General features: G+C 67.3%; 54 protein-coding genes and 1 riboswitch (1 of these 55 cut by a window edge). Of the genes, 30 read left to right on the forward strand and 24 right to left on the reverse strand.

Going from position 1 to position 56038, the window contains the following annotated elements:
- Positions 1 to 895 precede the first annotated feature (895 nt).
- The 3 genes from ACOZ90_RS04390 (at position 896) to ACOZ90_RS04400 (ending at position 3524) form a co-directional block, all read left to right on the forward strand.
- On the forward strand, positions 896 to 1252 hold the full coding sequence (locus ACOZ90_RS04390; protein ID WP_422892427.1) for a hypothetical protein: 357 nt from the start codon (positions 896 to 898) through the stop codon (positions 1250 to 1252).
- A 73-nt stretch (positions 1253 to 1325) separates the two neighbouring features.
- Entirely contained in the window at positions 1326 to 1814 is a 489-nt protein-coding gene (locus ACOZ90_RS04395; RefSeq protein WP_422892428.1) for a hypothetical protein, read from the forward strand.
- A gap of 1008 nt (positions 1815 to 2822) precedes the next feature.
- Positions 2823 to 3524, forward strand: coding sequence for a DNA alkylation repair protein (locus ACOZ90_RS04400; protein WP_422892429.1), 702 nt, complete (start codon positions 2823 to 2825; stop codon positions 3522 to 3524).
- Between the two features lie 20 nt (positions 3525 to 3544).
- On the opposite strand, the gene fdhD is transcribed toward ACOZ90_RS04400, so the two are convergent.
- The gene (gene fdhD, locus ACOZ90_RS04405) at positions 3545 to 4384 is read right to left on the reverse strand and encodes a formate dehydrogenase accessory sulfurtransferase FdhD (protein ID WP_422892430.1); all 840 of its coding nucleotides are present in this window, start codon (positions 4382 to 4384) and stop codon (positions 3545 to 3547) included.
- 115 nt (positions 4385 to 4499) lie between these two features.
- Between fdhD and ACOZ90_RS04410 the strand changes: the two genes are divergently transcribed.
- Positions 4500 to 5039 (forward strand): histidine phosphatase family protein, encoded by a 540-nt coding sequence (locus tag ACOZ90_RS04410; protein WP_422892431.1) that lies wholly within the window; start codon positions 4500 to 4502, stop codon positions 5037 to 5039.
- A gap of 203 nt (positions 5040 to 5242) precedes the next feature.
- On the forward strand, positions 5243 to 5701 hold the full coding sequence (locus ACOZ90_RS04415) for a hypothetical protein (RefSeq protein ID WP_422892432.1): 459 nt from the start codon (positions 5243 to 5245) through the stop codon (positions 5699 to 5701).
- Positions 5702 to 5763: 62 nt separating this feature from the next.
- Here the strand turns inward: ACOZ90_RS04415 and ACOZ90_RS04420 are convergent, their stop codons facing one another.
- The 3 genes from ACOZ90_RS04420 to ACOZ90_RS04430 form a co-directional block, all read right to left on the reverse strand.
- Positions 5764 to 6618 (reverse strand): pirin family protein, encoded by an 855-nt coding sequence (locus tag ACOZ90_RS04420; protein ID WP_422892433.1) that lies wholly within the window; start codon positions 6616 to 6618, stop codon positions 5764 to 5766.
- A 109-nt stretch (positions 6619 to 6727) separates the two neighbouring features.
- On the reverse strand, positions 6728 to 8923 hold the full coding sequence (gene rlmKL / locus ACOZ90_RS04425; RefSeq protein ID WP_422892434.1) for a bifunctional 23S rRNA (guanine(2069)-N(7))-methyltransferase RlmK/23S rRNA (guanine(2445)-N(2))-methyltransferase RlmL: 2196 nt from the start codon (positions 8921 to 8923) through the stop codon (positions 6728 to 6730).
- 3 nt (positions 8924 to 8926) lie between these two features.
- Positions 8927 to 9460 carry a hypothetical protein gene (locus tag ACOZ90_RS04430; RefSeq protein WP_422892435.1) on the reverse strand — a complete coding sequence of 178 codons (534 nt, stop codon included), beginning with the start codon at positions 9458 to 9460 and terminating at the stop codon, positions 8927 to 8929.
- A gap of 99 nt (positions 9461 to 9559) precedes the next feature.
- Between ACOZ90_RS04430 and ACOZ90_RS04435 the strand changes: the two genes are divergently transcribed.
- The 3 genes from ACOZ90_RS04435 to ACOZ90_RS04445 are packed head-to-tail and all read left to right on the forward strand — an operon-like array spanning position 9560 to position 11493.
- Positions 9560 to 10129: a peptidoglycan recognition protein family protein gene (locus ACOZ90_RS04435; protein WP_422892436.1), complete on the forward strand. Its 570-nt coding sequence runs from the start codon at positions 9560 to 9562 to the stop codon at positions 10127 to 10129.
- A 43-nt stretch (positions 10130 to 10172) separates the two neighbouring features.
- Entirely contained in the window at positions 10173 to 11069 is an 897-nt protein-coding gene (locus tag ACOZ90_RS04440) for an acyl-CoA thioesterase (protein ID WP_422892437.1), read from the forward strand.
- 4 nt (positions 11070 to 11073) lie between these two features.
- A complete protein-coding gene (locus ACOZ90_RS04445; RefSeq protein ID WP_422892438.1) occupies positions 11074 to 11493 on the forward strand; it encodes a pathogenicity-like protein in 420 nt (139 codons plus the stop codon).
- Between the two features lie 65 nt (positions 11494 to 11558).
- Here ACOZ90_RS04445 and ACOZ90_RS04450 read toward each other — a convergent pair whose 3' ends face one another.
- A complete protein-coding gene (locus tag ACOZ90_RS04450; RefSeq protein ID WP_422892439.1) occupies positions 11559 to 12170 on the reverse strand; it encodes an EF-hand domain-containing protein in 612 nt (203 codons plus the stop codon).
- Positions 12171 to 12313: 143 nt separating this feature from the next.
- Between ACOZ90_RS04450 and ACOZ90_RS04455 the strand changes: the two genes are divergently transcribed.
- The 9 genes from ACOZ90_RS04455 to ACOZ90_RS04495 all read left to right on the forward strand — a co-directional run bounded on the left by ACOZ90_RS04455 (position 12314) and on the right by ACOZ90_RS04495 (position 17429).
- Entirely contained in the window at positions 12314 to 13039 is a 726-nt protein-coding gene (locus ACOZ90_RS04455) for an arginyltransferase (RefSeq protein WP_422892440.1), read from the forward strand.
- Positions 13036 to 14265: an endonuclease/exonuclease/phosphatase family protein gene (locus ACOZ90_RS04460; RefSeq protein ID WP_422892441.1), complete on the forward strand. Its 1230-nt coding sequence runs from the start codon at positions 13036 to 13038 to the stop codon at positions 14263 to 14265. Before ACOZ90_RS04455 ends, ACOZ90_RS04460 begins: the two co-directional genes overlap by 4 nt.
- A 111-nt stretch (positions 14266 to 14376) precedes the next feature.
- A complete protein-coding gene (locus ACOZ90_RS04465; RefSeq protein WP_422892442.1) occupies positions 14377 to 15243 on the forward strand; it encodes an SPFH domain-containing protein in 867 nt (288 codons plus the stop codon).
- Between the two features lies 1 nt (position 15244).
- A complete protein-coding gene (locus tag ACOZ90_RS04470; protein ID WP_422892443.1) occupies positions 15245 to 15523 on the forward strand; it encodes a hypothetical protein in 279 nt (92 codons plus the stop codon).
- Positions 15520 to 15705 (forward strand): type II toxin-antitoxin system antitoxin, encoded by a 186-nt coding sequence (locus ACOZ90_RS04475; RefSeq protein WP_422892444.1) that lies wholly within the window; start codon positions 15520 to 15522, stop codon positions 15703 to 15705. Before ACOZ90_RS04470 ends, ACOZ90_RS04475 begins: the two co-directional genes overlap by 4 nt.
- Before the next feature lie 37 nt (positions 15706 to 15742).
- Positions 15743 to 16147 carry a DUF3887 domain-containing protein gene (locus tag ACOZ90_RS04480; RefSeq protein WP_422892445.1) on the forward strand — a complete coding sequence of 135 codons (405 nt, stop codon included), beginning with the start codon at positions 15743 to 15745 and terminating at the stop codon, positions 16145 to 16147.
- Between the two features lie 5 nt (positions 16148 to 16152).
- On the forward strand, positions 16153 to 16311 hold the full coding sequence (locus tag ACOZ90_RS04485) for a hypothetical protein (protein WP_422892446.1): 159 nt from the start codon (positions 16153 to 16155) through the stop codon (positions 16309 to 16311).
- A 3-nt stretch (positions 16312 to 16314) separates the two neighbouring features.
- Positions 16315 to 16578 (forward strand): hypothetical protein, encoded by a 264-nt coding sequence (locus ACOZ90_RS04490; protein ID WP_422892447.1) that lies wholly within the window; start codon positions 16315 to 16317, stop codon positions 16576 to 16578.
- A gap of 41 nt (positions 16579 to 16619) precedes the next feature.
- A complete protein-coding gene (locus tag ACOZ90_RS04495) occupies positions 16620 to 17429 on the forward strand; it encodes a M15 family metallopeptidase (protein WP_422892855.1) in 810 nt (269 codons plus the stop codon).
- A gap of 9 nt (positions 17430 to 17438) precedes the next feature.
- Here ACOZ90_RS04495 and ACOZ90_RS04500 read toward each other — a convergent pair whose 3' ends face one another.
- The 5 genes from ACOZ90_RS04500 to ACOZ90_RS04520 form a co-directional block, all read right to left on the reverse strand.
- The gene (locus ACOZ90_RS04500) at positions 17439 to 18113 is read right to left on the reverse strand and encodes a DNA-3-methyladenine glycosylase family protein (RefSeq protein ID WP_422892448.1); all 675 of its coding nucleotides are present in this window, start codon (positions 18111 to 18113) and stop codon (positions 17439 to 17441) included.
- A gap of 8 nt (positions 18114 to 18121) precedes the next feature.
- The gene (locus ACOZ90_RS04505) at positions 18122 to 18508 is read right to left on the reverse strand and encodes a DUF423 domain-containing protein (RefSeq protein ID WP_422892449.1); all 387 of its coding nucleotides are present in this window, start codon (positions 18506 to 18508) and stop codon (positions 18122 to 18124) included.
- A gap of 24 nt (positions 18509 to 18532) precedes the next feature.
- Entirely contained in the window at positions 18533 to 19702 is a 1170-nt protein-coding gene (locus ACOZ90_RS04510) for a polyketide cyclase (protein WP_422892450.1), read from the reverse strand.
- 120 nt (positions 19703 to 19822) lie between these two features.
- The gene (locus tag ACOZ90_RS04515; RefSeq protein ID WP_422892451.1) at positions 19823 to 20464 is read right to left on the reverse strand and encodes a response regulator; all 642 of its coding nucleotides are present in this window, start codon (positions 20462 to 20464) and stop codon (positions 19823 to 19825) included.
- Positions 20465 to 20497: 33 nt separating this feature from the next.
- Positions 20498 to 21691, reverse strand: a complete 1194-nt coding sequence (locus tag ACOZ90_RS04520) for a sensor histidine kinase (protein ID WP_422892856.1) — start codon at positions 21689 to 21691, stop codon at positions 20498 to 20500.
- A gap of 218 nt (positions 21692 to 21909) precedes the next feature.
- On the opposite strand from ACOZ90_RS04520, the gene ACOZ90_RS04525 reads away from it, so the two are divergent.
- The 6 genes from ACOZ90_RS04525 to ACOZ90_RS04550 all read left to right on the forward strand — a co-directional run bounded on the left by ACOZ90_RS04525 (position 21910) and on the right by ACOZ90_RS04550 (position 26977).
- Entirely contained in the window at positions 21910 to 22509 is a 600-nt protein-coding gene (locus ACOZ90_RS04525) for a GNAT family N-acetyltransferase (protein WP_422892452.1), read from the forward strand.
- 2 nt (positions 22510 to 22511) lie between these two features.
- Entirely contained in the window at positions 22512 to 23276 is a 765-nt protein-coding gene (gene minC, locus ACOZ90_RS04530) for a septum site-determining protein MinC (protein WP_422892453.1), read from the forward strand.
- A 52-nt stretch (positions 23277 to 23328) separates the two neighbouring features.
- Positions 23329 to 24138, forward strand: coding sequence for a septum site-determining protein MinD (minD, locus tag ACOZ90_RS04535; RefSeq protein WP_422892454.1), 810 nt, complete (start codon positions 23329 to 23331; stop codon positions 24136 to 24138).
- Positions 24139 to 24142: 4 nt separating this feature from the next.
- Positions 24143 to 24406, forward strand: a complete 264-nt coding sequence (gene minE, locus ACOZ90_RS04540) for a cell division topological specificity factor MinE (RefSeq protein ID WP_422892455.1) — start codon at positions 24143 to 24145, stop codon at positions 24404 to 24406.
- Between the two features lie 11 nt (positions 24407 to 24417).
- A complete protein-coding gene (locus ACOZ90_RS04545; RefSeq protein WP_422892456.1) occupies positions 24418 to 24942 on the forward strand; it encodes a hypothetical protein in 525 nt (174 codons plus the stop codon).
- 103 nt (positions 24943 to 25045) lie between these two features.
- On the forward strand, positions 25046 to 26977 hold the full coding sequence (locus ACOZ90_RS04550) for a M2 family metallopeptidase (RefSeq protein WP_422892457.1): 1932 nt from the start codon (positions 25046 to 25048) through the stop codon (positions 26975 to 26977).
- Positions 26978 to 27404: 427 nt separating this feature from the next.
- Here ACOZ90_RS04550 and ACOZ90_RS04555 read toward each other — a convergent pair whose 3' ends face one another.
- Positions 27405 to 28676 (reverse strand): multidrug effflux MFS transporter, encoded by a 1272-nt coding sequence (locus tag ACOZ90_RS04555; RefSeq protein WP_422892458.1) that lies wholly within the window; start codon positions 28674 to 28676, stop codon positions 27405 to 27407.
- A 153-nt stretch (positions 28677 to 28829) separates the two neighbouring features.
- Positions 28830 to 28932, forward strand: a riboswitch (glycine riboswitch).
- A 66-nt stretch (positions 28933 to 28998) separates the two neighbouring features.
- Here ACOZ90_RS04555 and gcvP point away from each other — a divergent pair.
- Positions 28999 to 31890, forward strand: a complete 2892-nt coding sequence (gene gcvP / locus ACOZ90_RS04560; RefSeq protein WP_422892459.1) for an aminomethyl-transferring glycine dehydrogenase — start codon at positions 28999 to 29001, stop codon at positions 31888 to 31890.
- Between the two features lie 10 nt (positions 31891 to 31900).
- Here the strand turns inward: gcvP and ACOZ90_RS04565 are convergent, their stop codons facing one another.
- From ACOZ90_RS04565 to ACOZ90_RS04575, 3 genes are all read right to left on the reverse strand, one after another.
- Positions 31901 to 32806: a ribonuclease H-like domain-containing protein gene (locus ACOZ90_RS04565; protein ID WP_422892460.1), complete on the reverse strand. Its 906-nt coding sequence runs from the start codon at positions 32804 to 32806 to the stop codon at positions 31901 to 31903.
- Positions 32803 to 35208 (reverse strand): DEAD/DEAH box helicase, encoded by a 2406-nt coding sequence (locus ACOZ90_RS04570; RefSeq protein WP_422892461.1) that lies wholly within the window; start codon positions 35206 to 35208, stop codon positions 32803 to 32805. The genes ACOZ90_RS04565 and ACOZ90_RS04570 overlap by 4 nt, the downstream gene beginning before the upstream one ends.
- 129 nt (positions 35209 to 35337) lie before the next feature.
- Positions 35338 to 35979 carry a DNA-3-methyladenine glycosylase gene (locus ACOZ90_RS04575; RefSeq protein WP_422892462.1) on the reverse strand — a complete coding sequence of 214 codons (642 nt, stop codon included), beginning with the start codon at positions 35977 to 35979 and terminating at the stop codon, positions 35338 to 35340.
- Positions 35980 to 36287: 308 nt separating this feature from the next.
- Here ACOZ90_RS04575 and ACOZ90_RS04580 point away from each other — a divergent pair, with 308 nt between their 5' ends.
- The 4 genes from ACOZ90_RS04580 to ACOZ90_RS04595 all read left to right on the forward strand — a co-directional run bounded on the left by ACOZ90_RS04580 (position 36288) and on the right by ACOZ90_RS04595 (position 40828).
- Positions 36288 to 37022, forward strand: a complete 735-nt coding sequence (locus tag ACOZ90_RS04580; RefSeq protein WP_422892463.1) for a hypothetical protein — start codon at positions 36288 to 36290, stop codon at positions 37020 to 37022.
- A 199-nt stretch (positions 37023 to 37221) separates the two neighbouring features.
- The gene (locus tag ACOZ90_RS04585; RefSeq protein WP_422892464.1) at positions 37222 to 39000 is read left to right on the forward strand and encodes a YadA-like family protein; all 1779 of its coding nucleotides are present in this window, start codon (positions 37222 to 37224) and stop codon (positions 38998 to 39000) included.
- Positions 39001 to 39268: 268 nt separating this feature from the next.
- The gene (locus ACOZ90_RS04590; protein WP_422892465.1) at positions 39269 to 40285 is read left to right on the forward strand and encodes a COG3904 family protein; all 1017 of its coding nucleotides are present in this window, start codon (positions 39269 to 39271) and stop codon (positions 40283 to 40285) included.
- Positions 40286 to 40387: 102 nt separating this feature from the next.
- Positions 40388 to 40828 (forward strand): GIY-YIG nuclease family protein, encoded by a 441-nt coding sequence (locus ACOZ90_RS04595; RefSeq protein WP_422892466.1) that lies wholly within the window; start codon positions 40388 to 40390, stop codon positions 40826 to 40828.
- Here ACOZ90_RS04595 and ACOZ90_RS04600 read toward each other — a convergent pair.
- On the reverse strand, positions 40825 to 42207 hold the full coding sequence (locus ACOZ90_RS04600; protein WP_422892467.1) for a PIN domain-containing protein: 1383 nt from the start codon (positions 42205 to 42207) through the stop codon (positions 40825 to 40827). The two genes, ACOZ90_RS04595 and ACOZ90_RS04600, sit on opposite strands and share 4 nt — an antisense overlap.
- A gap of 223 nt (positions 42208 to 42430) precedes the next feature.
- Here ACOZ90_RS04600 and ACOZ90_RS04605 point away from each other — a divergent pair, with 223 nt between their 5' ends.
- Positions 42431 to 43102: a hypothetical protein gene (locus ACOZ90_RS04605; protein WP_422892468.1), complete on the forward strand. Its 672-nt coding sequence runs from the start codon at positions 42431 to 42433 to the stop codon at positions 43100 to 43102.
- A 49-nt stretch (positions 43103 to 43151) separates the two neighbouring features.
- Here the strand turns inward: ACOZ90_RS04605 and mobF are convergent, their stop codons facing one another.
- Entirely contained in the window at positions 43152 to 45956 is a 2805-nt protein-coding gene (gene mobF, locus ACOZ90_RS04610) for a MobF family relaxase (protein WP_422892469.1), read from the reverse strand.
- Positions 45957 to 46040: 84 nt separating this feature from the next.
- On the opposite strand from mobF, the gene ACOZ90_RS04615 reads away from it, so the two are divergent.
- Positions 46041 to 46952: a hypothetical protein gene (locus ACOZ90_RS04615; RefSeq protein ID WP_422892470.1), complete on the forward strand. Its 912-nt coding sequence runs from the start codon at positions 46041 to 46043 to the stop codon at positions 46950 to 46952.
- Here the strand turns inward: ACOZ90_RS04615 and ACOZ90_RS04620 are convergent.
- The 8 genes from ACOZ90_RS04620 to ACOZ90_RS04655 all read right to left on the reverse strand — a co-directional run.
- On the reverse strand, positions 46949 to 48796 hold the full coding sequence (locus ACOZ90_RS04620) for a type IV secretion system DNA-binding domain-containing protein (RefSeq protein ID WP_422892471.1): 1848 nt from the start codon (positions 48794 to 48796) through the stop codon (positions 46949 to 46951). The two genes, ACOZ90_RS04615 and ACOZ90_RS04620, sit on opposite strands and share 4 nt — an antisense overlap.
- The gene (locus ACOZ90_RS04625; protein ID WP_422892472.1) at positions 48780 to 49634 is read right to left on the reverse strand and encodes an ankyrin repeat domain-containing protein; all 855 of its coding nucleotides are present in this window, start codon (positions 49632 to 49634) and stop codon (positions 48780 to 48782) included. The genes ACOZ90_RS04620 and ACOZ90_RS04625 overlap by 17 nt, the downstream gene beginning before the upstream one ends.
- A 35-nt stretch (positions 49635 to 49669) precedes the next feature.
- Complete coding sequence (locus ACOZ90_RS04630) at positions 49670 to 50044, reverse strand: hypothetical protein (protein WP_422892473.1); 375 nt, start codon at positions 50042 to 50044, stop codon at positions 49670 to 49672.
- Between the two features lie 4 nt (positions 50045 to 50048).
- Positions 50049 to 50798, reverse strand: coding sequence for a murein L,D-transpeptidase catalytic domain family protein (locus ACOZ90_RS04635; RefSeq protein WP_422892474.1), 750 nt, complete (start codon positions 50796 to 50798; stop codon positions 50049 to 50051).
- A 140-nt stretch (positions 50799 to 50938) separates the two neighbouring features.
- Positions 50939 to 51877, reverse strand: coding sequence for a hypothetical protein (locus ACOZ90_RS04640; protein WP_422892475.1), 939 nt, complete (start codon positions 51875 to 51877; stop codon positions 50939 to 50941).
- 104 nt (positions 51878 to 51981) lie between these two features.
- Positions 51982 to 54891: a TraM recognition domain-containing protein gene (locus ACOZ90_RS04645; RefSeq protein WP_422892476.1), complete on the reverse strand. Its 2910-nt coding sequence runs from the start codon at positions 54889 to 54891 to the stop codon at positions 51982 to 51984.
- Positions 54888 to 55589 carry a hypothetical protein gene (locus ACOZ90_RS04650; protein ID WP_422892477.1) on the reverse strand — a complete coding sequence of 234 codons (702 nt, stop codon included), beginning with the start codon at positions 55587 to 55589 and terminating at the stop codon, positions 54888 to 54890. Before ACOZ90_RS04650 ends, ACOZ90_RS04645 begins: the two co-directional genes overlap by 4 nt.
- 83 nt (positions 55590 to 55672) lie before the next feature.
- Positions 55673 to 56038: the final stretch of a hypothetical protein gene (locus tag ACOZ90_RS04655; RefSeq protein WP_422892478.1), read on the reverse strand. It continues 939 nt past the right edge of the window; the window shows 366 of its 1305 coding nt (coding positions 940-1305); its start codon lies off the right edge, out of view — the gene reads right to left on this strand; it ends in the stop codon at positions 55673 to 55675.

Raw genomic sequence — 56038 nt, forward strand, 5'->3', positions numbered from 1 at the left:
CACGCTGGCTATGGTCTTACAATCACGAACGCCCGAATATGGCGCTCGGCGGCATCACTCCGATCCAAAAGCTGGCACTCGCTGCATAGCTCCACTTCTGGCGACTGCTAAAAATGGGGGGATTACCCGATCGCCCCGAGTCGGCTTCGGGGTTGCTGACGGTGAGAGCTTTCGGCCGCGCGCTCCAGGCGCCGCCGCTTCGCCCCAGCAGGCGCCAGCCCGGTGCTCGTCGGCAAGTCTTGTTGTACTGTTCGGCTCTGGTGTTGGGCCGCGGCAGGTGGGGTATCGGCGGCCTAACAATGCGTTCAAGCCGAAGCCGCTTCGTTCCGCAAAGCACATGGCAGATACAGCTTGCCATGTGCTTCGCTCCACTACGCGTCTCGGCTTAACTTGGGTGTTAGGCCGCACAGGCCACTACATGGAGGTTTCAATGCGTAAGCTTCTCGGTGCCTCGCTCTTACTCTTACCCTTGCTTGCGGGCGCCACTTGTCCTGCGCTTCCCGATCAAGCTGGTCTCGTTTGGCAGGCCCAGCAACTAGAAGATGGCATGACCTGCTACGCGCTCCAACCCGATGGCTCGATTGCATTCGGCTTTTGGTTCGGAACAACACGGGTAGACATGCCGCGCGAGCAAGAGGACATGGGACCCGGCCAAATTGCTGGCGTACCCGTAAGCTGGGTCAAGGCAAAGGGCCACACTTCCCGTCAAGCGCTGGCTACGCTGGGCGCCGGCACCCAGATTCACGCCTTTGTCCCCGAATCTCCTAAGGCCACACTCCAACTGCGACTGGCCCAGTTAGCCGCTCTTTCGCCTCCAGGTGTGCCCTAACAATTCATTCAAGCCGAACCCGCTTCGCGGGTCGGCTTAATTCCGGTGCTAGGCGGCAGAGCAAACATGATCGCAGCTGCAATTCCTCTCCTTCTGACACTCGCATCCTCCGGCTCGGCCACCGTGGCTGAGAGGCCGCAGTTGGACTGCCACACCGGTCCGGTCACAAAGACCTACGGAGAGACGGACTGGTTGGTCTATAGCTGCTCGGACAACCGCTCGATCGTAGTTGTCGCAAAGCCAGACAACCCGGCCTTTGAGTTCTACTTCATTCTGGTTCCTGGCACCGACGACGTAGAGCTCTACGGAGAGGGCGTCGGAGACAAGGCGGCAACTGAGCCGGCATTCCAGGAACTCGAGCTTTTGTCGCCCAAGGACGTAGCAGCCGTTGTCGCAGAGACCAAAGGTGCAGGTGGCAGGTAGTGGGTCTGCCGCCTAACAATTCATTCAAGCCGATGCCGCTTCGCGGCACGGCTTAATTCAGGTGTTAGGCATCATGAGAAGCATCTTCGCTGCGTTGATCATTGCGTCAGCTACGCCACCAGCGCTTAGTGCCGACCCATCATCCGTGTTTTACGGTCGCGCAATAGATCATGAAGTCATTGAAGGTGTAAGGGTGGACTGCCCGGAAGAGCGCATCTGTATGGATGCGTGGTTCCGCTGGCGTTTGCGTGTTGATAATTTGCTGTCTGGGCCAACGTTGAGCAGACGCATTACGGCCGCTACCATCCAACACGCGGAGTACATTCCAAAGTACGAGAGAAGCCTTCGACTTTTCGCCGTCAAGCCAATTGAGAGCGAAGAGCAAAGAGTGTTGCTTGGCGCAGACTATTATCTCCAGCAGATCTCACCCGCACACACTATGTACTGCTTCAAGCGGCAAGATCCATCAGACCTCAGCTTTGCGGTGCCCAGAACCTACAAGCAGATGGACAGTGATCATCCTGACTTCTGCTTCGATCTGCCGGACGGTTCAGTGCAATGATGGCTAACAATTCGTTCAAGCCGACGCCGCTTCGCGGCACGGCTTAACTCAAGTGTTAGGCAACTATGGAGAGATTGCCGTGATTCGAGTAAAGATGATTCTTTGCCTTTTGCTGTCAGCACCATTTGCTATCTATGCAGCGGATAACGCCGAGCTTCGTTCTATCAAAGAAGCCGATCAAGCCGACAGGCGATCAGCAAGCACGCCGGAGCAGTGGCGTGAAATTATGGTCAGAGACCAAGAACGACGTGAGCGGGTTCTGGAAATCCTTAGATCTGGCCAGCTCAGTAGCGCTTGGGACTATTTCAATGCAGCCCTCGTCCTTCAACATGGAGGCTCTGCGGAAGACATAAGGCTGGCACACTCACTCTCGACAGTTGCAGCCGCCATTGATCCGGAACACCCGCGAGCCAAGTGGCTTATGGCAGCATCTTGGGACAGGCTTATGACTCGTATGAACAGGCCGCAGTGGTATGGGACTCAATCAACACGCGACCCGTCGGGCAAGTTCGTGCTTGTTCCCGTGGAGCCGGATGCCGTAAGTGACGCTGATAGAGCCGCATTGGGCGTGCCGTCATTAGCAGAGGCTCAAGAAAGGTTAGACGCTCGTAACAACAACGAGTAGTTGCCTGACAATTCGTTCAAGCCGACACTGCTTCGCGGCGTGACTTGATTCCGGTGTTTTGTGCCCATGTCCGATTTCACCTGCAGCGTATGCAAATGCAAAATCCCGGATCACCTTATCCGGGCTACGGGATCTCATCCTGACGGAGAGGTTCCCTGCCCGAAATGCGGGACTCAACTTGCGTTGCGACAGGCATCCGCTCGCGACAAGGCCATCAAGCTGGTAGTCATCGGGCTGTTTGCCTTCCTGGCGCCATTTGCCTTTTCGGATACAACGTACCGGCAGGTCCTGGGAGCCATTGGCATTGTTCTGTTTGTTGTCACCGCAATGCGGTATCACGTCTCAAGTAGAGACCTGCATCCAATTGATCGCAGAGGCCTGAAATGACCGTCTCCGAAGTCCTCGCACTGCTCGACGCCGAGCGCGACGAGCGTGGCATGAAGCACTGGGACAGGCTGGGCCCGGACACCGCCGGGCTGCGGAGTTACGGGATCGGGCTCACGCGGCTTCGCAAGCTGGCCAAGCAGATCGGCCGCAGCCGGGAGCTCGCGCAGGCACTGTGGAAGACCGACGTCTACGACGCCAGGGTCATCGCGCTTCTGATCGACGATCCGGCGCAGATCACCCGTGAGCAGGCCGAGAGGCAGGTCGAGGAGCTGGCCGGCGGCGCGTTGGCGCACGTGTTTGCGTCCTGCGATGCGACGCTGGCAAAGACGCCGTTCGTGGTCGAGCTTGCCGCACAGTGGGTGCGGAGCGACGACCCGGTTCGTCGCGATTGCGGCTACGGGCTGCTCTACGAGGCGTCGAAGTTCTCCGGAAAAAAGGCGCCGGACGAGGCGTTCTTCCTGGCCCATGTCGAGCGCATCGCGGACACGATCGACGGGGAGCCGGAGCGGGTTCGCCTGTCGATGGCAACGGCCCTGATGGGGATCGGCAAGCGGAGCGCGGCGTTGAACAAGGCCGCATTGAAGGTCGCCCGGGACGTGGGACCGATCGAGTTCACCTCTGCCAGCGGCAAGTGCGAGCCGTTCGACGTCGCCAAACACCTGGCAACGGATCGGCTGAAGGAGAAGCTGGGGGTGTAGGCGCGGCACGGGGCCGGCGCTTACTCCAGCTCCTCCAGCCTGCCGCCATGGGTGTAGACGGCATGCCCGTCGGGCCGGGCGAAGCCGACCAGGGTGAGATTGGCGCGATCGGCAAGCGAGATCGCCAGCGCGGTGGGGGCGGAGACGGCGGCCATGAGGGCGATGCCGACGCTGGCGGCCTTCATGGCCATTTCATAGCTGGCGCGGCTGGTGACGACGAGGAAGCCGTTGGCGGGGTGGTGGCCGGCGGCGTGCATGGCGCCGATCAGCTTGTCCAGGGCGTTGTGGCGGCCGACGTCTTCGCGCGCGAGCTGAAGGCTGCCGTCCAGCGCGGCCCAGCCGGCGGCGTGGGTTGCGCCGGTTCGGGCGTTGATGGCCTGGGCGGTCTGCAGCTCGCCCAGCGCGCGGCGCAGGGCCGGGACGGTGACGCGCGGATCGGCGCTGACCGGGGCGGGCCAGCGCATGGCGGCTTCCAGCAGTTCGCTGCCGCAGATGCCGCAGCCGCTGCGCCCGCTCATGCTGCGGCGGCGGTTTTCCAGGGCCGCGGCGCGGGCGGCCGGGATGCGCAGGCGCATCTGGATGCCTTCGATCAGCTGGTCGATGCCTTCGATGGCAATGTCGTCCGCCGACTCGACGATGCCCTCGCTGAGCGCAAAGCCGGTGGCGAAGTCGGGCAGGTCGGCGGGCGTGGCCATCATCACGGCGAAGGGCTCGTCGTTGTAGACGAAGGCGACGGGGACTTCTTCGGCGACGTGGTCGTCGAGGATGCGCTCGTTGCTGCCGCGCAGGCGGCGGACTGCGCGGATGACGCTGCCGGGGGCGACGGGGTGGCGGGAGGCCGGTGGCGGGGAAACGGACATGCGGCCAGCATGCCGCAACCGGCTGCGTGCTGCAGCGCGGGTGTGACGTCCGGGGCTTTTCCCGCCGGGAGCGGGCGGGCATCATGGCAGCCCCCACTCGGAAACGGAGCGCCCGATGCGCCTTCTGCTGCCGCTGCTGCTGCTCGCCGCCCTCGCCGGCTGCGCGCTGCACCCCGCCGGAAGTCCGCTGGGGCGCCAGGCGCAGGAGGCCGGGCAGGAACTGCAGACCACGTTCATCGTCGTCCGCCACGCCGAGAAGTCCACCGAGGATCCGGAGGATCCGCGCCTGGACGCCGACGGGCAGGCCCGCGCGCAGGCCCTGGCCGAAGTGCTGGCGGATGTTCCGCTCAAGGCGATCTACTCCACCCCGACCCGCCGCACCCGCGAAACCGCGGCGCCGACGGCCGCGGCCATGATGCTGGAAGTGCGCGACTACGACCCGGAGCTGGCTCCCAGCGAGCTGGCGACCATGCTCCACATCCGCCATGCCGGGGACACGGTGCTGCTGGTGGGGCACAGCAATACCGTGCCCGGGATCGTGACCGCGCTGTGCGCCTGCCCGGTGGATCCGATGACCGAATCGGAGTACGGGGATCTGTTCCTGGTGCGGATCGCCGCCGGTGGCGAAGCCCGGCTGGAGCGCGAGCGCTTCTGAACCGCGCGCCCTGAACGGCGCATTCTGAACGGGCCCGGCCAGCGCCGCTCATCCGGCGGATGGTGCAATGCGGCAGTTTTTTCGCCAACAGCGTGACGGCGGTCACGCTTTCATGGGTCGCGGGCAGGTATGGTCGGTGTTCAGGCAGGGAGTCCGCCGCCGCCTGGGGCGGGTACGCCTGACGATGACAAAGGGGGAGCACCATGAATTCACTGATTCGACGATCGCTGCTGGCCTGCGCGTGCATGCTCGGCATGGCCTCGGCCGCCCACGCCCAGTCGGGGCCTTCTTCGTGCCCGCAGCTTCCCGCGGACGCCGGCCTGAGCTGGGAGCAGCGCGGCAATGACGCGTTCCTGATCTGCAGCGCGGTGGACGCCAGCGGGGCCGAAGCGTTCGGGCTTTCGCTGTCGGCCGACTCGGCGTTCCAGCCGCGCCGCTCCAACCGCGAGGAGCGCGGCGTGGTGGCCGGCCAGGACGTGCGCTGGTACCGGGCCGAGGTCGGCACCCAGCCCGACCTGCTGGTGCGCGAAACGCTGGTGGAAATCGACCGCGACCGGGTGGCGCATATCTGGGTGCGCACGCAATCGGAAGGCGAACTGGCGCAGGGCATGGGCCTGGTCGAACGCCTGGACTTCGATGCGCCAAGGCTGAGCAGCAACTGAGCCGCCCGGGCCGTTTGCCACGGGAATGACGGAAGGCCGGCCCATGCCGGCCTTCCGTGTTTTCAGAAGCGGCCTTCCTGGAAGTCGACGAAGGCCTGCATCAGCTCCTCGCGGGTGTTCATGACGAACGGACCGTGGCGGGCGACCGGCTCGCGCAGGGGCCTGCCGGCGACAAGGATCAGGCGGGTGCCGGCGCCGCCCGCGCGCAGGCGCAGGAGGTCGCCGCCGCCCAGCACGGCGATTTCCGAAGTATCCAGCGCGCGCGCATCGTCATCCGCGCCCACCTGCACCGCGCCCTCGTAGGCATAGGCGAAGGCGTTGTGGCCGGGCGGCAGTTCGAACTCCCAGGCGGCATCCGGCTGCAGGGCGATATCCAGGTACAGCGGGTCGGTGGCCGGCTGGCTGATCGGGCCGCTGACGTCGCCGACGCTGCCGGCGATCACCTTCACCTCCACCCCCGCGGCGGGCGCGGCGGTCGGGATGCGCTCGGGGCCGTACTCCTGGTAGCGCGGCTCGGTCATCTTGTCCTTCGCCGGCAGGTTCACCCACAGCTGGAAGCCGCGCATGCGGCCCTCTTCCTGCTCGGGCATCTCCGAGTGCACCAGGCCGCGGCCAGCGGTCATCCACTGCACGCTGCCCGGCACCAGCAGGCCTTCGTTGCCGTGGTTGTCGCGGTGGCGCATGCGGCCGTCGAGCATGTAGGTGACGGTTTCGAAGCCGCGGTGCGGGTGGTCGGGGAAGCCGGCGATGTAGTCCTCGGCGCGGTCGGTGCCGAACTCGTCCAGCAGCAGGAACGGATCCAGATCCGGCAGCTGCGGGCCACCGATGACGCGGGTGAGCTTGACCCCGGCGCCGTCGGAAGCGGGCATGCCGCGCAGCTTGCGGGCGATGCGGGCGTGGCGGGTGGTGTCGGTCATGGCGGGCTGCTCCTGTGCGGGAAACAGGATGATGGGGGCGTTGCCTGGCCGGCACAGCGGCACAGATGGAACGGAGCGTCGGCGGGGCGGGCCCGGGCCGCGGTCGGGGTCACCGGGAGGTGAGGCGCCAGGCCCGGTGGATGCGGGGGTTGCGGGAGAAGTCCTGGGGAATGGTGGAGGGCGTGATCTCCTCGCAGCCCGCGAAGCCGGCCACCGCCTCGTCATCCAGGCGGAAGCGGCGGAAGTTGTTGCTGAAGTACAGCACGCCGCCCGGCGCCAGGCGGGCGACGGCGGCCTGCAGCAGGGGCACGTGTTCGCGCTGGATGTCGAAGTCGCCGGCGCGGGCGGAGTTGGAGAAGGTGGGCGGGTCGCAGAAGATCAGGTCGTAGCGGCCGCGCTCGGCCGCCAGCCAGGCCATGGCGTCGGCCTGAACCAGCTGATGGTCGCTGCCGCCCAGGCCGTTGTGACGCAGGTTGTCGGCCAGCCACTGCAGGTAGGTGGCGGACAGATCCACGCTGGTGGTGTGCGCGGCGGCGCCGGTGGCGGCCTGCACGGTGGCCGCGCCGGTGTAGCAGAACAGGTTGAGGAAGCGCTTGTCGCGCGCCTCGGTGGCGATGCGGGCGCGCAGCGGGCGGTGGTCGAGGAACAGTCCGGTATCCAGGTAGTCGAACAGGTTCACCCGCAGCAGCGCCCCGCCCTCGCGGACGGTGATGAACTCGCCGCGCGCGTCCATGCGGCCGTACTTGCTGCCGCCCTTGCCGCGGGCGCGGGTCTTGACCGCGATGCGCTCCTGCGGGAGTTCGAACACCTCGCGCGCGGCGGCCAGCAGGTCGCCCAGGCGGCGGCGCGCGGTCTGCTCGGGGACGCTGGCCGGGGGCGCGTATTCCTGCACGTGCAGCCAGCGGCGGCCGGGGTCGTCGGCTTCGGTGTAGACGTCGATGGCGGCGGCGTATTCGGGCAGGTCGGCGTCGTAGGCGCGGAAGCAGTCCACGCCCTCGCGGGCGCGCCAGGATTTGAGCGCGCGCAGGTTCTTGCGCAGGCGGTTGGCCACCATCTGCGCGCCCTCGCCCAGCGCGCGCGGGGCGGCCGGCTCGCGGCGCTCGGGCATGACCGGGTCGCTGACGATCAGGCTGCACTCCAGCGCGCCGTTGAACACCCTGTAGCGCTTGCGGGCGCGCAGGCCGGTGGCGAAGGCCAGCTCCTCGTCGCCGCACAGCAGGCTGGCGCGCCACGTGGGAACGCTGGCGGCCAGGGCGTCGCCTAGGGCGCGATAGAGGGCCGGATCGGCGGCCAGGCGGGCGTCGTAGGGCGGGTTGCAGACGGCCAGGCCGGCGGGCGGTTCGGCTTCGGAAGTGCCGGCAAGCTGCGGGAAGGTCTGGGCGAGGCGTTCGACCGGCGCCACGCGCAGGCTGATCGCTTCGGCCAGGCCGGCGGCGGTGGCGTTGGCGATGGCGGCATCGATCGCGCGCCTGTCCAGGTCGCTGCCGAAGAACACCGGGCGCAGCGCGGCGCGGCCGGCGCGGTCGCGCTCGCGGGCGTCGTTCCACAGCGCCGTCCACTGCTGGAGGTCGAAGCCCAGCCAGCGGGTGGGCGCGGGCACCTGCCCCGCCTCGCCGCCGCCGGGCGCGCCGCCGATACGCTGCAGGCCAGGCGCGACGTCGGCGGCCATCAGCGCGCCTTCCACCAGCAAGGTGCCGCTGCCGCACATGGGGTCGAGCAGCGCACCGCCTTCGGCATGACGCTGCGGCCACTGGCCGCGCAGCAGCACGGCGGCGGCCAGGTTCTCCTTCAGCGGCGCCTCGCCCTGGGCGCGGCGCCAGCCGCGGCGGTGCAGCGGGCCGCCGCCCAGATCCACCGACAGCAGCGCCCTGCCCTTGCGCACCACCAGGTTCAGGCGCAGGTCGGGGGCGTCCAGATCCACGTCCGGGCGCGAGCCGTCCAGGTCGCGGAAGGCGTCGACCACGGCGTCCTTGGTGCGCTGGGCGGCGTAGCGGGCGTGGGTGATGGCGCTGCCGGACACGTGCGCGTCCACGGCCAGGGTCATGCCGGCGTGCATGTGCGCGGGCCAGTCCAGGGCGCGGGCACCGGCGTACAGGGCGTCCTCGTCGGGACAGTCCCAGTCGGCCAGCGGCCACAGCACGCGGCTGGCGGTGCGCGCCCACAGCACGGCGCGCTGGGCGTCGGCCTGGCTGCCGGCGGCGTTGACGCCGGCAACGGTGGCGGTGGCCTTTTCGCAGCCCAGCACGGTGAGCTCGTCGGCGAGCAGGTATTCCAGGCCCTTGGCGCAGGAGACGAAGAAATCCATCGGCTACAGCCCGGCCAGCAGTTCGGCGAAGGCGTCGGCGGAGGCCTGCACGTGGCGCTCGAGGCGGTGGGCGTCGTCGACCAGCAGCAGGCGGGCGCGGCGCGGGCGGGCCCAGTCGACGACGCTGGCCGCATCGATCAGCTCGTCGTCCCAGCCGTGCACGATCGACACCGGAACGCCTTCGGCGGCCTCCAGCGGCGGGGCCTTGCCCATGCGCACCGGCGGGGCCATCAGGAACAGGCCGGCCACCGGCACCTGCAGCGAGACGTGGCCGGAGATCCACGCGCCCAGGCTGGAGCCGGCCAGCACCAGCGGCCCGCGGGCGGCGGCGCCGCGGGCGCGCTTGAGCAGGCGCTGCGCGCGGGTGGGCACGTCGCCCAGCTCGCTGATCTCCCGGCGCGCATCCAGGTCGGTGTAGTCCGGGCGCTCGTGCGTCCAGCCCAGGCGCTCGCAGACGTCGGCCAGCGCGGTCACCTTGGTGGCGTCGGGGCCGCTTTCAAAACCGTGGGAGAGGATGCAGTGGCCGCGGATGGTCATCGCGGGAAGCTCGGCGTATTCATGCGGGAATGCTAGAGCATTTCCGGCGGCGCGCCGATTGCGGCGACGGGCGGCGCCAAATCACCTAGCATCCGGGGCATGAGCAACGACGCCCCCCGCATCACCCTCCAGCACCTGCCCTACGTGGAACGGCTGGCCCAGCGCGCGCCCGGCGACATCGACCTGGTGGTGATCCACTGCACCGAGCTGCCGGACATGGCGATGGCGCGCGAGTACGGCGAACGGGTGCTGTATCCGGAGGCCGGCACCGGCGCGGCCGGCCACTGGTACGTGGATCGGGACGGGGCGATCACCGAGTACGTGCCGGCCGAACGCGTGGCCCACCACGTGCGGGGCTGGAACCCGCGCTCGGTGGGCATCGAGCTGGTCAACACCGGGCGCTTCCCGGACTGGTACGACAGCCGGCACCAGGCGATGGAGGAGCCGTACCCGCAGGCGCAGGTGGATGCGCTGGTGCGGCTGCTGGGACACCTGGCGGCGACCCTGCCGGGGCTGCGCTTCATCGCCGGGCACGAGGCGCTGGACACCGACCGGGTGCAGGCCAGCGACGATCCGGCGCTGACGGTGGCGCGGAAGGTCGATCCGGGGCCGATGTTTCCGTGGGCCGAGGTGCTGGCGCAGGTGCCGCTGGAACGCCTCGCCCGGTAGGTGGGCGGGTACAATCTGCGGCCCCCACGCGCGTGACCCCCGCATGACCCCGCCCGTTTCCGAATTGGTTGAACTGCTGTCGCTGGAGCGGCTGGAGCAGAACCTGTTCCGCGGCCAGAGCCGCGACATCGGCACCCGCTTCGTGTTCGGCGGCCAGGTGCTGGGGCAGGCGCTGTCGGCGGCCCAGTCGACGATGGCCGAGCCGCGGCCGGCGCATTCGCTGCACGCGTTCTTCCTGCGCGCGGGCGACGTGGATCACCCGATCGTGTACGAGGTCGACCAGACCCGCGACGGCGGCTCGTTCTCGGTGCGGCGGGTGAGCGCGATCCAGCACGGCAAGGTGATCTTCTTCTGTGCGGCCTCGTTCCAGGAGCCCGAACGGGGCGTGGAGCACCAGCTGCCGATGCCGGCCGTGCCACGTCCGGAGGACATCGATCCGGCGCCGCCGCTGCCGCCGCACGTGCTGGAAAAGCTGCCGGCCAAGGTGCAGCGCTGGCTGGATCGGGCCGGGCCGTTCGAGTTCCGCCACGTGTACCCGCGCGACGAGCTGGCGCCGCCCAAGCGGCCGCCGTTCCAGCAGGTGTGGTTCCGCCTGTCCGACCGGGTGGGCGACGCGCCGGAACTGCACCGCGCCCTGCTCGCCTACGCCTCGGACTTCCACCTGCTGGGCACGGCGACGTTCCCGCACGGGTTCAGCTATTACCAGCCGGGCGTGCAGATGGCCTCGCTCGACCACGCGCTGTGGTTCCACCGCCCGTTCCGGGCCGACGAGTGGCTGCTGTATTCCACCGACAGCCCGAGCGCCAGCGGCGCGCGCGGCCTGGCGCGCGGGATGATCTACGACACCGAAGGCCGGCTGGTGGCCAGCACCGCCCAGGAAGGGCTGATCCGCACGGCAATGGACGCTGCCACGACAGGCGGCACGCCGCCGGGACAGTGATGCAATGAGACAGATTTTCAGCAGCCAGCGGGTGGAGAACGTCGAGCGCCTTGCCGAGGTGATGCGCGAGCACGGCATCGAGGTGCAGATCACCAACGGCCGCGGCTACATGAGCGGGCGCAGCCGCACCTTCAGCTACCGCGACAGCGCCAACAGGCGCAACCTGCCGGCGCTGTGGGTAGTGCGTTCGGACGACCAGCCGCGCGCGCGCCAGCTGATGCGGGAGCTGGGGCTGCCGGGCGCGCCCACCACCCGGCCGATGACGGACAGCTACCTGGCATCGATCAACGTGCCTTCGATGACGCCGGAGAAGCCGGCGGTGCCGCCGGCCCACCAGCGCATCATGCGCTACCGCCGGCTGCTGCTGGTGGTGATCGCGATCCTGGCGGCGCTGGTGATGGTGCGCTCGCTGGGCGCGGGCTGACGGCTCAAAAAAAGCCCGCGTGGCTGGCACGCGGGCTGGGACAAACACCCCCGGTTGCTGCGGACTCAGCGCATCCGCTGCGGCCTGAGCTCTTCGCGGCTCAGGAATCCATCGCCGTTTTCGTCCATCCAGGCAAAGCTGGCGGACAGGCGCGGCATCTTCTCTTCCACTTCCACCCGGCTCAGGCGGCCATCACCGTTGAGGTCGGCGGCGGCGAAGTGCTCGTTGAAGCGGCGCTCGCGCTCGGCCTCGCGCTGCGGGCGCTGGGCCTGCTGCCAGGCGCGCAGCTCGCTGCGCACGATGTGGCCGTCGCCGTTGGCGTCGATGGCGTCGAAGTGCTCCAGCAGCCAGCCGCCGCCGGCGCCGCGATGACCGCGCATGCCACGGGCGCCACGCTCCTGGCGGGCCTGCGCGGCCTGCTCGATCTCGGCGCGGCTGATGCGGCCGTCACCGTCGGCGTCGAGGCGGGCGATGCCGCCGCCGTGGCCCATGCGGGCGAAGCGGTGGCCGTGATGGCGGTGCTTGCCGCCGCGGTGCGCGCGCGCCTTGGACGCGTCGGCGCGCTCGGACACGGCGGCCTCCTGCTGGGCGGCGGCGGCCGGCTCGGCCGCCATCGACTGCGCGGCCAGGGCGCCGATTCCGATCAGGGTCGCAGCGAACAGGGCTTTGGTCTTCATGGGCGATTCTCCATACAGCGGCGTGATTGCCGCCTTTGGAGGGGTCAACGCGGCAGCCCCGGGCGCGGTTGACGCCGGGGTGGATCCGTTCAGGCAGCGGACAGTCGCGGAATCCGCGACCGCGGGCAGTATGCTGCTGGCCCATGGGCGAATCCGAATCCCTGCGCCTGTTCCACACGGGCCTTCATCCATGCGGCTACTGGCCCGAGCGCACCGCGCGCGACCTGGTGCTGGATCCGAACGATCCGCGGCTGGCGGAGTTCTATCCGCAGGCGCTGTCGTGGGGGTTCCGCCGCTCGGGCGACATCGTCTACCGGCCGCACTGCCACGGCTGCCGCGCCTGCGTGCCGGTGCGGATCCCGGTCGATGCGTTCCAGCCCAACCGCAGCCAGCGCCGCTGCCGGGCGCGCAACGCGGACGTTGAAATGCGGGTGCTGCCGGCCGAACGCACCGACGAGCAGCTCGACCTGTACCGGCGCTACCTGCAGGCGCGCCACCCGGGCGGCGGCATGGACGGGCACGGCTCGCAGGAATTCGACCAGTTCCTGGTCGGGAGCTGGACGCGCGGCCGGTTCCTGGAGCTGCGCGCGGGCGGGCGCCTGCTGGCGGTGGCGGCGACCGATGTGGTCAACGACGCCCTGTCGGCGGTCTATACCTTCTTCGATCCGGACGAGGCCGCGCGCGGGCTGGGCACGCTGGCGATCCTGCGCCAGATCGACTGGGCCCGGCGCGAGGGGCGCCGGCACCTGTACCTGGGCTACTGGATCGACGGCCACGGCAAAATGGACTACAAGCGCCGCTTCCACCCGCTGGAGGCCTTCGATGGCCGCCGCTGGCATCCGCTCGACAAGGAACCCCGCTCCCCATGACCACCCGCTTCGTGCGTCTCCTCCCACTGATCGCCGCCGCACTGGCGCTGGCCGCCTGCGTGCGCGTCAACGTATATGGCGACCCGAACCACGCCCAGGCCGCCATGTCCGATACGCTCCGCGTCGCCAGCTACAACGTCTCCCTGTATTCGGAAGAGGCCGGCGGGCTGGCGCGGCGGCTGCAGGCCGGCGACGACGGCGCGCGGCGGGTGGCGGCGGTGCTGCAGCGGGTGCGGCCGGACATCGTGCTGCTCAACGAGTTCGACTACGTGGCCGACGGCAGCGTGGCCGAGCTGTTCCAGAGCGACTACCTGGAGCGCGCCCAGCCCGGCGGCGGCGCGCCGCTGCGCTACCCCTACCGCTACCTGGCGCCGGTGAACACCGGGGTGGCGAGCGGGCTGGATCTGGACGGTAATGGCCGCGTGGGCACCGAGGGCCGCGCCTATGGGGACGATGCCTGGGGCTACGGGCTGCACCCGGGGCAGTACGGGATGCTGGTGCTCTCGCGCCACCCGATCGACGCCGACGCGGTGCGCACCTTCCAGCTGTTCAGGTGGAGCGACCTCCCCGGCGCGCGCCGGCCGCTGGATCCGGACACCGGCGCCCCTTGGCACCCGGACGCGGTGTGGGAGCAGATGCGGCTGTCGTCCAAGTCGCACTGGGACGTGCCGGTGCGCACGCCGCGCGGCGTGGTGCACCTGCTGGCCTCGCACCCCACCCCGCCGGCGTTCGACGGCCCCGAGCGCCGCAACCGGGCGCGCAACGCCGACGAGATCCGGCTGTGGCAGGAGTACATCTCCGGCGGCGAGCGGCCGTGGCTGTGCGACGACGCCGGCCGCTGCGGCGGGCTGGCGCAGGATGCGCGGTTCGTGATCGCCGGGGATCTGAACAACGATCCCGCCGACGGCACCGGCATCGACGAGGCGATCGTGGAGCTGCTGGAGCACCCGCGGGTGCTGCGCCACCCCACCCCGCGCAGCGAGGGCGCCGTGCAGGCGGCGCTGGCCGACGGCGGCACCAACCTGGAGCACCGCGGCGCGCACGCACACGACACCGGCGCGTTCGGGCCGCGCACCGGCAACCTACGGGTGGACTATGCCCTGCCCTCGACCGGCTTCGAGTACCTGGGCGGCCGGGTGTACTGGCCGCCGCCGGGCGACCCGTCGGCGCCGATCGTGGAGGGCAGCGACCACCGGCTGGTCTGGGTGGATCTGCGCATTCCGTAGCGGCACGGCGGGTATCGCGGGGCTGCGGGAGAGGCGCGGGGCCGGCAGAAGTTGACGGAGTGATATCGTTTTGATATCAAATAACAGCCACCGCCCAACTGGAGCCCCCACGTGAAAGAAAACCCCATCCGTTCCCTGCCCGGCATCCCCGTGCTGCTTCTGGTGCTGGCCGCCCTGCTGGCCTGCGTCTATCCGTTCTTCCTGATGGTCATGGGCGAAGGCAACGTCCTGCTGCTGATCGCCGCGGTCATCGTCGGCGCGGCGGCCATCTTCACCCTGATCGGGCTGTACATGGTCGAACCGAACCAGTCGGCGGTGGTGAGCCTGTTCGGCCGCTACGTGGGCACCGTGCAGGAGAACGGCCTGCGCTGGAACAACCCCTTCTTCACCAAGCGCAAGATCTCGCTGCGCATCCGCAACTTCGAGAGCGGCAAGCTCAAGGTCAACGAGCTGGACGGCAGCCCGATCGAGATCGCGGCGGTGATTGTGTGGAAGGTGGTGGACTCGGCCGAGGCCGTGTTCAACGTGGACGATTACGAGAGCTTCGTGCACATCCAGTCCGAGGCGGCGCTGCGGGCGATGGCCACCAGCTATCCGTACGACCAGCATGAAGACGAGCAGATGTCGCTGCGCAGCCACCCGCTGGAGATCTCCAACGAGCTCAAGCGGCACCTGGACGAGCGCCTGGCCTCGGCCGGTGTGGAGGTGCTGGAAGCCAAGATCAGCCACCTGGCCTACGCGCCGGAAATCGCCCAGGCGATGCTGCAGCGCCAGCAGGCCAACGCGGTGGTGGCAGCGCGGGCGCGGATCGTGGCCGGCGCCTGCGGCATGGTCGAGATGGCGCTGGAGGAGCTGCAGAAGAGCGGCGTAGTGGATCTGGACGAGGAGCGCAAGGCGGCCATGGTGAGCAACCTGCTGGTCGTGCTGTGCGGCGACCGCTCGGCGCAGCCGGTACTCAACACCGGGTCGCTGTACTGACATGGACAGCAGCCTGGCCATCCCGCTGATCGTTGCCGCCAGCAGCGTGCCGGCGTTCCTGGCCGCCCGCGCCTTCTCCCGCGACCGGGCCCGGCTGGCGACGCTGATGCGTCTGGTGGGCATGGCGATCCTGGCCGGCGCGGTGGGGCTGGCCTGGGCCGGCGGTGATCCGAACCGGACGCTGGCAGTGGCGGTCGGGCTGGCGGTGGCGGTGAACGGACTGGGGCTGTTCGTGCTCTGGGACGTGATGCGCCGGCGCCGGGGGCACGGCCGCGGGTGAGCCAGAAGAAGAGCTACCCGCTGCGCATCAACGCCGAGATCCTGGCGGCGGTGCAGCGCTGGTCGGACGACGAGCTGCGCAGCCTGAATGCGCAGATCGAATACGTGCTGCGCGATGCGCTGCGCAAAGCGGGCCGTCTGCCAGCCGAACATGATCGAAATCGCCCGCAATCAAGCAGCTAGACTCAACCCGAACTTCCCTGGAAATGGAGCATTCAAGATGAAGAAGACCGTATTGCGCATTGGCTTTGCCCTGCTTGCCGCCTTCGCCGTGTCCGCCGCGTGGGCGCAGGATCCCTCCGAGCGCGCCATCCAGGTGCTCGACCAGCTCGACGCCGGCCAGTACCAGGAGGTCGCCGACAACTTCGACGAGCAGATGGCCGCGGCGATGGACGTGGCCACCCTGGGCCAGGTGTGGGGGTCGATTCCGCAGCAGCTGGGCGCGGTGCAGTCGCGCGGCGAGCCGCAGGCCACCCGGCAGGACGGCCACGACGTGGTGGTGGTGCCGGTGCAGTACGAGCGCGCCCTGGCCAACGTCAGCATCGCCTTCAATGCCGAAGGCAGGATCGCCGGGCTGCTCGTCCAGCCGGCGGAAGCCCCGCCTGCCGCCGCCGACACGGAATAGCCGCAATGGCCCAGACCAGGCACAAAGTCGTGGTGATCAAACCCGATCCGGCGGAAATGGAGAAGGAGTTCGACCGCATGGCCGTCCAGGGGTGGGAGCTGGTCAGCCTGAGCCAGGTGCCGATCCTGAGCATGGTCGCGGTGTTCCGCAAGACGGGACACTGAGCGATGCGCACCACCTCCCGCTCGCGAAGCGAGGAAGCTCCCCGCTACTGGTTCGCAGCCAAGCAGTACGGCTGGGGCTGGGGGCTGCCGCTCGCCTGGCAGGGGTGGGTGGTGCTGGCCGCGTACGTGGCCGGCGTCACTTTGGCCGCGGTGCTGGGCGACGAACGGACGTTCTTCATCAGCGCGGGGGTGCTGACCGTGCTGCTGATCGCGGTGTGCGCGATCAAGGGCGAGCCGCCGCGGTGGCGCTGGGGCGGCAAGGACTGAGCGCATGGCCAGCGCCCCCACGCCAACCACGGGAGCCTGACCTGCGCCGGCACCCCGCCCCGCTGCTGAACACCCCGGCCATCGAGCTGTGGCCTGGCGGGCTGCTGCGCGCGCGCGCCGGCCACGACGCGCGCGTGCTGGCGCGGGCCACCCGGGTACTGCGGCGCAAGCGCGACGGCCACTACCTGGCCGCGCAGCTTCCCGAAGGGCTGGTGCAGTTGCTGCCGGGCTGGCGGCGGGAGCCCGGCGTCGACGAGGCGCTGGCGGCGATGGCCACCCATCCGGGCCTGCGGCCGGGCACCGGGCCGGTGCCCGCCCTGCCCCTGTACCGGCTGCACGAGCGCATGCAGCGGCTGGGGATCGATGCCGAGGGCTACGCCCGGCGCACCGGCCTGGCGCTGGTGGCCGAGCCGGCCTGGCTGGCCTTCGCCGGCCTGGATCGCTACCGGCGGGCGCTGTGGCTGCACGCCGGTGCCGCGCGGGGCTGGGAGCGGCTGCGCGGGGCGGCGCGGCGCGACGGCGTGATCCTGGAGGCGATCTCCGGCTACCGCAGCCACGACTACCAGCTGGGGATCTTCGAGCGCAAGCTGGCCCGCGGCCAGGAGGTCGCGCAGATCCTGCAGGTCAACGCGGCGCCCGGCTACAGCGAGCACCACTCGGGGCTGGCGCTGGACATCGGCGCGCCGGGGGAGCCGCCGGCGGAGGAGTCGTTCGAGGATACGGACGCATTCGGCTGGCTGGCGGAGAACGCGGCCACCCACGGGTTCCACATGAGCTATCCGCGCGACAACCCGCACGGGATCGTCTACGAGCCCTGGCACTGGCGCTTCCAGCCCGCCACCGCCGCGTAGCGCGGCGGACTACTCCTGCGAGCGCTTGACAGGGGCGCTGGCCCCCGAGGACAGGTCGGCGATGCGCCACAGGTAGAGGCTGGCGGCGGTGCGCCACGGGCCCCAGCGCTCGCCGCGCTCCATCAGTTCCCGGGGTTTGGGCATCTCCTCCAGCCCGTCCACCACCTGGGCCCCCTTGCGGATGCCCAGGTCGTCCACCGGCAGCACGTCCGGGCGGCCGAGGCGGAACATCAGCATCATCTGCACCGTCCAGCGGCCGATGCCGCGGATCGGCACCAGGGCGGCGATGATGTCCTCGGGCTCCATCGTGGACATCCGGCGCAGGGTCGGGATCTCCCCGGCCTGCTCGCGCCGGGCCAGGTCGCGCAGGGCCAGCGCCTTGTTGCCCGACACGCCGCAGGCGCGCAGCGCGGCATCGTCGATCAGGCCCAGGGTCTCGGCGTGCAGGCGGCGGCTTCCGATCGCATCCTCCACCCGGCCGACGATGGTCGCCGCGGCCTTGCCGCTGAGCTGCTGGAAGAGGATGGCCCGCGCCAGCGCGTCGACCGGGTCGAACGGGCGGCGCCAGCGCGGATCCGGCTCCAGCGGCCCGACCCGGCGCATCCAGGCGGCCAGCGGCCGATCCACCCGCGCCAGATGCGCCTGGGCGGCTTCGGTGTCGTATCCGCGACGGTAGCGCGCCACGGGGCCGCTCAGCCCCGCGCCAGGTCGGCGGCCAGCAGCAGCCAGCCGAGCATCATCAGGCTGCCGCCCAGCGGCGCCAGCGCGGTGGGCCAGCCCAGCAGCGCGGCCGCCACCAGGCTGCCGGAGAACAGGAGCATGCCCAGCAGCAGCAGGCCGGCCGCCGCCAGCCGCAGCGCCCGCACGGCCGCGGGCGCCAGCAGCGCCAGGGCCACGCCGTGGCCGAAGCCAAACAGGGCCGCGGTCTGCAGCCAGGAGGCGGCCTGGCCCTCGGCCCCGTGCGAGGCATAGGCGGCCAGCCCCACGCACGCACCGGCGCACAGCGCTCCGGCTGCCGCGACCAGGCGTCCGAAAAGCGACAGGCCGCGCCTGGAAGGCGCGGCCTGTCGGGGATCCATCATGGAAACGGTGCGCGGCAGCGGTTACCGCTCCTGCAGGGTCCAGTAGACCTCGTACTCGCCATCGGCGGTGAACGAGTCGTCGATGCCGGACTTGTAGATCTCGTACGGGCGGCCGGTGACTTCGCGGCCCTGGGTCATCGCCCAGGCGCGGATGGCGTTGCGCACGTTCTCCAGTTCGGCCATGAAGCCGGTGTAGTCGCCCACGGCGGCCATGGACGGCTCGAGGCGCACGTACTCCACCGGGCCCAGCAGCTCCAGGTCGGTCAGCTCGCCCTCGTCCACCACCGGCGCCTCGGCCACGGCCTGCTCGCCGTTGTCGCCGTCTTCACCGTTGCCCTCGCCGTTCGCCTCGTCCTCGTCGGCCGCGGCGGGGCCGCTGCCGGCGGTGCGGATCGGCAGGGCCACGTCGAAGTTGTAGACCTCGCGGCCCAGCTCGGTGGTGATGATGCGCATCGGGCCGGCGGCTTCCAGATCGTTGGCGTCCAGGGTGCGGTTGATCCACTCCATGTTGCTGGTCATCGAGGCCTGGATCTCGTTGGTGCGGCGCTCGATGGCGCCGGCACGCACGACCAGCAGGTTCTCGGCCGGACGCTCGACGAAGCGAAGATCCGCCAGGGTGCTGCCCTCGACCGCGTAGTCGACGTTGGGCACCGAGGCCAGCATGTTGGACAGGCGGGCCAGGCCCAGCGACATGCTGTCGCCCACGCTGCGGCTGACGTACAGGCCGGAATAGCGGCCGATCAGGTTCCAGCCGTATTCAACGTTGTAGGTCTGGGTGATCTCGACGTTGCGCCCGCCGCGGCCGGTCGGCCGGAGGTTGAACTCGGTGCGCTTGTTGGTGCCCTGGCGGTCGTCCTCGATGGCGATGGCGACGCGGCGGCGCGGCTCGGACTCGGTGATCGTCCAGGTGCCGCTGCCCACCGTGCGCACGTCGGAATCGAAGGTCAGGGTCGCGCCTTCGCCTTCCTCCGGGCCGCTGCGCTGCAGGTCCATGGTGGGGGCGTAGAGCACCATCGGGTGCCATTCATGGAAGCGGCGGAAGCTGTTGATCGTGTCGAACACGATCGTCTGGCGCCTGTTGGTTTCCACCTGCTCGACAAGCGTGCGTTCGGCAGGCAGCAATACGCCGACCACCACGAACAGCACGCCGACAATCAACAGGGCAATCAGCATTTCGAGCAAACGGGTCATTCAGGGTTCTCCAGACCAATATCCGGCCGTGCCGGCTTGCAGCGGGCAATCCTAACAAGTTGAGAGGGCGCGGGCGACAACCGGGAGCGATTTTTTTCCCGCGACGGGTGGTTCCAAATGTCACACAAGCTTGAGTTCGAAGGCCTTCAGCACGGCCCGGGTGCGGTCACGCACGCCCAGCTTGCTGAGGATGTTGGAGACGTGGTTCTTGATCGTGCCCTCCGCCACGCCCAGTGAATTGGCGATTTCCTTGTTCGAGAACCCCCCCGCCATGAGGCGCAGGATCTCGGTCTCACGGTCGGTGAGCGGATCCGGGCGGTCGAGGCTGACGAACTCGTTGCGCATGTGCTCCAGGCCCGAAAGCAGGCGCTGGGTCATGGCCGGCTGCACCAGCGAGCCGCCCCCGGCCACGGTGCGGATCGCCCCCACCAGCTGCTCCAGGGACACGTCCTTGAGCAGGTAGCCCTTGGCCCCGGCCTTGATCCCGGCCAGCACCAGCTGGTCGTCGTCGAAGGTGGTCAGGATGATGGTCGGCGGCAGCTTTCCGTCGCGCGAGAGCGACTGCAGCGCCTCCAGGCCCGACATCACCGGCATGCGCATGTCCATCAGCACCACGTCGGGCGCGGCCTGCGGGATCAGCTCCACCGCCTGGCGCCCGTCCGCGGCCTCGGCCACCACTTCGATCCCATCGTCCAGGGCCAGCAGGGAGCGGATGCCCTCCCGGACCAGGGTCTGGTCGTCCACCAGGCACACTCGGATCATCGGTTTCTCCTCGGCTCCGTCCATGATAAAGCCTCAATCGCCGGTTGCAGCCACCGGCCCGCAGGCCGGCGTGAAGGGGGGCTCCACCGGGGCTTCCAGCGGCAGGTTCAGGTCCAGGGCGAAGCCTTCGCCCGGCGCGGTGCGAACCTCCATCGAGCCGCCGTACGCGGCCAGGCGCTCGCGCATCCCGCGCAGGCCGTTGCCGAAGGCCTCCGGATCGGCGCCGCGGCCGTCGTCGCGGGCCTGCAGCCGCACCCTGCCCCCGGCGACGCCGTAATCGATCCGCAGCCGCGAGGCCTGGGCGTGGCGCACGGTGTTGGTGATGATTTCCTGGGTGCAGCGCAGCAGCACGTGGGCGCGCTCGGCGTCCTCGAGCAGGAAGGGCTCGGGCATGTGCATGTCGACCCGCAGCGACGGCACGTGCTCGGCCAGCGGGCGCAGGGTGGCGACCATGTCGATGGCGTCGTCGTCGCGGATCGCGCTGACCGCCTCGCGCACGTCGCTCAGCAGCAGCTTGGCCAGGGTGTGGGCCTGGCCCACGTGCTCCTGGGCGGTGCCGGAGGTGAGGTGGTTGGCCACCTCCAGGTTCAGGCTCAGCGCGGTCAGGTGGTGGCCGAGCAGGTCGTGCAGCTCGCGGGCGATGCGGGTGCGCTCGTTGACCCGCACGCTCTCGGCCAGCAGCGCGCGGGTGGCGCGCAGCTCGGCGTTCAGGCGCCGCTGCTCGTCGCGGGCCTGGGCCTGCCGGCGGGCCACCAGCGCGGTGGTGAACACGAAGCTGGAAAAGCCCATGTAGCCCAGCGCCTGCATCAGCCCCATCAGCAGCGGGAAGCCGAGCGGGCCGGTGTAGATCGGCACCACCGCCAGGTTGCCCAGCACCAGCCACACCACCCCCACCTTGAGCGGCAGGATCCACGGCAGCAGGCCGGCCACCACCATCAGCAGGATGCTGCCCAGCGCGGTGCCTGAGAAATAGCTCACCCCCAGCGCGCAGGCGGTCAGCAGCAGCAGGCCGAAGTGATCCCAGACGCCGGGCTTGCGGTCGCCCAGGGAGCGGGTGATGCGCCAGTAGGCGGCCCCGAACAGCAGGTACACCACCAGCCAGCGCATGACCCGGAACATCGGATTGCCGTCCAGATCCTCCAGCGGCAGCGCCTGCGGGTCGATCAGGAAGATGATCAGCCACAGGCCGACCGCGGCCCATGTGAAAAGGCCTGCATAGCGCAGCATCTGGCTGTTGCCGAGACGGATCAAAGCGGTTTTTCCGGGCGTTTGAAACGGGGTGTGCAGGGTTAACGCAGGGCCACCGGCAGCGCAAGGCCGGAACGGCATGGTCGGCGCCGCGCGGGTGGTCGCGATTCGCTGGGGAAGGTCGCCTGTGCGATAATGGGCGGTGCTGCAATGCGGCTGCTGCCCGCCCGCGCGGGCGCAATTTCCTGGAGTCATGAATGACGACGCTGATCCGCGACGTGCGTGAACACGAGCTGGATTCCATCCTCGCCCTGAACAACGCCGCCGGGCCCGCGATCCTGCCCCTGGACGCGGCCCGCATGCGCCGGTTCTTCGACACCGCCGATTATTTCCGGGTCGCCGAGCGGGACGGCCACGTGGCCGGGTTCCTGGTCGGCTTCGGCTCGGAATCTGACCATGACAGCGGCAATTTCGCCTGGTTCCGCGAGCGCCACGAATCGTTCTTCTACATCGACCGGATCGTGGTCGCCAGCCGCCGCCGCGGCGGCGGCGTGGGCCGCGCGTTCTACGCCGACGTGCAGAGCTTCGCCGAAGTGCGCTGGCCGCTGCTGACCTGCGAGGTGTTCATCGAACACGACAACGATCCGGCGCGCCTGTTCCACGGCAGCTTCGGGTTCCAGGAGGAAGGCCAGCACGTGATGCCGGAGACCGGCGTGCGCGCCTCCATGCTGGCCAAGCCGATGTGCAGCTATCCGTGGGTGGACGAGCGTTACGGCGGGCGCCTGCCCGACGTGCCGTGGCTGCTGCAGCCCCGCCAGCGCCGCGATGGCGCGCCCCAGCGCGCAACGGGAACCTGAGCATGACCGCAGCGAATTTCGAGCCGGCCGGCGAACTGAAGTTCGGCCAGGTCGGCATTGCCAACCTGCGCGTGAAGACCCTGGACGTGCAGCGGCTGGCCGCGGAGATGCGCGACCGGGTGGAGCGCGCGCCCAAGCTGTTCGCCCGCGCCGCCCTGGTGATCGACTTCGGCGGCCTGCCGGGCGTGCCCGACGAGGCCGGCGCGCGCGCCCTGATCGACGCCCTGCGCGAGGCCGGCGCCCTGCCGGTGGCGCTGGCCTGGGGCAGCAGCGACAACGAGGCCCTGGCCGTGCGCCTGGGGCTGCCGGTGCTGGCACGGTTCCGGGCCCAGTACGAGCGCGAAGGCGGCGCCACGCCCGCCCCGCCGCCGGCTGCGGCCCCCGCGCCCGAACCGGCCGCCAGGCCTGCGCCGGCCCCGGCCGCCGCACCCGCCGCGCAGCCGGGCATGATCCAGAGCGTCCCGGTGCGCTCGGGCCAGCAGGTGTATGCCGACAACCGCGACCTGAGCGTGCTGGGCGCGGTCAGCCCCGGCGCCGAGGTGCTGGCGGACGGCTCGATCCATATCTACGGCCCGCTGCGCGGGCGCGCCCTGGCCGGCGCCCAGGGCAACGCGAAGGCGCGCATTTTCTGCCGCGCCTTCCACGCCGAACTGGTGGCAGTGGCCGGACAGTACAAAGTGCTGGAAGATATCCCCCGCGAACTCCACGGCAAGGCCGTCCAGGTCTGGCTCGACGGAGACGAACTGCGGATCGCCGCGCTTGACTGAGCGCGTCCCCCGCGATCCATTACATCAGAAGAACAATACGGAGAGCACGACATTGGCCGAAATCATCGTAGTCACCTCCGGCAAGGGCGGCGTCGGCAAGACCACCACCAGCGCCAGCATCGCCAGCGGACTGGCCCGGCACGGCAAGAAGACCGCGGTTATCGACTTCGACGTGGGCCTGCGCAACCTCGACCTGATCATGGGCTGCGAGCGCCGCGTGGTCTACGACTTCGTCAACGTGGTGCAGGGCGAGGCGACGCTGAAACAGGCGCTGATCAAGGACAAGCGGTTCGACAACCTGTTCATCCTTGCCGCCTCGCAGACCCGCGACAAGGACGCGCTGACCCGCGAGGGCGTGGAGCGCGTGCTCAAGGAACTGGCCGACGAGGGCTTCGACTACATCGTGGCCGACTCCCCGGCGGGCATCGAGAAGGGCGCGTTCCTGGCCATGTATTTCGCCGACAAGGCGATCGTGGTGGTCAACCCGGAAGTCTCCTCGGTGCGCGACTCGGATCGCATCATCGGCCTGCTGCAGTCCAAGACCCGCCGCGCCGAGGCCGGCGAGCGGGTGGAGGAATACCTGCTGCTGACCCGCTACAGCCCCGCCCGCGTTGAAACCGGCGAGATGCTGTCGGTGACCGACGTGGAGGAAGTGCTGGGGCTGAAGACCATCGGCGTGATCCCCGAGTCGAGCGACGTGCTCAATGCCTCCAACAAGGGCGAGCCGGTGATTCTGTCGCAGGAATCCGGCGCCGGCCAGGCCTACGAGGACGCGGTCGCGCGACTGCTCGGCGAGGAGCGGCCCATGCGCTTCACCCAGCTGGAGAAGAAGGGCTTCTTCAGCAAGCTGTTCGGGGGTTGACGCAATGGGAATGTTCGACTTCCTGAAGACCAAGAAGAACACCGCCTCGATCGCCAAGGAACGGCTGCGGATCATCGTGGCCCAGGAGCGCAGCAGCCGCGGCGCCCCGGACTACCTGCCGCTGCTGCAGCGCGAGCTGCTGGAGGTGATCCGCAAGTACGTGAGCATCGACGCGGAGGCGGTGAAGGTGGATCTGGTGAAGGATGGCGAGCATGACGTGCTCGACATCTCGGTGGCGCTGCCTGAAGAGCGCGCCGGCACCGCCTGACCGGAACCGGCGTGGACAACGGGCCCGACGGGCGCTCCGCGCCCGGCACCCCGGCCGCGGAGGCCAGTGTGCTGTGCGTGCGCGACATCCACGCGCCTGACGCCGCCGCGATGCTGGCAGGCCACGGCCTGGCCCTGACCGTGGTGGAGGACGGTGCGCCGATCCCTGGCAGCTACTGGGGCGAGCCCGAGGCCGGGATCATCGGCAGCGAGGTGTTCGTGCGCCCGGATACGCCGGTGCACTCGATGCTGCACGAGGCCTGCCACCTGATCGTGCTGCCGCCCGAGCGGCGGGCCGCGGTGCACACCGACGCCACCGACTCGGTGGCCGAGGAGGACGCCACCTGCTACCTGCAGATCCTGCTGGCCGACCACATCCCCGGCGCCGGCCGCGACCGGCTGATGGCGGACATGGACGCCTGGGGCTACAGCTTCCGGCTGGGCAGCACACGGGCCTGGTTCGAGCAGGATGCCGAGGATGCGCGCGCCTGGCTGGCCGAACGGAACCTGCTCCCGTTGCCCCCCGCCGCCGCCTGAGCCGCGGCCACCCCGCCTTCGGGCCACTTGCGGAGCCGCCGGGGCTCCCCTAGCCTGCCGGATTCGTCCCATCGGCGGCCCGCGGCCGCAACAGGAACCCGACGTGACCACCAGCCGCCTGCTCAGCATCGCCGCCCTTTCCGCCTGCCTGGTGCTTTCAGCCTGCCAGCAGGACTCCAGCCCGGCCCCGGCCGCGGCCGGGGTGCCGGAAGACGAGACCGCCGACCAGTTCGTGGCCCGGGTCAACGACGAGATGCGGGCGATGTACCGCGAAATGACCGCCTCGCAGTGGATTTCCTCGACCTACATCAACGAGGACAGCCAGCTGCTGGCGGCCAAGGGCAACGAGCGCTGGCTGACCGCGCTCAACGGCTGGGTGGAACAGGCGCGGCGCTTCGATGGCCAGCAGATGTCGCCGGAAACGGCGCGCGCGATCCGCCTGCTCAAGCTGGGCACGGCGATGCCGGCGCCGCGCGATCCGGAGCGGCTGGCCGAACTGACCACCATCGCCACCCGCATGGAAGGCATGTACGGCGCCGGCGCCTACTGCGTGGAAGGCAATGCGGACAACTGCCGCCAACTGGGCCAGCTGGAGGACGTGCTGCGCACCAGCCGCGATTACGACCAGCAGCTGGACGCCTGGCAGGGCTGGCACTCGATCGCCAGGCCGATGCGCCAGGACTACACGCGCTTCGTGGAGCTGGTGAACGAGGGCGCGCGAGAGATGGGCTACGCGGACGCCGGCGAGATGTGGCGCTCGGGCTATGACATGAGCCCGGTGGAGCTGGCCGCCGAGGCCGACCGGCTGTGGGGCCAGGTCAAGCCGCTGTACGAGCAGCTGCACTGCTATGCGCGCAACCGCCTGGAGGCGCGCTACCCGGATCAGGGCTCGGTCGACGGGCTGCTGCCCGCGCACCTGATGGGCAACATGTGGCAGCAGGACTGGAGCAACCTGTGGGACATCCTGGAGCCCTACCCCAACGCCGGCAGCCTGGATGTGACCGGCGCGCTGCAGGCGCAGTACGGGGAAGGGCTGGATCGGCGCCTGGCCGGGCTTGACGCCCTGCCGACCCCGGCCGAGCGGACGGAGATCGAGCGCCAGGCGCAGCAGGACATGGCGGTGCGCATGACCCGGCGCGCGGAGGAGTTCTACACCTCGCTGGGGATGCCGGAGCTGCCGGAGCCGTTCTGGGCCAGGAGCCAGTTCACCAAGCCGCGCGACCGCGACGTGGTCTGCCACGCCAGCGCCTGGCCGATGGACATGGCCGACGATGTGCGGATCAAGATGTGCATCGAGCCGGACGAGGAAGATTTCACCACGATCTACCACGAGCTGGGGCACATCTATTACTTCCTGGCGTACAAGGATCAGCCGCCGCTGTTCCAGAACGGTGCGCACGATGGTTTCCACGAGGCGATCGGCGATGTGATCGTGCTGTCGATGACGCCCAGCTACCTGGCCTCGATCGGGCTGGTGGAGGAGCAGGCGCAGAGCCAGGCGGCGCTGATCAATTCGCAGATGCGCATGGCGCTGTCGAAGGTGGCGTTCCTGCCGTTCGGGCTGATGATCGACCGCTGGCGCTGGGGGGTGTTCGACGGGTCGATCACGCCGGAGAATTACAACACGGCGTGGTGGGAGCTGAAGGCGCGCTACCAGGGCGTGGGGCCGGCGCAGCCGCGCGGGGAGGAGTTCTTCGATCCGGGCGCGAAGTACCACGTGCCGGGCAATACGCCGTACACGCGCTATTTCCTGTCGCACGTACTGCAGTTCCAGTTCTACAAGGCGCTGTGCGGGGCGAGCGGGTATGACGGGCCGCTGCATGACTGCAATTTCCATGGCGACGAGGCTGCGGGCGAGCGTTTCTGGACGATGCTGAGCCGGGGCGCGGGGCAGACGTGGCAGGAGACGATGCAGGAGATCACGGGCGGCGAGCAGATGGATGGTTCGGCGGTGCTGGAGTACTTCGCGCCGCTGCAGGGCTGGCTGGAGGCGCAGAACGAGGGGCTGGCTTGCGGGTGGCCGGGCGGCAGCTGATTCCGGCGCGTTCCGGCGCGTTCCGGCGCGTTCCGGGGTGTTCCGGGGTGTTCCGGGGTGTTCCGGGGTGTTCCGGGGTGTTCCGGGGTGTGACGCGGAGTGTTTCGCAGAGCCGGGCTGTGTTTCCGATAGCCCGGGGACTTTGGCTGTTTTCTTCGGACTGACGCCGTGCCCCGGTAGCGGGGGCATCGCTTTTCGCGCGGCAGGGCGTCGTGCCCTGGCGCGCGCGCAATACATCCATGTATTGCTTGACGCGATACCCCCGCTACCGGGGCACGGCTCACCCCAACGGTAGTGACGGCTCTTCGGATGGCAATGGCGCTTGCCTGGAGCGTGACAGCTGCTCCTGGCAGGAGCGCGCCATGCGCGCGAAGCCGCGTGACGCTTGATTACGCGGTTTGCCGGGCGTCGGGGGCGTAGCCCCAACCTACAGGTGATCGGTGGGTTCGTACGCGGCCGGCTCTTCGGGGACTTTGGGGCGGGTGCGGCCCTGGTGGGTTTCCATCCACCAGAAAACCCAGCCGATGGCGAGGAAGCCGGCGGCAAGGCCGGCCAGGCCCAGGCCGGTGGCGCTGACCAGGGGCGAGAGCAGGCCGGCGATGACGGCGTTGAGGAGCAGGCCGGTGAAGGCCTGCAGCGAGGCGGCGGCGCCGCGCTGGGCGGGGAACAGATCCAGGATCGCAAGGGTGACGATGGGGAACACCAGGGCGATGCCGAAGGCGTTGAGTACCAGCGGCAGGACAGCCCAGGGGACGGTGGGGTCGTCGACCAGCAGGTAATAGAGCATGTTGGCGGCGATGGCGACCGCGCTGCAGGCGAAGCCGGCATTGGCCAGGGTGAGGCCCTTGACCCGCCCGGCGGTGCGGCCCGAGAGCCAGGCGCCGGCCATCATGCCGCTGATCATGGGCACGAAGAACCAGCCGAACTGGCTTTCGTCCAGTTCCAGGATGTCCATGATGAACGCGGGCGCCGAGGCGATGAACAGGAACAGCGCGGCGAAGTTGAATGCGCTGGCGGCGGCGAGGCGCTGGAAGCGGCCGTTGAGGAAGATGGTGGCGTAGTCGCGCAGCAGGCTGCGCGGGGCCAGCGAGCGGCGCTGGGGCGGCGGGAGGGTTTCGGGCAGCCAGCGCCAGGTGGCCAGCAGCAGGATCAGCGAGAACAGCACCAGGAACCAGAAGATCGCCGGCCAGCGCGCCCAGCCCAGGATCCAGCCGCCGATGATCGGGGCAATGGCGGGGGCGATGCCGAAGATCATCGAGACCTGGCTGAGCAGGCGCTGGGCGTTGGGGCCGTCGTAGAGGTCGCGGATCACCGCCCTGCCGACCACCACGCCGACGCCGGCGGACAGGCCCTGCAGCGCGCGGAACACCAGCAGGGTGCCCATGTCGCTGGCCATCGCGCAGCCCACCGAAGCCAGGGTGAACACCACCAGGCCGCCCAGGATCACCCGCCGCCGGCCGATGGCGTCGGACAGCGGGCCGTGGAACACGCTCATCACCGCGTAGGCGAACAGGTAGACGCTGATGGTCTGCTGCATCGCCAGCTTGTCGGCGCGCAGATCCTGGCCCATCTGCACGAAGGCCGGGAAGATGGTGTCGATGGTGAACGGGCCGAACATGGCCAGCCCGGCCAGCAGCCACGGCAGGCCGCGCGGCCACGCGGGACCGGCGGCATCGGCCCGGGGACTGCGGTGGTTCATGGGGGGACTCGAGGGGGAGGCGAGCCGACTAGTTTAACGCCCGCCTCCTGGACCACGGGCTATAATCGCGGGATATCCGTGGTGGGAGAAGCCGGCGCTGCCGGCTGCCGAAGGCGCAACGCCCGTAATCGCTCAGGCCAGATACCACCCAGGCAACACAACTCTGGAGAGACCGGCCCCGCGCCGGCGCCGAAGGGGCACGAGGAGCAGCGTCCTGCGCCTCCAAACTCTCAGGCAAAAGGACAGAGGGGCAACCCGGACCTGCGGTCCGGCCGCCAGCGCGGTCGGGGAACGCCGGACCACCCGCCCCCTCGCCTGCCGGATGCCTGCCATGACCACCAGCCCCAAGCACACCCTTCGCGACCTCGAGCAGCACGACGCCTTCGTCGGCCGCCACATCGGCCCCAATGACGAAGAAATCACCCGCATGCTCGAAGTGGTCGGCCAGGATTCGCTCGAATCGCTGACCAACGCGGTCGTCCCCGGCGACATCCGCAACGACGCGCTGGGCCTGCCGGCCCCGATGACCGAAGAGGAAGCGCTGGCGAAGATCCGCGCCGTGGCGAAGAAGAACAAGGTCTTCCGCAGTTTCATCGGCCAGGGCTATTACGGCACCCACGTGCCGCAGGTGATCCTGCGCAACATCCTCGAGAACCCGGCCTGGTACACCGCCTACACCCCCTACCAGGCGGAGATCTCGCAGGGCCGGATGGAGGCGCTGATCAACTTCCAGACGATGTGCGCCGACCTGACCGGCATGGACATCGCCAACGCCTCGCTGCTGGACGAGGCCACCGCCGCCGCCGAAGCGATGACTCTGGCCAAGCGCTCGGGCCGCTCGAAGTCGAACCTGTACTACGTCTCCGACCGCGTGCACCCGCAGACGCTGGAGGTGCTTCGCACGCGCGCCGAGGGGCTGGGCATCGAGCTGCAGGTAGGCCCGGAAGAGAAGGCCGCCGAGGCCGACTGCTTCGCGGTGCTGCTGCAGTACCCGGACACCTTCGGCCGCATCGGCGACTACCGCGCCCTGGCCAAGGCCGTGCACGCGCGCGGCGCGCTGGTCACCGTGTCGGTGGACCTGCTGGCGCTGACGCTGATCGCCGCGCCGGGTGACTGGGGCGCCGACATCGTGGTCGGCAACACCCAGCGCTTCGGCGTGCCGTTCGGCTTTGGCGGCCCGCACGCCGCATTCCTGGCCTGCCGCGACGCCTACAAGCGCTCCATGCCCGGCCGCCTGATCGGCGTGTCGCTGGACGTGGAAGGCAACCCCGCCTACCGCCTGACCCTGCAGACCCGCGAGCAGCACATCCGCCGCGAGAAGGCCACCAGCAACATCTGCACCGCGCAGGTGCTGCTGGCGGTGATGGCGAGCATGTACGGCGTCTACCACGGGCCGGAAGGCCTGCAGCGCATCGCCCGCCGCACCCATCGCCTGACCGCGATCCTGGCCGCGGCACTGGGCAAGGCCGGCGTGGAAGTGGGCGGTGATTTCTTCGACACCCTGCACATCACCGGCGTGGACGCGGCGGCGGTCGCCGCCAAGGCGCGCGAGGCCGGCATCAACCTGCGCGAAATCGATGCGGGCAGCATCGGCATCAGCCTGGACGAGACCACCACCCGCGCCGATGTGATCGAGCTGGCCGGGCTGTTCGGCGCCGTGATCGACGACATCGACGCGCTGGACGGCGAAGTGGCCGACGCCCTGCCGGGCGCGCTGGCGCGCGAGTCCGAGTTCATGCAGCACCCGGTGTTCAACACCCACCACAGCGAGCACGAGCTGCTGCGCTACATGCGCCAGCTGGCCGACAAGGACCTGGCCATGGACCGCACCATGATCCCGCTGGGCTCGTGCACCATGAAGCTCAACGCCACCTCGGAGATGGTGCCGATCACCTGGCCGGAGTTCGCCAACATCCACCCGCTGGCGCCGGCCGACCAGGCCGAGGGCTACAGGGAGCTGATCGACGGCCTGGAGCACATGCTGGCCGAGATCACCGGCTACGACGCGGTGAGCTTCCAGCCCAACTCGGGCGCCCAGGGCGAGTTCGCCGGGCTGATGGCGATCCGCGACTACCACCGCTCGCGCGGCGAGGGCGAACGCGACGTGTGCCTGATCCCCGAGTCCGCGCACGGCACCAACCCGGCCTCGGCGCAGATGGTGGGCATGCGGGTAGTGGTGGTGGCCTGCGACGCGAACGGCAACGTCGACATCGGCGACCTGCGCGCCAAGGCCGAGAAGCACAGCGAAAAGCTGGCCGCAATCATGATTACCTACCCGTCCACGCACGGCGTGTTCGAGGAAGGCATCGTCGAGATCTGCGAGATCGTGCACGCCAACGGCGGCCAGGTGTACACCGACGGCGCCAACATGAACGCCATGGTCGGACTGGCCAAGCCCGGCGCCTGGGGTTCGGACGTCTCCCACCTCAACCTGCACAAGACCTTCTGCATCCCGCACGGCGGCGGCGGCCCGGGCGTGGGCCCGTGCGCGGTCAAGTCGCACCTGGCGCCGTTCCTGCCCAAGGCGTTCGGCAATGGCGGCGAAGCGAAGGGCGGCATGGTATCGGCGGCCACCTTTGGGTCGGCCAGCATCCTGCCGATCAGCTGGATGTACATCGTGATGATGGGTGCGGCCGGGCTGCGCAAGGCCAGCCAGGTGGCGCTGCTCAACGCCAACTACGTGTCCAGGCGGCTGGCTGATCATTACCAGACGCTGTACGCCGGCCGCGGCGAGCTGGTGGCGCACGAGTGCATCCTCGACCTGCGCCCGCTCAAGGATTCCACCGGCGTCAACGCCGAGGACGTGGCCAAGCGCCTGGTCGACTTCGGCTTCCACGCCCCGACCCTGAGCTTCCCGGTCGCCGGCACGCTGATGGTGGAGCCGACCGAGAGCGAGTCGATGCACGAGCTGGATCGCTTCATCGACGCCATGATCGAGATCCGCGACGAGATCCGCGCGATCGAGGACGGGCGCCTGGAACGTGACGACAACCCGCTGGTCAACGCCCCGCACACCGCGGCCCAGGTGAGCGCCAGCGAGTGGACGCGCAGCTACCCGCGCGAGCTGGCGGCGTTCCCGCTGCAGTCGCTGCGGCACACCAAGTACTGGCCGCCGGTGGCTCGGGTGGACAACGTGCACGGCGACAAGAACGTGATGTGCTCGTGCATCCCGATCGACGCCTACAGGGACGACGAGGAAGCCGCGGAGGCCTGAGCCTCCGCCATCAGGGGACCGTCCGGACGAAGTGTTCGAGCAGGCCGGTGAGGCTGCGCAGATCCTGGGCGTTGTGGTGGCCGACGCGGCGCAGCTTCTCCGCGCTGCCGCCGCGCAGGTAGGACAGCCAGGCAGCGGGCGCCTCGCTGCCGGGCAGGTCGTCCTCGCGCACCACGCCCAGCACCTGGCGCTCGATGGTGGCCAGTCGGCAGTTCTCCCACGTCCCGCGCCAGCGCCGGCGCGCCGGGTGCAGCAGGTCGATATGGGCGCGGCCGATGACTGGATCGGGCAGCCGGGCCAGGGTGTAGCGGGTGGACAGCAGCGGCCGGTCGTAGGACTTGCCGTTGTAGGAGAGCAGCACCGTGTCGTCGGCCAGCCAGCGGGCGAACTCGGCCAGCATCGCGCTCTCGGCGGCCAGCGTGGTCATCAGCAGCTGGCGGATGCGCAGGCTGCCGTCAAACCAGTCGGCGGCGCCGATCATGAAGGCGCGGGTGCCGGTACCGCCGGCCAGGCCGGTGGTCTCGGTGTCGAAGGCGAGGATGCGCGAGGCGGCGACGGGCTCGTGCCGCAGCTCGGACAGGTCCAGCTCGCCCCCGGGCGGCTGCGCGGGCTGGCGCAGCTCGATGCAGCGCAGGCCGGGGGCGATCTCCTCGCCGTCGAGGGTGCGGTCGCGGCTGGGCGCCTGCGGGCGCGTGCCGCCGGGACGCAGGCCCATCAGCCTGCGCAGCTGGGCGATCTGCTGCGCGTGGGCATCGGGTGGCGGCGCGGGCGCAGCCACCGCGGTGGCCCGCGTCGCGTCCGGCGCGGCATCCACCGGGATCACGGAAAGTCCTGCGCGCCGTCCAGCCGGCGCAGCAGTCGGCGCCCCTCCCGCCTGCTGCTGCAACCGGGCAAGCTTGTGCGCCAATGCGGTCACGCCGTATCCCCCAGCAGCTCCAGCACCGCCAGCGCCGCGGCCTTGGCGGTAATGCCCTCATCGGCGACCTCGTCCGAAGCCAGCACCGGGCCGACGCAGCCCGGGCAGCCGGCCTTGCACCCGCAGCCGCGGATCAGTCCCAGCGCATGCGAACGCAGCTCCTCGCGCCGCTCGAACAGCGGCAGCGACAGCCCGACCCCGCCGGGATGGTTGTCGTAAAGGAAGATCGTGGGCGTGAACCCGCGCACCTCGTCGGCAGCCACGCTGCCGTCCTCGGCCGAACGCAGCTGCCCGCGCCCGCCCAGGTCGGCTGCGACGAACCACGCGCCGTCGCCGCTGCCCACCGCCTTCTGTAGGTCGCGGCCCTCGGCCATCACCGACACCATTGCCACCAGGTGCAGCGCGTAGGCGGCGCCGAGGAAGCCGTCCAGCGCGTCCTGGCGGCGGTCGAACCGCCGCTCCAGCACCCGCTGCGGAAGCTGCCACCACGCCGCGGTGGTGTGCAGCTCCTGGTCGGGCAGGTTGACCGGGCCGTAGCCGATGTTCTCGTGGCTGTGGAAGCGGATCTTCTTGTAGCCCGACACCCGCCGTACCACGTGCACCTCGCCGTGGTGGGCGCTGCCCTGCCCGCCCGGCGCGCCGTCAGCCTCGTCCAGCACCTTGAGTTTGGTGTAGTCGATGGCGTCGGTGTAGTAGTCCACGTGGGTGCGGCGCACGTAGGCCTTGCGGCCCTCCCAGTCCAGGCGTTCGACCTGGAACGGCTCGGACTGGATCATGTGGATCGCGCCTTCGTAAAGCGTGAGCGCGGCGGCCGAGTAGTCGACCTCGGCGACGATGGTCTGGCGGCCGTTGGTGCGATCGACCACCACGAAGTTGCCGTCGGCCACCGAGCGCAGGTTCACCGCCTGCGCCGGATAGCTGTCGGCGATCCACTCCCAGCGTCCGCCCTCCTGGTGCAGCACGCCGCTCTCGGCCAGCACCTCCAGCCACGGGCCGGCATCCACCGGGCCGAAGCCTTCGCCGTCCAGGAACGGCAGCTCGAACGCCGCGCAGCGGATGTGATCCATCAGCACCAGCGGCTGGTCCGGCTCGATCCGCGCCTGCTCCGGGGTGGCGCTGGCGAAGAACTCCGGGTGCCGCACCACGTACTGATCCAGCGGCTGGCTGCTGGCCACCAGCACGCCGATGGAAGGCTGCTGGCGGCGGCCGGCGCGGCCGAAGCGCTGCCAGGTCTGGGCGATCGAACCCGGATAGCCGTTGAGCACCACGACATCGAGGCTGCCGATGTCCACGCCCAGCTCCAGCGCGCTGGTGCTGACGATGCCGTCCACGCGGCCCGAGCGCATCTCGCGCTCCACCTCGCGGCGCTCGGTCGGCAGATACCCGCCGCGGTAGGCGCGGATCCGGCGCGGCTTGCGCGGGTCGCTGTCGAACACTTCCTTCAGGTACTTGGTCAGCACCTCCACCATCAGCCGGGTCTGGCAGAACACCAGGGTCTTGAGGCCGGAACGGATTGCCAGCCGGGCGATGCGGTTGGACTGCGAGCGAGCCGAGGCACGCAGGCCCAGATCCGGGTTCACCACCGGCGGGTTCCACAGCAGTACGTGCTTGGCGCCGCTGGGCGCGCCGCTTTCGGTGATCGGCTTCAGCTCGTCCTCGATCAGCGCGCGTCCGTGCTCCACGGCGTTGCCGATGGTGGCCGAGCACAGGATGAACTGCGGGCGCACGCCGTAGAACGCGCACACGCGCTTGAGCCGGCGGATGACGTTGGCCACGTGCGCGCCGAACACGCCGCGATACGTGTGCACTTCGTCGATCACCACGTAGCGCAGGTTCTCGAAGAACTGCGCCCACTTGGTGTGATGCGGCAGGATCGCCTGGTGCAGCATGTCCGGGTTGCTGACCACGATGTCGCCGCTGATGCGGATGGCCTGGCGGGCATCGCCGGGGGTATCGCCGTCAAAGGTGGCGGCGCGCAGGCCGAGGCTGCCGGCGGCGTTGAGTTCGAGCAGTTCGGCCACCTGATCCTGGGCCAGCGCCTTGGTGGGGAACAGGTACAGCGCCTTGGCGCCCTGCTCCATCGCCGCGGCCACCACCGGCAGCGTGTAGCACAGCGACTTGCCCGAGGCGGTGGGCGTGGCCACGACCAGGTGGCGGCCGTCCCTGGCCGCCTGCCAGGCCTGGGCCTGGTGCGAGTAGAGCGACCTGATGCCGCGCGCGCGCAGGGCTTCGGCCAGCGCCGCGGGCAGGTCCGGCGGCAGCGGGCGGATGTCGGCCGGATGCGCGGGAATCGTGAAGTGGCCGGTGATGCGGTCGCCGTAGCGGTCGGCGAGCTTGCGGGCCAGGCGGGTGCCGGACGGGGCGGGCGCGGGCAGCGGGCGTTCGTGGATGATGGCGTTCATCTGGCGGCGGCGGGCGAAGGGCCGCCGAGTGTCGCCGGGAGGTGACTCAGGAGATGAGACAACACAGGTTCGTGCCCCTCCGTAGGAGCGCGCCATGCGCGCCCCTACAGAGGGGTGAAGGCGCGGACGTCAGGAATTCCGGCGCGGGCGCGGCGCGGAACGCACGGGCGAACGCACCGAGACGTGCTCGTGCCCCGGCACATGCCAGCGCCAGGGAAACTCCACCGCCTTGCTGATCCCGATCCGCGGCCCCACCGCCGGCTTGCGCGGCGGAGGCATGCCATCCGACACGATCACCACGCCCCGATCCGCAGTCACCAGATCGGCCCCGTCGAGTTCACCGGTGATCCCCATCGCCTGCGACAGCTTGCCCGGCCCGCTGCCGATGTCGCGGTCACGCCGCGCCTTCGGCCGCACCTGGCGCATCTGCTCGATCCCCAGCACCGGCTCGATCGCCCGCAGCAGCACCCCCACGCCCTCGCCGACCTCCCCGCACACCGCGTTCGAACCCCAGTGCATGCCGTAGCTGAAGTACACGTACAGATGCCCGGGCTCGCCGAACATGGTGGCGTTGCGTGCAGTTTTGCCGCGAAACGAGTGCGCCGCCGGATCATCCCCGCCGCCGTAGGCCTCCACTTCCACGATCCGCCCGGCGCGCCCGTCCTCGCGCAGCAGGATCCTGTTCAGCAGCTCCGGCGCCACCTCCGCCGGGTGGCGGCGGTAGAAGTCGCGGGGCATGACCTGCCAGCCGTCGGGAATCGTTTCCAGCACGTTGCGGGGTTCTCCATCAGTCCGGTGCTCAGGCCTGCGGCCAGACGATATCATCGAGGGGTTTCCCCCACGAAAGCCCTTCCACGAGACCCGTTTGAACACCCGCGCCTCCAAATCCGCCCCCGAGCACACGCCCCTGATGAAGCAGTAGTTCGGCAAGCTTAGTTTTTGCGCCTATCATCCTGTTCTTAATGGGTTTATTTCAAGTCAACAACGACGTTGATGTTTTTGGCTACCCGGCGGCTACCGGCAACCCTCCCTAGGGCTCGTGGCACCATGGCCTCAGCGCTTCGCTGGGGAGAAGAGCCTTGCTGACGTTCTTGAAGCGGTTGCTGGGCGCAAGCGCCTCCACGCCGCCGGAGCCCACACCCAACCCTCGCCGTCACGACATGCCTCAGATCCCTCCGGGCAACGAGGACATCATCCAAGGTTGGCGCTACTGCGCCACGCTCCAGCTGCGCACGCCTCTGGCGGTGCTCGAGCACCACGGGAAGGTGGTCCCGGCCTCCCCGGGTGGGCCACCCACGCTCACGGATGAAATGTGGCACGGCATCTGGCTACCCGAGCTAGGCCGGGAGTTCGACCTGCTCGCCGCTGGGGCCACCATGTCTTCCGACGTGGGGCCGATCCCGGCCGACGGCGGGGACTACCTGCCCTTCCTCAAGGCCGTGCGCGCCATCAGCGAAGGGGACGGGACGGCAGCGGAAATGGAAGCGGCGCTGCGGGCGCTGGTGAAGGACACCGGCCCCGGCGGCACGCCCTACTCCCGGTTCGCGAAGGCCGCGGAGCTGGTGGACCGGGTGTTGCCTCGAACGGTCCACCGCTTGCCGGTGCCCGCCAACGTCCGGGCAGGCTTACTCGAATCGCGCCTGGACACCCTGGGCAAGGTGGCGGCGGCCGACGACAAGCGACTGAGGGCCATCAAGGGCCTGGGGCCCAAGGCACTGGCCAGCATCCGGGCATTCCTGGCGACCAGCGACATCGATCCCGATGCCAAGCGTCTTCGGGCCGATGAGTTCGCGCCGTTGGATACGAACGCCTGAGGCCACCTCAAACCCATTATTGCCAAACGTTGGGTTTCTGATACCTATTGGGGTGCCCCTCATGGGGGGTATATGGGATGACCCTCACGGGTCAAAAGGCCCCTCGGTAACGGGGGGCCTTTCTTATTTGTCGAAATCCCCTTGACCCTTTTCGATTCTCCGCTTGATTGGAGTAAACGCCCACTCACGGAGGATCCCCATGAAGTTGAAAACCCTTTGCTTGGCTGTCGCTTTGGTTAGCGCCGCCCCCTCTGCTTTGGCCCAGGAGGGACCGGATCCCAACGGCGCCGTCATCGTCGGCGAAGCGCCCGATTGCGCGACCGGCGTGATTCGCAGCGTGATCGTGGGTGTGGGCACCCTGTGTGCCGATGGCACGGTTGGGCCTGGCAACGCTCCAGGCTTGCTCGATGGCGCGACCGTGGTTGGCACGGACAACACGGTGGACTCCTACAGCACCGTCTTCGGGCGTAACAACAGCAACAGCAAAGGCGCCTTTGGTGGGAGCGGCACCTTCTCTACGCAGGTGGGCATGGAAAACTCCATCGATGGAATCTTGACCAACCAGTTTGGGAATAAGAACCAAAGCACTGGAGCCAACAATCATCAGTTTGGGCACGAGAACATCACCAATGGCGAGGGCTCCAGCTCGCAGTTCGGCTGGTCAAACGAGGCCTTTGGCACTCAGAACGTCCAATTAGGCAACCATAACTCGGCCAACGGCAACTACAACACTCAGGCGGGCACGGATAACCGCGTGATTGACGGTTACTCCAACTCAATGCTCGGCCTTGGTAACGAGTTGAACGGGTCGCAAAACCACGTGCACGGCAACATCAATACTGTTGAGGGGCAGCTCAACTCGGTGAGCGGCACCCAGAACTCGGTCTCGGGTTCGCGCAACGTCGTTGACGGCATGGACGTGCAAGTTTCGGCCAACCGTGTTGTCGCAGGCGGCGTGTCTATTCGGGCCACCGCTGACGATTGCGTGGCGTTCGGGTCCTACTCCGAATGCGACGAGTCCGACGAGTTTTCCGTCGGTGGGGCTGCCATCCAGCGTCGGGTCGTCAACATGGGCGATGGGCGCGATGCCAACGACGCGGTGAACGTGGGCCAGGTGGCTCCCATCGCTGACTCGTTCGGAGGCGGCGCTGGATTCGCCAACGGGCAGTTCGTCGCTCCCAACTACGGCTTCCGGGACGGAACGAACCACTCCAATGTCGGTTCTGCGGTCGACAATCTCGATGCTCGTGTGTGGAACCTGGAAAACAACTCCGGTGGCGGTGGTCAGGGTCCCGAAGGCCCGCAGGGCATCCAGGGCGCAGACGGCCGCAGCGCGTATGAGGTAGCAGTGGCCAACGGGTTCGAGGGCAACGAACAGAAGTGGCTGGAAAGCCTCCAGGGCCGTGATGGACGTGATGGCACGGGTGGCGGCAGCGACGTGGCCGCGGGCCGGAACGTCGAAGTGGAAGACAACGCAGACGGCACCCGCTCTGTCCACCTGTCCGACATGGTGGAGCTGTCCGAGAACGGCGGCGTGCGCATCGAAGGTGGCCCGTCCATGACCCGACAGGGCATCGACGCAGGCAACCAGCGCGTCACCGGAGTGGCGGCGGGCCGCATTGAGCGTGGCTCGACCGACGCTGTGAACGGTGGCCAGCTGTGGGACATGGAGCGTCGCTTCGATGACCGATGGACGGAAGTGAACAACCGCCTGCAGCGCACCGACGAGCGCATCGACATCCTGGGCGCGCAGTCGGCCGCCCTGACCATGATGGCCGCAGCGGGCAGCCCGCATGGCCTCCAAGTGGGCGAGGTCGCTTTCAACGTGGCTCCTGGCTTCTACGGCAACAAGGCGGCCTTGGCGGTGGGCTACTCCAGCCGCCTGTCCGAGCGCGTGAGTGTGAGTGCTGGCCTGTCCGTGGCATCCGGCGGACGAGCCATGGGAGGCGTCGGCTTCAGCTTCCGCCTCGGACGGTAAACGACCGGCCCCCTTCGGGGGGCCTCCGGAATCCCGGCCCTCGGGTCGCTGGCGAAAAGGAGGTGATTCGTATCTCGGCAAGGGCCCCGCATGGGGTCTTTGCTGTTGCAGCGGCTAGAATGACCGCGCAACAGGGGGAAATGCCGTGCGCTCAACTATTCTGCTGTTGGCCCTAGTCGGGCTTCTAGCCAGCTGCGAAGCCAGTCAACCTCAAGCCCCGACTCCCCCGCTCGAACCCGACGCTCAAGTCGAAGCTGACGCGGTTGAAATGCCTGTCGAGTCACCGCCCGAACCCAATACTTTCGAAGGGGAAGAGACGTCTGTCGAGGACCCGGCGCAAGCGGCTTGGAAGGCGGCAGAAGGTCGACTGCTGGCTGTCAGTGCCCGACGCGAGGAGTTGGCCGTGCCGCTCCAATCGTTCGCCGACACCATTGATGACTGGCGGCATATCGGGACCATGTATAACGAGGTCGGCGTGCCCGAAGCCCGGTGTTTCGCCAAGGGGGTGTTGCTGGGCATGGAAGGGCTTGTCGCCCACCTAGACGACGACGGAAACCCCGATCTCCACACTCGGACAAACGAAAACGCTCATGAAGTGCGCGTTCTTGCGTTGACCCACCTGAATTTCGCTGGCGTGATCGAGGGGCATCTCGGCCAGGACCGGGATGAACTTGTGCTGGAATGGAATCTCGACTGTCCTGGGAAGCACGGCATTCCGGAGACAGCCCGACTGGAGCAAACTGGAACGGCCTCGTTCTACAAGATCATGAACGAGGGCCGGGTCCTCATGGTCTTGGGGGACATTGAGGCAGGGTTCGCAGACAAGGTCATATCCGCCCTTCAAGCCAACCCCACGGTCAAGACGGTGAGCTTGGGCAGCGGTGGCGGCTTAGTCATGGAAGCCATGCGCGCTGGAGAATACATCCGTCTTCACGGCTACGATACTGTCTTGTGGAGTGGCTGCTTCTCCGCCTGCCCGCTGGTGTTCATGGCTGGAAACAACCGAGAGATCTGGTCGCCCTACCCGGAGTTGGGATTCCACCAGGTAGCCCGAGGCGACGGGTCCGCCGTCGCGCTCGATGACCCGGTCTATGGCGGCATTACCCGATATCTCGTTCGCATGGGCGTGGACCATCGATTGGTGCTGTTGAACATGTGGGATTCCGCGCCGCATGAGATGACCCGGATTGCGGGGCACGACACCGGGTTGTGCGACGCCAAGGTGGCTACCTGGATTCAGCGCCGCTGTCATAACGACTCACATGTGTTCCCGGATGGGCTGTGATTCCGACCTGCTTCCTGGCTCGCCAGCAACGAGCAAGACTGAGACCTTGAGCGTTTTCGACTTTTCGCTTTCCTGGATGGTTACCCATCTGAGGAAAGTCACATGGCAGCAGAATCACACGCCTACGGCCGGGCGGAAAAGTATTTCATCCGCCCCCGGCACCTGTATGCCCTCCACTTCGCCAACGGCCATGTCTACGTCGGACAGACCGTCGACCTGAAGCAGCGCGAGCGCCAGCACCGTTCCCGGCAGGGCGGCTGGCATGGGGACTTCACCCTCCTCCACCTGGAAACCATCCAGGCCACCCAGGCCCAGGCCAGCGACCACGAGGTGGCTTGGCGGGCGATTGCGCACCGCGCGGGGCACGGCGTGTATGCCAAGCCCCCCGGCATCCTCATCCGTCGCCATGGCGCACTGCTGACGCCTGACTCACGCCGCCTCATCCGGGGCCGGCGATGGCCGTTGAAGCGAGCTCGATCGTGGGCGTGGGCGTGGTGGCTGGGCGTGGTCTTGATTGGGCTCGTTGCCTTGATCTCGCTCTAGACGTTGACACCCAGGCTATCCATGAGCATTTTTCGCGCCGAGTCTTCGGCGTCTCGCCATTCCAGTTCCAGCTTGATTGGAATCACTTGCTCGATGGGCTTCGGCATATTGTTTGCCGAGTAGCGCACTTTCAAGCAGCCACGCGGCTTCTCATCCGTGTCCCACGGCAGGGTGAGAAGCAGTGGAATCTCGAACCCTCCAAGCTGATGGCGAAACTCAGCGCAGCTACCCTTCAGACCGCTCGCAACGAGCTCATCGTCGTCGTAGTCGATATAGAACCCGTCCACGTCCCGAACGGGCCGGATGTGTTGAAGGGGGTTATACATTCGTGACATATAGTCTTGAGCGTCAATGGCCAGCGAACGCCCTGCAATCCCGATGCCAAAGGTATGCTCTAACGCAGGAGGCTTAGGCAACGAAAGTCGTGATTGAGAGAAGTATTCCTGATGCTTGCGAACATCCACGAGCTTCATGTTTCCTTCGATCCAAACGTCCACCTGAAATCCGTCTGCAGGCGCCGTGCCGGTGTTTGCCACGGTCAAGGTCACCGGGAGCAAGCCGTCTTGAAATGTCAGGAATGCCCCATGCCGCTCCAAGTCGTTGCGAATCTGCTCCCACCACCGATCGCGTTTGATCTGATACTGCTTGAGATCGACCTCGTGCGTGACCATGATCGAGCCCATGACATGGCCGGTTTCTGGCGGATAACGGTGGTCAATCGCCGCCATGGCGCGGTTCAAAAAGGGTTCCGGCAGGGTGCGATAGCGGACCAGTGAACCTGCCACTTGCTCGATCGCTTCCTCCCCGGCTCTTAGCTCCAGTTCGATTCGTGGCTCGCGACTCGATAGCTCTCTCACCTCCGCTTCAAGCTGGGCAATCTTCTTGTCTCTATCGTCAAGCTCTGGCGGTCGTAGCCAGCTATCTGGGACTTTTTGGGCAGGCAGACCTACCGCACGTGCGGTGATCCGCGGAACCCTGTCTTGCGTGAGGAAGGTCAGCTCACCGCCCAGCAGCTCCCTCACCGCAAGCGCTTGCTCGACGATGCGCCCATCTGGCGTGTCCAGGTCCAGTAGGTCCGGCTTCTTGCGCTTCACGTCCAGCGGGGGCGCCAAGCGAAACACGACGCGAGGGTTATCGTTTCGCTCCACCACCTCGTCGGCGTCGTCGTCGATCAAACGGTCGATTTTCGTCAGCGTCGCCCTCGACCGTCGGGCCGCCCGGCTGTTGCCTTTGGATTTGTGACTCTCTAGCTCTGCCAAGACAGGATGAAGAACGATCAGCTCAATGCGTGCGGCATCCGTCAGTTCCGCCCATGGCAGCTCTGCGGCTGCTTTGGCATGGAGGAAGAAGTTGGTATCGGGGACATATCTCTGGACCATGCCCCATCTTGTCCATTGCCCAGCCGGACGGCAACGCTGGGGACGGGCCGTGGACCGCTTGAAGCCCTGACCCGCCTCCGTCTACACTGACAGCTCGGCGCCCGCCCGAGCTCTGAGCGACTCAAACCCGGCTGCTCCACCCATTGCTATTCCTTCTTCTTCATGGCCTGCGGCCCGGAAGGCAGTAAGCGCTCAGTTGCCTTTCGGTGATTGGAGCAGTCCCATGAAAGCCCCCGTCCTCAAGCGCGTCGCCCACTGGGCGAAGCATGACCTTGCGTCGAAGAATCAGCCGTTGGGAAGCAGCCAGGTTCACGAGATCTTGGCCGCCCTCTTCGGCTTCCAATCCAATGCGGCTTTCAGCCAGAGTGCGGTCCTCAATGCAGGTAGCCCGGCAGCCGCCATGGTCGTCCACACCCAGCCCGAGCTCGCCTTGGAGCGATGCCGCTCCTTGGGTGCCGATCTCGATGGTCCGCTGGTCGTGCGCCGGATTCGCCATATCCTCGACCAAGCCAGCACGGCCGACTTGATGTTCCCCAGTGGGCGGGAGACCCGCGCCGTCCACGCCTTCGTACGGCGGTGCGTGCTCGCCAACCCGCGCATGGCAGGGCTTGTCGACGCCGTGGAGTCAGGGGCAGCGGTTTCAGCCTGGGCTGCCAACTCCGGCCCCGTCAGGGTGGAATACGCCGCGGTGGACTTCCACGCCGACGGCTGCCGTATCGAAGCGTCTGGAGAGTATGTGGATGCCCAAGGCACGGAGGGGAGCTTCAATCTGGAAGCTCGCTTCCGTGCCCGCGACTCCGTCAACTACGAGTTGGGCGACGTAGCGCTTGAGTTCCGCCCCGGCGAGTTCGACGAACTCATCATCGATCACTTCACCGGGTTTGGAGACGAGTAGCTGAGACGCCCGGGGGCGCCAAACGGCGCTCCCGGGCCCCTCGTTGGCGCTACAGCGATGCCTTGTGCTCCAGCCGCCGCGGCCGGGTGGATTGACCTTGCCGGGCGCGCAGCTTCGCGGCGAATTGCTGCGCCTGGCTTTCGAACCAGGCCGTGTCATTCCCGGTCAACGCGTGGGCCTGGTCCTTCAACCCCGCCTCCAGGGCGTTGCCCTTCAACCGGTCCATGCCAAACCGCTCCGCCAGTCGCTCGGCCTCTTCTTCGGTCGCATACAGGCGGTAGTTGCCACCGGTCAGGCGGGTGAACGCCACGAGCGTGCTCTGGTTGTCCATCATCGAAAGGTTGGCGAGGTGAAACACCTCCTTCTTCCCCTGTCCCTGTGCTTTGTGGACGGTGCTGGCGTAATCGTGGGCCAGCTGGCTGTGCTCGTTGGAGTTGAAGGTCAGCACCCGGCCATCGTGCTTGGGGTTGTCCGACTGGACGCGCACCTTCAGATCCACCCCGCCCTCGGCATTGGGTCGGTTGGCCAGCACCACGGCGCGCGTGCCATTGACCACGCCCAGCTCTTTGATGCGGGACGTGAAGCGAACCCGGTCGCCGTTGCTCAGCGGGAGATCCTGCGCCCTGCCATTCTCCTTGGCCTGGATGATGGACTCACGGGGCGAAATGAGCCCCCGGGTCTTCAGGCCGTCGCGGATGGCCAGGTTCAATGCCGACACCTCGTGCCGTGCGTGGGCCAGCACCAGCTTGTCGTTGACCGGCGCTGCGTGCTCCAAGTAGTCGTGAACGAGGCCCTCCATGGCCTGGTTCTTGGTGGTGAACTCGTCGATCGCCCCAGCCCGGTCCAAGGCGCCCAGCACGGCCCGGCCATGCTCAAGCATCTGCGACTGGGAGCGTGGGGTGGCGCTGGACAAGTCCATGACCTGACCCTGCTCGTCGCGGGGGTAATACAGGCCCGCGGTCTCGCGATCCTCCACTCGGGCTTGTCGACGAATCTCGGTGAGCTTGGCCGAGCCCACGGCGGCCCGCGCCAGCGACATCCCCGACCCCGCCCCAATGGGTTGGAGTTGTTGGGTGTCTCCTTGGACGATGACCTTGCACCCCGCCAGGTGCGCGTGAGCCAGGATGCGCCGCGTCTGGTTGGTGTCGAGCATGCCCGCCTCGTCGACCACGATCACGTCTTGGCGGGTGAGCTTGTCCTTCTCCCGGTCCAGACGGGACAGGAACAATGCCACCGACTGACAGGGCATGCCGGACTCTTGCTCAAGCTTCTCGGCCGCGGCGTTGGACACGCACACGCCCCGCATGGTCCGGCCCTGAGCCTGGAAAGCAGCCGAGTAGCAGTCGGACACGGTGGTCTTGCCCGTGCCCGCCAGGCCCTGGAGCACGCCCACGCCTCCGGTTCCCATGGTCAGGTGCTCCACGGCCTTGCGTTGCTCATCGGAAAGCTGGAAACCCTTGCGCTGCTCGTAGTCGTGGATGGCCTGCTCGACCCTGTCCGCATCCACCTTTTGATGATCCTCGCCGACCCGAGACGCCACGCGGTGGACCACCTCGCGCTCCCAGTCGACCATCCAGGACGCGGCATAGCGGTCTTCGGTGTGACGCCGGGAGAGGCTGCGGCCCTGATCGTCGGCATGAAGTCTCTCGGCTTCCACTCGCACCAGTCCCTGCTCATGCTTGAAGGCCTCGACTTTGGCCAGGAGCTCGTCGAACCGGAGTTGCCCTGCGTATTCGTTGCCCAGGACGTCAATCAGGTGATGGTCGGAAAAGTAGGCTTCGGAGGCGTGGAGTTTTTCCAGCACGTCGGCTGTCGTGCCGGGCTCCATCAGCTTCTCATCGGCATCCTTGAGCTGCTCAATGCTGGGCAGGTCTCCCATGTCGTCGATGGTCTGCTTCCACATAGCGACCAGCTCGGCGTAGGCCGGTTCATCCTTGTGCCGTCGCGTGGCCAAGCACGCGGTCTGTGCGTCCACGTCGTGCTCGGCCTGGTAGGCAAGGATCGCCTGGCGTCGTGATGAGAAGCGATCACAAATCTCGTCGGACAGTCCTGCCAGCTTCCATTCCACCTGCCCCGTGTCCTTGCCCTCCTCGTTGAGCACCCGAGTCGTCTCGATGGCGTATCCCAACTCGCGCATGTTCGCCGCCAGTTCGTTCTTGTAGACGGCATCGGCGCTCATGCGATGGCGATACAACTCCCGCGCGTCAAATGTGCCCCACTGGCCGTCCTCGCCCTTTGCTACGCCATAAACCAGCGTATGCACGTGCAAGTTTGGCTCAAGATCCCGGTTGGCCATGTGGTCGTGTTGGGAATAGATGAGCCCGGCGGTGGCAATCACGTCCCGCCCGGCAGCCCCCCGACGCGTCTCTACCTTGCTCTCCAGGTAGCCCATGCCCACGTCCACAGCCCTTCGATGCGCCGCCAGGATGGCATCGCGCTCGGCGCCTTCGGCCAAGGCAAAGGCGATGGAGAATGGCTTCGGCGCCGAAAACGTGAAATCGAACCCCACTCGGTGTCCGCCTTCGAGCACCACTATGGGACTTCCGTCTTTGTCCAACCGGGGCTTGCCAGCCCGGTCCAGCTTGACCTTCTCCGTGGGAAGGGCGCCGGCGTTCTTGCACAACGGCGTGCCATCGGGCGCGAAGCCTGCGGCCAGCGCCAGCATGTCTTCTTTGGTGACGGCTTGGCCAGCAAGGTTGAGCTGAGGGTCGGCGGCCAGCTTGCCGCCCCAGCGCATGGTGTCCTGGCGCTCACCTTCCTTGTCGAAGTAATACTCGGTGGCCAACAGGTAATCGACCACGTTCTCGCCATTGGCGTTGTTCCCGCGGGCGTTGAGTCTTGAAACTGAAATCATGGATGGGCCTCGGTTCGCCGTTGTCGAAGCGGCGGTATCGACCCATTCCAGTGTTGATCGGAATGGATTTGAGGCAAGCCCACGATGCGTTCGCCATGGCTCATCCATGCGACGGCGTTGTTTATTTGTAGGAAGTTCTTCACCGCGCTAGGGTTTTCGCTCGCAATACGAACAGGGAGCCTTATGCATCACGGATACACCCACGGCACGCATCCATGCGGCGGGTGCCACGCCAAGGGGAAGAGCACGACCTACCACGAGGAGCGGTGGCGGCTGGAGCACTGGCCGGCCTACTGGGGCGCCAGTGAGCCCGACACGCTGGTGCTGGGATTCTCGATGGGAGCCCGGCAAGTGGCAGCCGCCAGATCGAAAGAGTTCGAGCAAGTCGCGTTCGACACGCATCGCCACAAGCTGGAGCGAATCCTCAACACGCTGGGCATTCGTCGGCATGGACAGTCCATCGACGCGACGATGACCCAGTGGAACCGAAGCCTGGGGTATTCGTCGCTGGCGCGCTGTAGCCTGGGCCTGCGGGGGCCGGGTGAGCGGGACTACAAAACCAGCGGGGCCATCATGAAGGTCGCGCCGTCTGATCCTTGGGCCAGCGAGGTCCTGAAGCGCTGCGCATCCACCTACCTGACCTCCCTCCCCGACTCGGTGAAGCGAGTGGTGTTGTTGGGGTCTTCCGATGCCTACGTGGCCGGCGTGCGCGTCTTGCTTCGTCAGGTCTTCGAGGACTTCTCGGACGTCAATCCAGTGTCCTTCCGCGCCAACGGTTGCACGTGGGTGTTTGCGGTCCACCCCAGCCGCCTGAACCGAGTGGATGCCTGGATCGATGAACCCTCGACGGGCGTGGCAGGCCGAAAGCGTGTCTGGGCCCAGGCAGCGATCGCCCGGTCTTACGAGCAGGAAGACATGCGCCCCAGCCGCATTGGCACCAAACGCGTATTCAAGCGAGCCGATGAGCTGGCGCGGGTGGCGGCAGGTCGCGGCTAGCGGGCCGGGCCTTGGCCGTCGAGGTTGGCCATTTCCGCTTGAAGCTCCTCGTGGCTCATTCCCAGCACCTGACGCGTCTGATCTTTCTGCGCCTGGGTGGGAGACGGTGCCGGAGACGCCGCCGAACCGCCGGCGGGGCCCTTGGTCCATGCCGCTGGGTCAAGACCGTCCCGCACCTCGGGATACGACTTGCCAGGGAAATCCAGCAGCAGGGGGTCGTCGCCCATCTGTACGATGGCGCGGATGCCCCACCCTTCAGGCCCCATGCGCCGGTGCTTGCGATAGCCCAGGCGATCGGTGAGCTCGCTTCCTGAAATGAGCGGGCGGCTGTCTTCATGAAGCGTGGACTTGTCGTCGTGGGTGCGCCAGGCCACCTTGTGCCGACCCATCTGCTGGGCCAGGTTGTCGCGGGTCTCGCCCATCTGAACTTTGCAGATGATGTGCATCCCGACCATGGACGTCAGTGATTGCGCTTCGTCGGGCCCGTAGACCTTGCGCACCTGCGCCAGATCCTGGACGGCCGCCACGACCACCACGCCCTTGCTCCTGCCCTTGTCGATGAGCGGGGCCAATTGGATGTGCCCCAATGACGTCAGCTCGTCGAGCACAAACCCGAGGAAGCGCCCTTGTTCATTGTCGGTCAGCTGGGAGGAAATGATGGAGGGCACCGCCACGTTGAGCATGGCTGCGATGTAGGCTCGGGTGAGCTGAGCGTCGGGGCCGGACTGGACGATGACTTGCTTGCGCCCGGTGTAGTCGTCGCCAATCCACTCGGTGATAGCGAAACGCCGCTTGCCCACTTTCGGCCAGGCCAGGGCCAGGTCGTCGATGACGCGGGTATAGCCGGCCAAGGTGGCCAGAAGCGAGGCAGTGGTCTGGCTTTCGGTGTTTTCAATGAGGGGCGAGGCCTTGGCGTAGTGCTCCCGAATCATCGGCAGCATGTCTGTGGCGCCTTGGGTCACGGCATGCGCCAGGTGGGGAAAGCCCCAGTCCGTGCCTCGAGTGTTCTGCAAGGCTCGCAGCGCGCCGGTGACCAGCTGCTGGGCGCCTACCGACCAGAACTTTCCGTTGCCCTCCACGTCGGGAATGAGGCTGGCGGCGAAGGCCGCGGCCTGCGAGGGGGTTCGAATGTCTGCGGCGATGTCCCACACATACGAGCGCGCATCGAAGGGAGAGACGATGATGGGGCGCTTGAACTTCGAGGTCATGTCCCCTTTCACGTCGTAGAGGAACAGCTTGTCGTTCCTGGCGATGATTTGCTCAATGAACTGCAAGAGGATCACGGTCTTGCCGGCGCCCACGGACCCGTAGATCCAGGCATGACGACTCCACTGGCGCTTGGACAGCACGAGGTCGGGATGGAGTGCCAGGTGATACGGATCATCCTGCCTTTCCTTGACCGGCACGCTCCGACGTCGAGCTTCTTCGATGGCCTCCTTGCCCTCCAGCAGCCGCGGGCCCTTCGTGTGCCATTCGTTCTTGACGGGCACGAGCCCGCGCTTCAACACCCACCCCGCCGCCAGTAGCGACAGGCCGCAGACGATGGCGATGCGTGGCAGCGTCTGGTCATGGGTGGCGGCAATGGTGAAGAACTCCCGGGCGGGCTCGCGAAAGGAAATGCCCGCGGTCATGACGTGAAACAGTCCCAGCGCGCCGCCTTTCAGTGCCATCGGAAAGCGCACCAGTTGCCCCCCTGGGATTGACCAGGCCAGGGCAAGAAGCGTCGGATAGGTCAGCGCAAAGGTGCCGCAAGCGGCCAGCAGCGCCCGGTCCCAGTAACGCACGGGTCGGCTGGGCGGGATGGTGGCGGGCACCGGCCCGAAGGCGTCATAGACTTTGCTCATGGACGCGCTCCTGGCGGCGGGCTCTTGACGGGCCGGTCAGATCCGCCGGAGTGCGTCCCAGATTGTCCACCCGCTGAGGGTCCGCCCCGTTGGCCATGAGCACGAGGCACACCTGAGCGTGGGCGTGCGCGGCGGCGATGTGGAGCGGCGTATGCCCGTCCTGGTTGGCTTCCTCCACCCACGCTTGAGCTTCCAGCAGGGGGCGCAGCATCGCCAGGTTTCCGATGCGCGCGGCATCATGGAGCACCGTATTGCCGCGGTAGTCGACGGCGTTGATGTTCGCCCCAATGGCCAAGGCGTCTGCCACCGCCTCGGGACGATTGGTCTCCACTGCATCTCGAAGCAGCCGGTCGGCGGTGACCACGTTGGCCAGCCGCTCCGCCCCGAGCTGACATCGATGGGCCTCGTCGGCGTCCTCGCACAAGTAGCGCAGGGTGTCGGCGCGGTCCTCCGGGTCCAGCTGGCGAAAGACCTCGGCCAGGGCCGTCGTCCCCTGCCCCTGTGCTTGGACCAGGCTCTCGCCCATCCGCTCGGGGGTGAACGGCTTGAGGGCAGAAAACTCGTACCGCAGCCCATCGTGCTCCAGTTCGAAGCGGACGTAAGGAAGTCCGCGCTCGTCAGGGTGGATGCGCCATTGGAAGCGATCCGTGCCGTCGTTGCCTTCCACCGGCATACGCGACAGGTCAGCCGCACGCCGAAGCAGTGTGGCCTCGTGGAGCTGCGGAATTGCATCGCCCGCCTCCGCGTAGAAGCGCTCGCACACGTCGGTCAGGTCGTGTAGACGGTAGGGGCGCAAGACCTGCGCAAGGTGATCGATGGCTTGAGTTCGAGTGTCCATCCCATTCTTCTAATGGACGCGTGCAAATGCGCAAGTCACGGACAGCGCATTGGCTCGGGCGTCCCAGCCAGGGATTGGCTCTCGACCCACGCCCTGAGGATGGAAAAGGTGGCGGTGGACAAGGTGCATCGGTGGCGTGCGCCGTAGAATCGCAACGCGTCATAGGTGGCCGCCTCAACCCGGCCAATGAGGTTGACGGAGCGCACGGGGGCCCCTCGCTCCACCGGGACAAAGGCTTTTCGATCGCCCGCCCGTGTCCACTCACGCAGGATGCAATGGAGCACGGTCGACATCGTCAGCCCCTGCTCCAGGGCGAAGGCCTCCACTGCGTCATGGGTCTTGTCGTCGACCTTGGTGATGAGGCGGTGCGAGCGCACCGGGGCCACGCGTTTTTCGCGGTTGTAGGCCATGGGGTCACCGCGCCTTCTTCGAGTTGACCTGGGCCAGCGACTGGCTCTGGTTGCCCGGCGCACACGACGCAACCTGGCGGGCAAGCTGGGCGTCGGGGCCGTCAATCCACAACAGCGCATCGGTCAGCCCCACCTGCTCCAGCGCAGCCATGGCTTGGGGGCTGACGGCCGGGCAGCCGTGGCTTCGTCCAGCCCTGCCATTGCCGACATACGAAGCTGGATGCATCACCACCGCCCGAGCCCTGGCCTTGTCGTTAAACCCAGGCGTGAGGCCATCCAGACGGCGGGAGCCTCCGTGCTTGCCTGTGTAGGCTTCGGCTACGCGATACAGCCCCAGGCTCGTCATGTTCGAGTTGGGGGTGTTGGAGAAGCGCTGCGCCTTGCCAGTGGCTTGCGGATCGGAGCCCGCGCCATGCGACACATAGTCATGCAGCACCAGCCGGGGCTTCTTCATGTCGGTTAGATCGAAGGCCCACAACCGCTTTTCCGTGGAAGGCATTCCCATGTCCACGACCAACAACCGGTCGACCAGTTGGCCGTCGCCGAGAGCACACTCAGCGGCCTGAAGCGCACGGGTGGCCACGCTCGCGTCCAGTGAAGGCGCAAGCTCGAGCAGGTCCTGGACAATGGAAGGGGTTGCCTGCCACGCCACGGCGCTTTGCCATGGCCCTACGGGAGCGGGGTTCGTGTGAGCTTGTGCTTGAACTGATGCGATGACGAGGGCGAGCATCGCGGCTCGAATCATTGGCTTCATGGGGTTCTCCTGGATGGCGGGTAATGGGTCAGGCGATACGCGATGCCTATACATCCAGGTAAGCAGAAGAACGAAGTAAGCCAAGCCCACTGAACGCAAAAAACCCCGCCGGAGCGGGGTTGTCTGTTCTTGCTTCTGGACTACATGCCTTGGCGTTGCGTGCGACGCTGACGCAGGTCTCCCATGGCGTCGTCCGTCAATCCCAACGGTGCTGCCGACTGGCTTTCCGATTGGGATCGCTGGTCTTCTCCACCCTGAGCTTGACCCGTGCGACGCTCGGACAGCGGCCGGTTCATCAGTGCGTCCAGCCGCTCCAGATGCTGCTGCGTGGGTTGCTCCTGCTGGGCGTTGCCCTCCCCGTCTTGGGCTTGCGCTTTCTCACTGGGGAGCTTGGCGATGCCCTGGCGCTCGGCCATCGACTTTCCCAGTTCCGCCTGCTGCTCGCGGATGCGCTCCTGGGCCTGTTCGATGGCTTCGGGCTCTGCCCGCTCGGCCGCCTCCTTCAACGCCTCGCGCCCTTCCTTCACCGCCTTGTCGTGGGCGCCCTTCTCGGCGTCCCATGCGCGCCGGCCGGCGATGTTGAAGGCCATGGGTCGTTCGTTCTCGGCCAGCCAGTCGTCCCGGTTGGTCCGAGCCTGAGTCAACGCTTTCTCAGCGTCATTGAACGCTAGCCCGCGCCCGTCGGCGTCGCGTTGCAGACTCTCAATCGACTGTTCCTGGGTCTGAGCACGTCGATCCGCGTCGACCCATCGCTGGGCGTCTGGGTCCAGCTTTGCCTTCGCCTCCATGTCCTCCCTGAACTTCTGATCCGCTTCAGCCAGGCGGGCTTTCTCGTTCAGATCAGGGGCTGCGTCGCCTGCCTCACGACTGGCCGCCTCCGTTGCCTCGAATGTGCGGATCTCGTCATCGGAGCCTCGCTTGCCATGACGCAGCTCGTAGAGTGCCTGAGTGTCCTCAAGCGCCCGGTTGGCCTCCCTATCCGAGACCGTCTCGGCCGCGCCGGCAGGACCACCCGGACTGGGCGCCACGCTCGCAGCAGCGGCTTTATGACGGGGGTCGGTCTTGTTCTCTGTCGCCATTGTGGTTCTCCAGTGGGGATGAATCCAAGGTCCCACAAAGGCGAAAACAGGCAAGGGCTGTAACCAAGGGGGCCGGATGACCGGCCCCTCGCACTATCGCCTTCTTATGCGCTGACTTCCTCAAGCTCCTGCTCAGGCTCCTTCTTTCGAAGCGCCTTGGCGCCCACCCGGTTGAGTTCCACCAGGTCCACGCGAGGCGCGCCGGCGCGGTGGAGGGAAACGATGGCGTGGCCTTGGGTTGCCAGCAGCATCGAGTATTCCTCTTCCTTGAACACCGGCTGGACTTCGCGCGTGCCGCCCTGCGGCACCTCGATGAAGTCGTTGACGTAGTCGTCGTCAATGCGATGGACGGTCCGCGAACTCCAACCCGCCCCTGCATTCTGGAAACCGCGCTTGAACACCGCCAGCCGGAAAGCACCGCCTCGCTCCATGCGCTTGAAGATCGCCCGGTCAGGGTGGTGGACGTCGTTGCTCACGCCCCACGCCAGCTTCCTCACCGCCGCGTCCATGTCCAGGCCCACCGTGTGCTGCTTGAAGGTGACCATCGGCGCCGTTCCCAGACGCTCCATCATGTATTTGACGGTCTGCGGCGACGCGTTCTGGCACACCTGATTGCGGAAGGTGTTGAGGAACATCTTGGCCTGGACTTCCGAACCGAACTTGGCCTCGATGCTTTCGTAGCCTTGTGAGGCCATGACCGCCGGCATTCCGAGAGACCGGGCAATGGGCAGGAAGTTTCTTTCGTCATCCCCCACGACCAGTTGCGCCTCGTCGATCATGAGAAGCACCGGCACCTCGCCCTCGGCCTTCCAGTCGCGACCGGCGCGCTTGCCAATGCCAGAGTAGATGCGTTGCTTGGCGAATGCCGACACCACCTCCCCTGCCCGACCGTGGATGATCGATGGAATGTTCAGGGCGGCACGAGCACCCCACAACACCTGCCCCAGGTCCACACCCACTTCCAGCTTCTTCCAGTGAATACCGTCTTCGTTGACCAGCTTCGGCCCGCGGGTGAACGGCACCAGACGCTGACGCACGTTCATCAGGAAGCTGGAACGGGCGTCCGCGTGGATCTTCGGCCAGGTCTTGAGCAGGAAGTTCAGCGAATCGTCGAGCTGAAGTCCGCGTCCGATCTCTGGGTGGATGGTGGCTGGATGGTGGGCCGCGCGCTCTGCCTGAGCGGCATAGCCCAGCATGTCGGCGGCCTGGAGGAGCTCTTCGCTGGGGAGCGTCAGGCCGTTGACCTCACGGACCTGCTCCACAAGGTCAACCATCCGTTGCAGCGTCTCGATGTTCCACAACCATTCGCGCTCCTGGTTGGACTTGGCCACCCAGCTGCGATGATTCTCCTCGGCAACTGCAAGATTGGCCTCTGCCTGGGTGGTGTCCTCGCCGAGTTTGGCCAAGCGCACCCGCTCGAGAATCAGGCGATCGATTTCCAGCTCCAGCAGCCGACCCGCATGGCGTGCATACACGCCATAGTTCCTCTCGTGGTCCTTGAGCGCCTCATGAACCGTCGTGATGTGGTCAATGAGGTCGTTGGCTCCGTCCACCCAGATGCGACTCTTCTCGTCGGTGTTGTTTCCGCCAAGGGCCTTGAGTGCCATGCTCACGTCCTGGGCAGACAGGCCATACAAGGGAGCAAAGCTCATGCCCGGCTCAATCATGATGTCGATGTAGCCAGCCAAGTCGTTCCCTAGGTCCCCTTTGCCGTCCAGCACGAGGGTCCCGCCGCACTCCTGGTCGACCCACTGCTTGAACAACGGTCGCAGCGCGCTTTCCGTCTTGCCCTGGCCGGTGAACCCGTAGATGAAGGTATGCATGCTCAGATCCATCAGAGACAGGACCATCTTGCTGCCCTTGTCTGGCGCAAACGCATACTGCTTGCGGGTCTGCCAGCCCAATGCGGTGCCGATCTCAAACAGCGGTGAGGTGTCCTCCACCGCCCGGGCGGCTTGCTTCTGGCGGGTCTCAATGTGGGCATAGCTCAGCGCACCCGATGTGGCAATGTTGACCAATTGCTCGTGCGCCTTGAGCTTCGTGGCGCGTGCCACGCGGTTGCCCTGGATGTAATACATCGGATACAGGCAGGCCACGGCGAAGTAGAACGCCGGCTGCAAGAATCCGGGAAGCAGCGAGACGGAGAGCCCCCACGCCGCGCCCAGCACCACACCCCACTTCAAGATTTCCTTGAACTTGGCCATGGCGCCACCGAACACGCTGCTTCGATCGTCGAACAGTGAGAACGCCAACGCCGCGAGGAACGCCAGGACCATTCCAATGAGGACAGATCCGAACATGCCGCCCATCTCAAGCGCCATCGCACCCGCTCCTCCAGTGGCCCCCACTGCCTGGTTCAGACCCATGCCCGACGCCATCAAGATAGGTGCAAGCACGGTGATGCCGAAGGCCTTGGCTGCGTCCCACACGCCTTCGCCCTGGGCAATGGTGACGAGGAAGGGCACGAGCAACAGCAGCGCTGACCAGCCCCAAATGTTTTCCGTCCCTCCGAATACGAAGGAAAGGGCCGCGATGATGGGCAGCGCCCCATACATGAGGATGGTGGCCTCGCTGTCCTCACCCTTGGCCCGATCCTCAGGAAGCACGTAGCCTTCGATGGCCCGGCCGTGGCGGGTGGTCATGTAGCGGGGTGTCTTGTCCCGGAGATCCTCCGCCACGTCGTGCCACCAGTCTTCGAAGTTGCCCATGTCCAGCCCATCGGGCACCACCCATTCGCCTTCTTCATTGCGAACGGCCCCGAGTGCCTGAACCTCGGCCACGTCGTCGTCGCTCACGTTCGCCAGCAGGCGCTTGGGGTGCGCAATGCGATCGGGGGCGTCGGTGCGGGCGGTGATGAGCTCGAACATCGCCCACGCCTTATCGAAGGCGGCTGAGCTGGCCTGATCCTGCTTTTCCGCCAAGCGCTGGCGCAGCTGATGCCACTTCTCCTTGGCGGATTCGGTCCAGCCCAGCGCGTTGGCTTGGATATCGGTTGCGTTAGATTCGGTGTTCATTGCTGGGCCTCCGATGGGTTGATGAGTCGATCGCAGTGCGCGTAGACAGCCTGGCTCACTTCCGTGTTAGAGGCCTGGTTGAACATGTTTGCGAACAGGGTTTGACAGCGATCCATGGGCCAGTCTTCAGCAACGTCAGCTATTTCCTTCTCTAGCTTCTTGAGGAGCTCCTCCCGCTCCTTATTGGCCTTCTGTGTCTCCGCTTCTTTTTTGCGTGCCTCGGCCTTGGCCTTGCGTTCCTCGGGCGTGGAGTCATCGAACCACCCCACCACCGTGTCCGTGGTCCAGTGGTAGGCGTCCTTGACCTGGTCGACGCCTTCCACCATCAGGCCTTTGCCACCCACCATTGCGAAACACAAGACGATGCCGACCATGGCTACGGTCAGCGCAGTCTGGGCTCCGGCGAAGTTGCGAAACTGAGCGACAAAGATTCCTTCCCGCTGCCACTCCTGGAGCGCGTCGGGCTCGACAGGCAGGGTTCGGTCGGACGTGAGACGGTAATACTGCTGACGCTGCTCACTGGTCAGCACATCCAGGCCGCGCGACTCGGGGCGCCCCAGGAATATGTTGCCCATGAGGATGGAGAACTTCGAACCGAACCGCAGGGAGCTTCCGTCGTTGTATTGGAGGAACAGCAGACCGAGCATTCGCCGTGGCAGCGCTTTGATTTTTTGAAGGAGCTTTTTGACGAACGTCATGGGGCCTCCGAGGAGTGATATGGGGTATCACTCCAATCAACCAGGGAATCAAAAACGGTCAAGGGAAAGGCCATGCTGATCAGTCAGTCCAGGCCCATTTCCTTCGCCCATTCGTCCATTTTTTGCATCTGCGCTTCATGCAATCGCTGCTGGTCGATGGCGGGAGTAGTTGCGGGAACCGGGGCCCGCTTCGGGGACGCGGGTGTCGCCGGACGAGCCGGCGCCCGAGGCGCGGCGGCGGGCTTGGCTTCGCGCGCAGGGGTTGGCTCGGGTGCGGGTTCAGTCACCACCTCGGGCGCTTCAACCACGTCCTCGGCTACCTGTGCCGGCGTCACAGGCTGCGCCACCTCCACCTCGGGCGTTTCAACGACCGGGGCAGGCGGTGTCTCTTCGACGGGCGACTGGGCGTCCTCCTCCGGCTCTTGAATGACAGGGCCGGGGACCGCGTA

The organism is Luteimonas dalianensis (assembly GCF_049339425.1).
GTDB lineage: Bacteria > Pseudomonadota > Gammaproteobacteria > Xanthomonadales > Xanthomonadaceae > Luteimonas > Luteimonas dalianensis.

Coding starts and splice junctions, on each gene's coding strand:
- ACOZ90_RS04390 (WP_422892427.1), top strand. CDS start 896: ATGATCGCAGCTGCAATTCCTCTCCTTCTGACACTCGCATCCTCCGGC.
- ACOZ90_RS04395 (WP_422892428.1), top strand. CDS start 1,326: ATGAGAAGCATCTTCGCTGCGTTGATCATTGCGTCAGCTACGCCACCA.
- ACOZ90_RS04400 (WP_422892429.1), top strand. CDS start 2,823: ATGACCGTCTCCGAAGTCCTCGCACTGCTCGACGCCGAGCGCGACGAG.
- fdhD (WP_422892430.1), bottom strand. CDS start 4,384: ATGTCCGTTTCCCCGCCACCGGCCTCCCGCCACCCCGTCGCCCCCGGC.
- ACOZ90_RS04410 (WP_422892431.1), top strand. CDS start 4,500: ATGCGCCTTCTGCTGCCGCTGCTGCTGCTCGCCGCCCTCGCCGGCTGC.
- ACOZ90_RS04415 (WP_422892432.1), top strand. CDS start 5,243: ATGAATTCACTGATTCGACGATCGCTGCTGGCCTGCGCGTGCATGCTC.
- ACOZ90_RS04420 (WP_422892433.1), bottom strand. CDS start 6,618: ATGACCGACACCACCCGCCACGCCCGCATCGCCCGCAAGCTGCGCGGC.
- rlmKL (WP_422892434.1), bottom strand. CDS start 8,923: ATGGATTTCTTCGTCTCCTGCGCCAAGGGCCTGGAATACCTGCTCGCC.
- ACOZ90_RS04430 (WP_422892435.1), bottom strand. CDS start 9,460: ATGACCATCCGCGGCCACTGCATCCTCTCCCACGGTTTTGAAAGCGGC.
- ACOZ90_RS04435 (WP_422892436.1), top strand. CDS start 9,560: ATGAGCAACGACGCCCCCCGCATCACCCTCCAGCACCTGCCCTACGTG.
- ACOZ90_RS04440 (WP_422892437.1), top strand. CDS start 10,173: ATGACCCCGCCCGTTTCCGAATTGGTTGAACTGCTGTCGCTGGAGCGG.
- ACOZ90_RS04445 (WP_422892438.1), top strand. CDS start 11,074: ATGAGACAGATTTTCAGCAGCCAGCGGGTGGAGAACGTCGAGCGCCTT.
- ACOZ90_RS04450 (WP_422892439.1), bottom strand. CDS start 12,170: ATGAAGACCAAAGCCCTGTTCGCTGCGACCCTGATCGGAATCGGCGCC.
- ACOZ90_RS04455 (WP_422892440.1), top strand. CDS start 12,314: ATGGGCGAATCCGAATCCCTGCGCCTGTTCCACACGGGCCTTCATCCA.
- ACOZ90_RS04460 (WP_422892441.1), top strand. CDS start 13,036: ATGACCACCCGCTTCGTGCGTCTCCTCCCACTGATCGCCGCCGCACTG.
- ACOZ90_RS04470 (WP_422892443.1), top strand. CDS start 15,245: ATGGACAGCAGCCTGGCCATCCCGCTGATCGTTGCCGCCAGCAGCGTG.
- ACOZ90_RS04480 (WP_422892445.1), top strand. CDS start 15,743: ATGAAGAAGACCGTATTGCGCATTGGCTTTGCCCTGCTTGCCGCCTTC.
- ACOZ90_RS04485 (WP_422892446.1), top strand. CDS start 16,153: ATGGCCCAGACCAGGCACAAAGTCGTGGTGATCAAACCCGATCCGGCG.
- ACOZ90_RS04490 (WP_422892447.1), top strand. CDS start 16,315: ATGCGCACCACCTCCCGCTCGCGAAGCGAGGAAGCTCCCCGCTACTGG.
- ACOZ90_RS04505 (WP_422892449.1), bottom strand. CDS start 18,508: ATGGATCCCCGACAGGCCGCGCCTTCCAGGCGCGGCCTGTCGCTTTTC.
- ACOZ90_RS04510 (WP_422892450.1), bottom strand. CDS start 19,702: ATGACCCGTTTGCTCGAAATGCTGATTGCCCTGTTGATTGTCGGCGTG.
- ACOZ90_RS04515 (WP_422892451.1), bottom strand. CDS start 20,464: ATGATCCGAGTGTGCCTGGTGGACGACCAGACCCTGGTCCGGGAGGGC.
- ACOZ90_RS04520 (WP_422892856.1), bottom strand. CDS start 21,691: ATGCTGCGCTATGCAGGCCTTTTCACATGGGCCGCGGTCGGCCTGTGG.
- ACOZ90_RS04525 (WP_422892452.1), top strand. CDS start 21,910: ATGACGACGCTGATCCGCGACGTGCGTGAACACGAGCTGGATTCCATC.
- minC (WP_422892453.1), top strand. CDS start 22,512: ATGACCGCAGCGAATTTCGAGCCGGCCGGCGAACTGAAGTTCGGCCAG.
- minE (WP_422892455.1), top strand. CDS start 24,143: ATGGGAATGTTCGACTTCCTGAAGACCAAGAAGAACACCGCCTCGATC.
- ACOZ90_RS04555 (WP_422892458.1), bottom strand. CDS start 28,676: ATGAACCACCGCAGTCCCCGGGCCGATGCCGCCGGTCCCGCGTGGCCG.
- gcvP (WP_422892459.1), top strand. CDS start 28,999: ATGCCTGCCATGACCACCAGCCCCAAGCACACCCTTCGCGACCTCGAG.
- ACOZ90_RS04570 (WP_422892461.1), bottom strand. CDS start 35,208: ATGAACGCCATCATCCACGAACGCCCGCTGCCCGCGCCCGCCCCGTCC.
- ACOZ90_RS04585 (WP_422892464.1), top strand. CDS start 37,222: ATGAAGTTGAAAACCCTTTGCTTGGCTGTCGCTTTGGTTAGCGCCGCC.
- ACOZ90_RS04590 (WP_422892465.1), top strand. CDS start 39,269: ATGCCTGTCGAGTCACCGCCCGAACCCAATACTTTCGAAGGGGAAGAG.
- ACOZ90_RS04595 (WP_422892466.1), top strand. CDS start 40,388: ATGGCAGCAGAATCACACGCCTACGGCCGGGCGGAAAAGTATTTCATC.
- ACOZ90_RS04600 (WP_422892467.1), bottom strand. CDS start 42,207: ATGGTCCAGAGATATGTCCCCGATACCAACTTCTTCCTCCATGCCAAA.
- ACOZ90_RS04605 (WP_422892468.1), top strand. CDS start 42,431: ATGAAAGCCCCCGTCCTCAAGCGCGTCGCCCACTGGGCGAAGCATGAC.
- mobF (WP_422892469.1), bottom strand. CDS start 45,956: ATGATTTCAGTTTCAAGACTCAACGCCCGCGGGAACAACGCCAATGGC.
- ACOZ90_RS04615 (WP_422892470.1), top strand. CDS start 46,041: ATGCGTTCGCCATGGCTCATCCATGCGACGGCGTTGTTTATTTGTAGG.
- ACOZ90_RS04620 (WP_422892471.1), bottom strand. CDS start 48,796: ATGAGCAAAGTCTATGACGCCTTCGGGCCGGTGCCCGCCACCATCCCG.
- ACOZ90_RS04625 (WP_422892472.1), bottom strand. CDS start 49,634: ATGGACACTCGAACTCAAGCCATCGATCACCTTGCGCAGGTCTTGCGC.
- ACOZ90_RS04630 (WP_422892473.1), bottom strand. CDS start 50,044: ATGGCCTACAACCGCGAAAAACGCGTGGCCCCGGTGCGCTCGCACCGC.
- ACOZ90_RS04635 (WP_422892474.1), bottom strand. CDS start 50,798: ATGAAGCCAATGATTCGAGCCGCGATGCTCGCCCTCGTCATCGCATCA.
- ACOZ90_RS04640 (WP_422892475.1), bottom strand. CDS start 51,877: ATGGCGACAGAGAACAAGACCGACCCCCGTCATAAAGCCGCTGCTGCG.
- ACOZ90_RS04645 (WP_422892476.1), bottom strand. CDS start 54,891: ATGAACACCGAATCTAACGCAACCGATATCCAAGCCAACGCGCTGGGC.
- ACOZ90_RS04650 (WP_422892477.1), bottom strand. CDS start 55,589: ATGACGTTCGTCAAAAAGCTCCTTCAAAAAATCAAAGCGCTGCCACGG.